Source organism: Desulfohalovibrio reitneri, from assembly GCF_000711295.1.
GTDB classification, from domain to species: Bacteria; Desulfobacterota; Desulfovibrionia; order Desulfovibrionales; family Desulfovibrionaceae; genus Desulfohalovibrio; species Desulfohalovibrio reitneri.
In genome coordinates this window covers 1,237,693-1,295,363 of record NZ_JOMJ01000003.1, presented here as the reverse complement: position 1 = coordinate 1,295,363, position 57,671 = coordinate 1,237,693, and the positions used below count along the sequence as shown (strand labels likewise).

47 protein-coding genes and 1 pseudogene (2 of these 48 only partly in view) are annotated in these 57,671 nt (G+C 64.4%); 21 read left to right on the top strand and 27 right to left on the bottom strand.

Annotated features, from left to right (window positions below; translation table 11 throughout):
• Together N911_RS0106755 and N911_RS0106750 are read left to right on the top strand one after the other, a co-directional pair.
• A protein-coding gene (locus N911_RS0106755) for an ATP-binding protein (protein ID WP_029895583.1) crosses the window boundary here: on the top strand, positions 1–1,871 show its 3' portion. 103 nt of this gene lie to the left of the window's left edge; 1,871 of the gene's 1,974 nt are visible here — the last part of the coding sequence; its start codon lies beyond the left edge, outside the window; its stop codon occupies positions 1,869–1,871.
• Positions 1,868–2,581: a response regulator gene (locus N911_RS0106750; RefSeq protein ID WP_029895580.1), complete on the top strand. Its 714-nt coding sequence runs from the start codon at positions 1,868–1,870 to the stop codon at positions 2,579–2,581. The genes N911_RS0106755 and N911_RS0106750 overlap by 4 nt, the downstream gene beginning before the upstream one ends.
• Positions 2,582–3,044: 463 nt before the next feature.
• Here N911_RS0106750 and N911_RS0106745 read toward each other — a convergent pair whose 3' ends face one another.
• The 8 genes from N911_RS0106745 to N911_RS0106705 are packed head-to-tail and all read right to left on the bottom strand — an operon-like array spanning position 3,045 to position 11,138.
• On the bottom strand, positions 3,045–3,764 hold the full coding sequence (locus N911_RS0106745) for a 4Fe-4S dicluster domain-containing protein (RefSeq protein ID WP_029895578.1): 720 nt from the start codon (positions 3,762–3,764) through the stop codon (positions 3,045–3,047).
• Positions 3,765–3,775: 11 nt separating this feature from the next.
• Positions 3,776–6,793 carry a formate dehydrogenase-N subunit alpha gene (gene fdnG, locus N911_RS0106740; protein ID WP_138774352.1) on the bottom strand — a complete coding sequence of 1,006 codons (3,018 nt, stop codon included), beginning with the start codon at positions 6,791–6,793 and terminating at the stop codon, positions 3,776–3,778.
• A gap of 31 nt (positions 6,794–6,824) precedes the next feature.
• A complete protein-coding gene (locus N911_RS0106730) occupies positions 6,825–7,028 on the bottom strand; it encodes a hypothetical protein (protein ID WP_029895573.1) in 204 nt (67 codons plus the stop codon).
• Positions 7,029–7,085: 57 nt separating this feature from the next.
• Positions 7,086–7,976 (bottom strand): transposase, encoded by an 891-nt coding sequence (locus N911_RS0106725; RefSeq protein ID WP_051694002.1) that lies wholly within the window; start codon positions 7,974–7,976, stop codon positions 7,086–7,088.
• Positions 7,977–8,969 (bottom strand): GTP 3',8-cyclase MoaA, encoded by a 993-nt coding sequence (gene moaA / locus N911_RS0106720; protein ID WP_029895569.1) that lies wholly within the window; start codon positions 8,967–8,969, stop codon positions 7,977–7,979. It lies immediately after the preceding gene.
• Positions 8,966–9,568: a molybdenum cofactor guanylyltransferase gene (gene mobA, locus N911_RS0106715; protein ID WP_029895567.1), complete on the bottom strand. Its 603-nt coding sequence runs from the start codon at positions 9,566–9,568 to the stop codon at positions 8,966–8,968. The genes moaA and mobA overlap by 4 nt, the downstream gene beginning before the upstream one ends.
• A complete protein-coding gene (locus tag N911_RS0106710) occupies positions 9,565–10,260 on the bottom strand; it encodes a formate dehydrogenase accessory sulfurtransferase FdhD (protein ID WP_029895565.1) in 696 nt (231 codons plus the stop codon). Before N911_RS0106710 ends, mobA begins: the two co-directional genes overlap by 4 nt.
• Positions 10,260–11,138 (bottom strand): formate dehydrogenase accessory protein FdhE, encoded by an 879-nt coding sequence (locus tag N911_RS0106705; RefSeq protein ID WP_029895563.1) that lies wholly within the window; start codon positions 11,136–11,138, stop codon positions 10,260–10,262. Before N911_RS0106705 ends, N911_RS0106710 begins: the two co-directional genes overlap by 1 nt.
• Positions 11,139–11,457: 319 nt before the next feature.
• Between N911_RS0106705 and N911_RS0106700 the strand changes: the two genes are divergently transcribed.
• The 4 genes from N911_RS0106700 to N911_RS0106685 all read left to right on the top strand — a co-directional run bounded on the left by N911_RS0106700 (position 11,458) and on the right by N911_RS0106685 (position 14,407).
• Positions 11,458–12,279, top strand: a complete 822-nt coding sequence (locus N911_RS0106700) for an ABC transporter substrate-binding protein (protein ID WP_029895561.1) — start codon at positions 11,458–11,460, stop codon at positions 12,277–12,279.
• Positions 12,280–12,345: 66 nt separating this feature from the next.
• Positions 12,346–13,038 carry an ABC transporter permease gene (locus tag N911_RS0106695; RefSeq protein ID WP_029895558.1) on the top strand — a complete coding sequence of 231 codons (693 nt, stop codon included), beginning with the start codon at positions 12,346–12,348 and terminating at the stop codon, positions 13,036–13,038.
• A complete protein-coding gene (locus N911_RS0106690; protein ID WP_035104454.1) occupies positions 13,035–13,712 on the top strand; it encodes an energy-coupling factor ABC transporter ATP-binding protein in 678 nt (225 codons plus the stop codon). Before N911_RS0106695 ends, N911_RS0106690 begins: the two co-directional genes overlap by 4 nt.
• Entirely contained in the window at positions 13,709–14,407 is a 699-nt protein-coding gene (locus tag N911_RS0106685) for a molybdopterin-guanine dinucleotide biosynthesis protein MobB (RefSeq protein ID WP_029895554.1), read from the top strand. Before N911_RS0106690 ends, N911_RS0106685 begins: the two co-directional genes overlap by 4 nt.
• A 234-nt stretch (positions 14,408–14,641) precedes the next feature.
• Here N911_RS0106685 and N911_RS16680 read toward each other — a convergent pair.
• The 3 genes and pseudogenes from N911_RS16680 to N911_RS0106670 all read right to left on the bottom strand — a co-directional run bounded on the left by N911_RS16680 (position 14,642) and on the right by N911_RS0106670 (position 19,506).
• A pseudogene (locus tag N911_RS16680) lies at positions 14,642–16,575 on the bottom strand (molybdopterin biosynthesis protein).
• Positions 16,576–16,577: 2 nt separating this feature from the next.
• Positions 16,578–17,822 (bottom strand): molybdopterin molybdotransferase MoeA, encoded by a 1,245-nt coding sequence (locus N911_RS0106675; protein WP_029895552.1) that lies wholly within the window; start codon positions 17,820–17,822, stop codon positions 16,578–16,580.
• An 85-nt stretch (positions 17,823–17,907) separates the two neighbouring features.
• Positions 17,908–19,506 (bottom strand): diguanylate cyclase, encoded by a 1,599-nt coding sequence (locus tag N911_RS0106670; protein WP_029895550.1) that lies wholly within the window; start codon positions 19,504–19,506, stop codon positions 17,908–17,910.
• 161 nt (positions 19,507–19,667) lie between these two features.
• Between N911_RS0106670 and N911_RS0106665 the strand changes: the two genes are divergently transcribed.
• The 10 genes from N911_RS0106665 to phoU all read left to right on the top strand — a co-directional run bounded on the left by N911_RS0106665 (position 19,668) and on the right by phoU (position 30,235).
• Positions 19,668–20,672, top strand: coding sequence for an ABC transporter permease (locus N911_RS0106665; RefSeq protein WP_029895548.1), 1,005 nt, complete (start codon positions 19,668–19,670; stop codon positions 20,670–20,672).
• A 74-nt stretch (positions 20,673–20,746) separates the two neighbouring features.
• The gene (locus N911_RS0106660; RefSeq protein WP_051694319.1) at positions 20,747–21,535 is read left to right on the top strand and encodes an ABC transporter permease; all 789 of its coding nucleotides are present in this window, start codon (positions 20,747–20,749) and stop codon (positions 21,533–21,535) included.
• Between the two features lie 45 nt (positions 21,536–21,580).
• Positions 21,581–23,221, top strand: coding sequence for a DNA repair protein RecN (locus N911_RS0106655; RefSeq protein WP_029895545.1), 1,641 nt, complete (start codon positions 21,581–21,583; stop codon positions 23,219–23,221).
• Between the two features lie 91 nt (positions 23,222–23,312).
• Positions 23,313–23,798 (top strand): hypothetical protein, encoded by a 486-nt coding sequence (locus N911_RS0106650; protein WP_051693998.1) that lies wholly within the window; start codon positions 23,313–23,315, stop codon positions 23,796–23,798.
• 9 nt (positions 23,799–23,807) lie between these two features.
• The gene (locus N911_RS0106645) at positions 23,808–24,488 is read left to right on the top strand and encodes a cobalamin B12-binding domain-containing protein (protein WP_051693996.1); all 681 of its coding nucleotides are present in this window, start codon (positions 23,808–23,810) and stop codon (positions 24,486–24,488) included.
• Positions 24,485–26,113 carry a hybrid sensor histidine kinase/response regulator gene (locus tag N911_RS17410; RefSeq protein ID WP_051693995.1) on the top strand — a complete coding sequence of 543 codons (1,629 nt, stop codon included), beginning with the start codon at positions 24,485–24,487 and terminating at the stop codon, positions 26,111–26,113. The genes N911_RS0106645 and N911_RS17410 overlap by 4 nt, the downstream gene beginning before the upstream one ends.
• A 130-nt stretch (positions 26,114–26,243) precedes the next feature.
• Positions 26,244–26,927 carry a response regulator gene (locus N911_RS0106635; protein WP_029895537.1) on the top strand — a complete coding sequence of 228 codons (684 nt, stop codon included), beginning with the start codon at positions 26,244–26,246 and terminating at the stop codon, positions 26,925–26,927.
• 6 nt (positions 26,928–26,933) lie between these two features.
• Entirely contained in the window at positions 26,934–28,721 is a 1,788-nt protein-coding gene (locus tag N911_RS0106630) for a HAMP domain-containing sensor histidine kinase (protein WP_051693993.1), read from the top strand.
• Positions 28,722–28,780: 59 nt separating this feature from the next.
• Positions 28,781–29,542, top strand: a complete 762-nt coding sequence (gene pstB, locus N911_RS0106625) for a phosphate ABC transporter ATP-binding protein PstB (RefSeq protein WP_029895533.1) — start codon at positions 28,781–28,783, stop codon at positions 29,540–29,542.
• Positions 29,543–29,569: 27 nt separating this feature from the next.
• Positions 29,570–30,235 carry a phosphate signaling complex protein PhoU gene (gene phoU, locus N911_RS0106620; RefSeq protein WP_029895531.1) on the top strand — a complete coding sequence of 222 codons (666 nt, stop codon included), beginning with the start codon at positions 29,570–29,572 and terminating at the stop codon, positions 30,233–30,235.
• A gap of 476 nt (positions 30,236–30,711) precedes the next feature.
• Here phoU and N911_RS0106615 read toward each other — a convergent pair whose 3' ends face one another.
• The gene (locus N911_RS0106615) at positions 30,712–32,340 is read right to left on the bottom strand and encodes a Na/Pi cotransporter family protein (protein ID WP_081859071.1); all 1,629 of its coding nucleotides are present in this window, start codon (positions 32,338–32,340) and stop codon (positions 30,712–30,714) included.
• A gap of 702 nt (positions 32,341–33,042) precedes the next feature.
• Between N911_RS0106615 and N911_RS0106610 the strand changes: the two genes are divergently transcribed.
• Positions 33,043–33,315, top strand: a complete 273-nt coding sequence (locus N911_RS0106610) for a transposase (RefSeq protein WP_029895528.1) — start codon at positions 33,043–33,045, stop codon at positions 33,313–33,315.
• Complete coding sequence (locus N911_RS0106605) at positions 33,312–34,088, top strand: IS3 family transposase (RefSeq protein WP_051693988.1); 777 nt, start codon at positions 33,312–33,314, stop codon at positions 34,086–34,088. The genes N911_RS0106610 and N911_RS0106605 overlap by 4 nt, the downstream gene beginning before the upstream one ends.
• Positions 34,089–34,109: 21 nt before the next feature.
• Here the strand turns inward: N911_RS0106605 and N911_RS0106600 are convergent, their stop codons facing one another.
• Positions 34,110–36,695, bottom strand: coding sequence for a cation-translocating P-type ATPase (locus N911_RS0106600; protein ID WP_029895524.1), 2,586 nt, complete (start codon positions 36,693–36,695; stop codon positions 34,110–34,112).
• Positions 36,696–36,772: 77 nt separating this feature from the next.
• On the opposite strand from N911_RS0106600, the gene N911_RS17400 reads away from it, so the two are divergent.
• The gene (locus tag N911_RS17400) at positions 36,773–37,492 is read left to right on the top strand and encodes an SGNH/GDSL hydrolase family protein (RefSeq protein ID WP_029895522.1); all 720 of its coding nucleotides are present in this window, start codon (positions 36,773–36,775) and stop codon (positions 37,490–37,492) included.
• Between the two features lie 119 nt (positions 37,493–37,611).
• Here the strand turns inward: N911_RS17400 and N911_RS0106590 are convergent, their stop codons facing one another.
• Both N911_RS0106590 and N911_RS0106585 read right to left on the bottom strand, forming a co-directional pair.
• Positions 37,612–38,388: an IS3 family transposase gene (locus N911_RS0106590; RefSeq protein WP_051693987.1), complete on the bottom strand. Its 777-nt coding sequence runs from the start codon at positions 38,386–38,388 to the stop codon at positions 37,612–37,614.
• Positions 38,385–38,588, bottom strand: a complete 204-nt coding sequence (locus tag N911_RS0106585; protein ID WP_051693986.1) for a transposase — start codon at positions 38,586–38,588, stop codon at positions 38,385–38,387. The genes N911_RS0106590 and N911_RS0106585 overlap by 4 nt, the downstream gene beginning before the upstream one ends.
• 174 nt (positions 38,589–38,762) lie before the next feature.
• Here N911_RS0106585 and N911_RS0106580 point away from each other — a divergent pair, with 174 nt between their 5' ends.
• A complete protein-coding gene (locus N911_RS0106580) occupies positions 38,763–40,058 on the top strand; it encodes an IS5 family transposase (RefSeq protein WP_237559856.1) in 1,296 nt (431 codons plus the stop codon).
• An 80-nt stretch (positions 40,059–40,138) separates the two neighbouring features.
• Here the strand turns inward: N911_RS0106580 and N911_RS18250 are convergent, their stop codons facing one another.
• The 7 genes from N911_RS18250 to N911_RS0106545 form a co-directional block, all read right to left on the bottom strand.
• Positions 40,139–41,650, bottom strand: coding sequence for a hypothetical protein (locus N911_RS18250; protein ID WP_138774351.1), 1,512 nt, complete (start codon positions 41,648–41,650; stop codon positions 40,139–40,141).
• Positions 41,604–42,854, bottom strand: coding sequence for an ISL3 family transposase (locus N911_RS0106570; protein WP_029893407.1), 1,251 nt, complete (start codon positions 42,852–42,854; stop codon positions 41,604–41,606). Before N911_RS0106570 ends, N911_RS18250 begins: the two co-directional genes overlap by 47 nt.
• A gap of 40 nt (positions 42,855–42,894) precedes the next feature.
• Positions 42,895–44,259: a hypothetical protein gene (locus N911_RS0106565; RefSeq protein ID WP_029895516.1), complete on the bottom strand. Its 1,365-nt coding sequence runs from the start codon at positions 44,257–44,259 to the stop codon at positions 42,895–42,897.
• Positions 44,256–45,752, bottom strand: coding sequence for a DUF2357 domain-containing protein (locus N911_RS0106560; RefSeq protein ID WP_138774350.1), 1,497 nt, complete (start codon positions 45,750–45,752; stop codon positions 44,256–44,258). Before N911_RS0106560 ends, N911_RS0106565 begins: the two co-directional genes overlap by 4 nt.
• A gap of 243 nt (positions 45,753–45,995) precedes the next feature.
• Positions 45,996–48,185 (bottom strand): AAA family ATPase, encoded by a 2,190-nt coding sequence (locus N911_RS0106555; RefSeq protein WP_029895512.1) that lies wholly within the window; start codon positions 48,183–48,185, stop codon positions 45,996–45,998.
• 15 nt (positions 48,186–48,200) lie between these two features.
• Positions 48,201–49,745, bottom strand: coding sequence for a coiled-coil domain-containing protein (locus N911_RS0106550; RefSeq protein ID WP_029895510.1), 1,545 nt, complete (start codon positions 49,743–49,745; stop codon positions 48,201–48,203).
• A 115-nt stretch (positions 49,746–49,860) separates the two neighbouring features.
• The gene (locus tag N911_RS0106545) at positions 49,861–50,637 is read right to left on the bottom strand and encodes an IS3 family transposase (protein ID WP_051693985.1); all 777 of its coding nucleotides are present in this window, start codon (positions 50,635–50,637) and stop codon (positions 49,861–49,863) included.
• An 85-nt stretch (positions 50,638–50,722) separates the two neighbouring features.
• On the opposite strand from N911_RS0106545, the gene N911_RS0106540 reads away from it, so the two are divergent.
• Positions 50,723–51,973, top strand: a complete 1,251-nt coding sequence (locus N911_RS0106540) for an ISL3 family transposase (RefSeq protein ID WP_029893407.1) — start codon at positions 50,723–50,725, stop codon at positions 51,971–51,973.
• 108 nt (positions 51,974–52,081) lie between these two features.
• Here the strand turns inward: N911_RS0106540 and cmk are convergent, their stop codons facing one another.
• The 5 genes from cmk to lon form a co-directional block, all read right to left on the bottom strand.
• Positions 52,082–52,741, bottom strand: a complete 660-nt coding sequence (gene cmk / locus N911_RS0106535) for a (d)CMP kinase (protein WP_029895507.1) — start codon at positions 52,739–52,741, stop codon at positions 52,082–52,084.
• A complete protein-coding gene (gene hisC, locus N911_RS0106530) occupies positions 52,738–53,838 on the bottom strand; it encodes a histidinol-phosphate transaminase (protein ID WP_029895505.1) in 1,101 nt (366 codons plus the stop codon). Before hisC ends, cmk begins: the two co-directional genes overlap by 4 nt.
• A gap of 86 nt (positions 53,839–53,924) precedes the next feature.
• Entirely contained in the window at positions 53,925–56,159 is a 2,235-nt protein-coding gene (locus N911_RS0106525) for a DUF3536 domain-containing protein (RefSeq protein ID WP_029895503.1), read from the bottom strand.
• Positions 56,156–57,286, bottom strand: a complete 1,131-nt coding sequence (locus tag N911_RS0106520; RefSeq protein WP_029895501.1) for an AI-2E family transporter — start codon at positions 57,284–57,286, stop codon at positions 56,156–56,158. Before N911_RS0106520 ends, N911_RS0106525 begins: the two co-directional genes overlap by 4 nt.
• A gap of 115 nt (positions 57,287–57,401) precedes the next feature.
• Positions 57,402–57,671 carry the end of an endopeptidase La gene (lon, locus tag N911_RS0106515; protein ID WP_081859069.1) on the bottom strand. 2,247 nt of this gene lie beyond the right edge of the window, so the window shows 270 of its 2,517 coding nt (coding positions 2,248–2,517); its start codon lies beyond the right edge, outside the window; it ends in the stop codon at positions 57,402–57,404.

The following is a 57,671-nucleotide window of genomic DNA, read 5'->3' as shown; positions in this document are numbered from 1 at the left end:
TGGCCCGTTGGATTCTGGTCTCCTCCCTGACCGACGAACTGGAGCACCGGGGGGTGGCCGTGGCCCGCGACATCGCCGAGCGGGCGCGGGGCTTCATGCTGGACGAGGACAAGCCCGGCCTGGTCTCCCTGGTTTTCGACGCCGCCCTGCTTGGCGAGCGGCGGGACCTGGTCTCTTACATCCTGGTGCTGGACCAGGAGGGGCAGGTTCGGGCGCACACCTTCATCCGCCCCGTGCCGGAGGGGCTGGCCGAGGCCAACCGACTGCCCCGGGGGCGGCAGGTGAGCCTGCGCGCCGTGACACCGGGCGGGGCCGAGGCGCTGGACATCGCCGTGCCAGTCACCGAGGGCATCTCCAGGCTGGGCGAAGTGCACGTGGGGCTCAACCAGGACCACGTGGACGCCCTGGTGGGCAAGCTGCGCATCACCTTCCTGGGGTTCATCTCGGCCATCATCGTGGTGGTATTCTTCATTTCTCTGCGCCTCTCCGCCAACATCACCCGGCCGCTCAAGCGCCTCACCGCGGTGTCCGACGCCCTCTCGCGGGGCGATTTCGACGTCACGCCGGAGATGGGCGAGCGGCCGCCCGACTGTCCGGCATACCGCGATTCCGACCTGCCCTGCTGGCACTACGACCAGATGCGCGGGGACGAGGGCGCGGAAAACCTCCCCCGGGCCTGCGCCACATGCAACTTCTACCGCTCTGAGCCCGGGGACGAGGTTTCCCAGTTGGCGGACTCCTTCCGCAACATGGTCTTCTCCATCAAGCTCTACCGCCGCCGTCTGCGGGAAAGCGAGGAGAAGTACCGCTCCCTGTTCGTCTCCGCGCCGGACCCCATTCTGGTGGTGGCCCAGGACGACCTGGAAATCCTGGACGCCAACCCCCGCGCCGAGGAAGTCTACGGCTACCCGGCGGGCGGGCTGGTGGGCGGCTCCTTCGCGGTTATCGATCCGGACTTCGGCGAGGTCATCGCCGGGCTGGAGGCCCGTTCCGGTGAATGCGCCTACCGCGCCAAGTTTCCCCAGTTCCGGGCCGACGGCGAACCCATCTACGTCAACCTCCACGCCTGCCCCATCAGCTACCGGGGGCGGCAGGCCGTCATCGTGGCCGCGGCCGATGTCACCGAGATGATGGAGAAGGACGCACAGCTCATCCAGGCCTCCAAGATGAAATCCCTGGGCGAAATGAGCGCGGGCATCGCCCACGAACTCAACCAGCCACTCAACGCAGTGAAGATGGGTGCGGATTTCCTCTCCCTGGCCTCGGAGCAGCCCGGCGGCGCGCCCCAGGAGCACCTGGCCCGCGTGGCCGAGGAGATAAGCCGCCAGGTGGACCGCGCCGCAGAGATCATCGACACCCTGCGCGGCTTCGGCCGCAAGGCGGACGCCCGCATGCAGGCCGTGGACGTGGCGGACACGGCGCACGCCGTGCTGCGGCTCATCGGCCGCCAGCTGGAACTGGCCGATGTGCGCCTGGTGCTCAACCTGCCCGGCGACCTTCCCAGAATCCGCGCTCAGGGCAACCGGCTACAGCAGGTCGTATTCAACCTCATCGTCAACGCCCGCGACGCGGTGGAACACAACCAAAGACGCGGACGCATCGAAATATCCGCCTGGGCGGAGAACGGCCGCGTGATGCTGCGCGTGGCGGACAACGGCCCCGGCATTCCGTCCGAGGTCCGGGCCAAGGTCTTCGAGCCTTTTTACACCACCAAGGAAACCGGCCTGGGCATGGGGCTGGGGCTGGCAATCTCCTACGGCATCGTGCAGGATTTCGGCGGCGACATCCGCATCGACGAACCGCCGAGGGGCGGGGCGGCCTTTACCCTCAGCTTTCCCGCCGCCGGCGGGAACGGAGCGCAAGGCGCATGAAGATCCTCATCATAGACGACGAACGGGCCACGCTGGACATGTTCACCTTCCTCCTCAAGGCCCTGGGGCACGACCCCATCACCGCCGAGGAGGGCCAGTCAGGACTGGAGCTTTTCCGCCAGCACCACCCGCCCGTGACCCTCACCGACATCAAGATGCCGGGCCTGGACGGCCTGGAAGTGCTTCGCCGCATCAAGGAGGAGGACCCCACGGCCGAGGTCATCGTCATCACCGGCCATGGCGACATGGAATCCGCGGTCACCGCCCTGCAACTGGACGCCACCGACTTCGTCAACAAGCCAGTGGGGCGCGCCGAGATTGAAACCGCCCTGGAACGCGCCGAGGAACGGCTGCGCCTCACCCGAGACCAGGCAGCGGAAATGCGACTTGAAACCACCTCGCAAGCTACCATCCTCCGCGTTCCCACCGCGGTCACGGACCGCTCCGCCCCGCTTTTGCGCGAAGCCCTGGAAAAAGCCCGCAAGTCCGGCGGACTGGTCATCTCCTTCGGCCACGGGGCGTCCATCAACGGCGCGGGGCTCGACTCCCTGGCCAAACTCCTGGCCGACTGCTCCCAGACCAACCTCCCCACCGCCATCACCGGCCTGCCGGACAAGGCCTGGGCCGTGCTGGAACGCATCGACGCCGCCTCTCTCACCAACCGCGCCGAGAGCGAGGAGGAGGCTGTGGCGTTGGTGGGTCGAGGATAGAAGGAAAATATCCCCACACTCTCGCTGTCCTGCCAAGAAACGCGTTTATTGCTTGCTTGGCTCGGGGCGGGATGCGGGGGGCGGTGGAGGGTTCTTCGCCCAATCACGCGCTCAACGCATGTGAAGCGAAGCTGCCAGGGCGGAGTTGTAACGCCTGGACGCTTCCCGCAGTCGCCGATTCGCCGGGGCGTTCCCTCCCGCGTTACGTCGCGCTTCATACCGCGAATAGACATGCAAACTTGGTTTGCCACAGGGTCCAGGGCCGCCTAGGCCCTGGTCGCCCGCAGGGCGAAATCTTTCCTTCCTTCTTCTTCTACTCTCTTCTTCCTCCACGAAAAATGGCCGGAACCTTGCGGTTCCGGCCGGGTGTGGTGTTCCGGCTGGTGAGACCGGAGGTGTTCTTGAAGGCCCGGGAGCCCTTGTGGGCTCCCGGGTTTTCGGGAGGAGGTCCGTTACGCTCCGTTTAGCCTGTCACGTGCGGGCGGAGCAGCCCGGCCAGCCTGTTTTTGCGCGGCACGCGGGACGAGGCGGATGCCGTGAGGTGCTCGTAGTACTCCTCGGAGGGGTACTCGCACAGGACCACGGCGCGCACGTGCTTGGCGTCGGCCAGGAAGGCCTTGGGCCGCGTTTTCTTGACGGCTTTGAGCCGCGCCTCGGCCATTTCCATCATGTCGGCGCGGTCGCCGAAGTTCATGGTGCCGGTGGGGCAGGCCAGGACGCATGCGGGCAGCTTGCCGTTGTGCACGCGGTCGAGGCACATGTCGCACTTGGACCAGACTCCGGTTTTGGCGTTGCGCCGGGGGATGTTGTAGGGGCACAGCTCCATGGGATCGGTGATGCCCTCGATGCTCTTGGTATGGGCGGTGAAGATCACCGCGCCGGTGGCATCGTCCTTGATGATGGCTTTTTCATCGAAGCCGTCCGCCACCATTTTGCAGGGCGGCTCGATGCAGTGGCGGCACTGGTCCGGGAAGAACAGCCATTTCATCATGCCGTTGATGAAGTCTTCCCGGAAACGCACCAGTTTGTAGGTGTGGAAGTTGAGGTCCTCGGGGTTCTGGTGGGAACCCCGGTTGACGGTCTGATCCGCGGGCAGTTTGTGCCATTGCTTGCAGGCGACTTGGCATCCGCGGCAGGCCGTGCACCGAGACAGGTCGATGAAGAACGTCTTGCCTTTGGTCATGGTCGCCTCCATTAAGCCTTGGTCACGTTGACCATGAAGGCCTTGGTTTCAGGAATGCCCGTGTTGGGGTCGCCAACGGACGGGGTGAGGATGTTGGCCGAATCGCCGCCGTTCTTGGGTGTCACCCAGCCGTAGTGCCAGGGCACGCCGACCTGGTGCACCTCGGTGCCGCCCAGATTGAAGGGCTGCATGCGGCGCGTGACCATGGCGATGGCCCAGACCTTGCCGCGCGGGGAGTCCACCCAGACCTTGTCGCCGTTGGCGATGCCGCGCATCTTGGCCAGCTCGGGGCTCATCTCGCAGAACATCTGCGGTTCGGCCTCCAGCAGCCACGGGGTCCAGCGCGTCATGACGCCGGTCTGCCAGTGCTCGGTGACGCGGTAAGTGGAGCAGACGAAGGGATAGCGCGGGTCGCAGACGGACTTGGCCTCGTCCTTGAACTCCAGGGCCGTGGGGTTGTGCAGCTGCGGGGAGAAGGGATGCTCCTCCACCGGGCACTCCAGCGGCTCGTAGAACTCGGGCAGCGGACCGTCGGCCCGTCCGGGGCCGAAGATCTGGCCGTGGCCGTGCTTGCGCATGATGAACGGATGCCTGGTGCCGGGAGCCCAGCCACCGTCGGGCACGTCGCCCACCCACTTTTCTCCGGTCCACTTGATGACCGGCTTCTGCGGGGCCCAGGGCTGTCCCTTGAGGTCCACGGAAGCGCGGTTGTAGAGGATGCGCCGGTTGACGGGCCAGCACCAGGACCAGTTGGGGAAGAGGCCGGTTTCGGCCTGCATCTTGGTCTGGCTGCGGTCGCGCCGGGCGGCCATGTTGCCCGCGTCCGTGTAGGAGTGGCAGTAGAGCCAGTTGCCCGAGCAGGTGGAACCGTCGTCCTGCAGGAAGGCGAAGGAAGGCACCTGCTGCCCCTTCTTGTACAGCTTGCCCTTCACCATGGTGTCGCGCAGGAAGTAGCCGTTGATCAGCTTGGCCACCTTGTGCGGGTCGAACACGCCGTTGGTGGCGATGTCCCAGGACAGGTTGGTGATGGGATCGGGGTAGGCCCCGGATTCCTCGTGGTAGAGCTCCTTCACCTTGTGCATCAACTCATAGATGATGTCGCCGTCGGGACGGGCCTCGCCCATGGGCTTGGGTCCCTGGTAGCGCCACTGCATCCAGCGGCCGGAGTTGGTGATGGAGCCTTCCTTCTCGATGGACACGGCGCAGGGCAGGAAGAAGACCTCGGTCTTGACTTCCTCGGGGTTCATGTCCGGGCCCTTCCAGAAGGAGCCGGTCTCGTTGTCGAAGATGTTGACGTTGACCATCCAGTCCAGTTCGGCCAGGGCGCGCCGGTTCTTGTTGGCGTTGGCCCCGCCGCAGGCCGGGTTCTGGCCCCAGGCGAAGAAGCCCTTGAACTGGCCTTCCAGCATCTTGTCGAACATGACCAGCCAGGAGTACTCGCGGGCGTCCAGGCTCTCCAGTTTGGGCAGATACTGGTAGCCCACGTTGGGCGAGACGTCCTGCCACATGGCCCGGATGAGGCTCGTGGAGTACTTGGGGTAGTTGCCCCACCAGTTGGCGCTCTCGGGATCGTTGCTAACCGGGGTCCACTGCTTGTTGTACTCGTCCAGGGTCTGCAGCGGAGCGGTGGGCGTTTTCAGGTAGCCGGGCAGGATGTGGTAGAGCAGGCAATGGTCCGTGGACCCCTGCACGTTGGATTCGCCGCGCAGGGCGTTGACCCCGCCGCCGGCCACGCCGATGTTGCCCAGCAGCAGCTGGACGATGGCCATGGCGCGGATGTTCTGCACGCCCACGGTATGCTGGGTCCAGCCCATGGCGTACATGATGGTTCCGGAGCGGTCCTTCTTGCCCGTGGAGGCGTAGGCCTCGTAGACCTTCTTCAGGTCCTCCTTGGACGTGCCGGAGGACTTGGAGACGTTGTCCAGAGTGTAGCGCTCGAAGTGGCGCTTGAGCACCTGGAATACGCAGTTGGGGTCCTTGAGCGACTTGTCCTGCAGGGGGACGCCCTTGGAGTCGGTTTTGAAGGCCCACTTGGACTTGTCGTAGGAGGTGGTCTCGGGGTCGTACCCGGCGAAGATGCCGTCCTCGAACCCGTACTCGTCGTTGAGGATGAACGAGGCGTTGGTGTACTCGGCCACGTACTCCTGGAAGTACAGGTTGTTGTCGAGGATGTACTTGATCATCCCGCCCACGAAGGCGATGTCCGCGCCCGACCGGATGGGGGCGAAGATGTCCGCCTTGGCCGAGGTGCGGGTGAAGCGCGGATCCACGTGGATGAGCGTGGCGCCCTTGTCCTGAGCCTGAAGCACCCACTTGAAGGAAATGGGGTGGTTTTCGGCAGCGTTGCTGCCCATGATGAGAATGCAATCACTGTTCTTGATGTCGATCCAGTGATTGGTCATCGCGCCGCGTCCGAACGACTCTGCCAGAGCCGCAACAGTGGCGCTGTGTCAGATACGCGCCTGGTGCTCTATGTACACCAGGCCGAGGCTGCGGAGGAAGGTCTGGTAGGCCCAGCACTCCTCGTTGTCCAGGGCGGCCGAGCCGACGGAGGCGATGCCCTCGGTGCGGTTGACGACCTGTCCCTTGTCGTTCTTGGCGCGGAAGCTCTCGTCGCGGGTCTTCTTGATGCGGCGGGCGATGCGGTCAATCGCCCAGTCCCAGCTCTTGATCTCCCACTCCTTGGAGTAGGGGGCGCGGTACATGACGCCTTTGGGACGGTTCTTGTTTTCGGCCAGCTGCCAGATGGAGGCGCCCTTGGCGCACAGCGAGCCTTCGTTGACGGGATGGTCGGGGTCGCCCTCGACGTTCACGGCCCGGCCGGAGCTGCCCTTGGACGTGTGAACGATGAGGCCGCAACCGACGGCGCAGTAGCAGCAGATGGACGTGGTCTGCTTGGCCCACTCCAGATTGAGGAGCTGGGCGCGGGCCTGTTGTGGCCCCAGGTTCAGGCCCAGGCCGCCGAAGGCTGCGGCGGAAGCGCCGGCCGCGGCGGTGAGCTTGAGGAAGTCCCTGCGTTTCATGGACATGTCCGATACCTCCTGTTCATGGATTGCGGGGTCAGCGGCCCCGGATTTCCCGCCCCAGGGCGGTCAGCAGATCAAAGCCCGCGGCCGTACGCAGGGGCGGCGGCGGGGGGAGGCTGATCCGTTGTTCGTCCCGGGGAATGCGTGGGAGGGGGAGCAGCCGCCAGGCGCGTGCCGGAGGCCCGAAGAGGCCAAGGCCCGCGAATGGCGACCGTCTCGGCGCGGTGGAAACCGTCATGCCGAACTCCTTTGCCGTCTCTCGCCCCTGGGACCATCCCAGGGGCTTTTTCCATGACTACTGGTTTGCAACGGATGCGTCGGCGACGCAACGGGAGGGCGATTGCGCGTACTCTGGAACCTGGGCGCAGAGCCGTTCCGAGAGCAGGGGGATGAGATCCTGGTCGCGGTGGTTGTACCTGAACTCCAGCTCCTTGAGATACAGGGGAAAACGCCGGGGGGAGACCCCGTTGTAGCGTTTCAGCCGGGCGCGGGCGTAGTTCCAGAAGCTGCCCTTGAGGGAGTCCACGTAGGCGCCCTTGCCCCGGATGTTGACGTAGTTCAGGGGCAGGTCGTCGTCGCCGCAGAAGATGAGGGCGTCGTAGCGCTGGTATCGGTCGGTGTAGACGATGTTGCCAAGCCGGGTGAGCTTGAGGGAGAAGTTGAGGTTGAAGTGCAGCACGGTCTCGGCCCGCATGTTGGGAAGGAGGTCGATGAAGACCCAGCCTTGCTTCTCGATGATGCCAAAAACCGGGTAGCGGTTCCAGGCGCCGGGCTCTGGGCCGCCCTGGCCCAGGTCCAGCCCGGAGCAGGAGGAGAAGAGCTGGTTCGCGTCCAGCCCGGAGGCCAGGATGGCCAGCCGCAGATTGGTCATGGCCTTGTAGACGGTGTTGTAGGTCAGTCGCAGCTGCGGGGCCATGCGGTTGGCGGTCAACCCCAGCTCGAAGAGTTTCAGCAGCCGCAGCCAGTCGCGGCAGGACAAGCCGCCGGAGGAAATCCAGCGGCGGGAGAGGTCGTGGAAGGTGTAGCGGCAGGCGGGGCAGCGCAACCGCTGGTCCCCAAGGCGATAGACCTTTTCGTGGCCGCATTTCACGCACACGGGCCGCCCGTCGGGCCAGCAGAACCGCTTGAAGAAGGCCTTGGCGGCCTTTTCCGAGCGGACGAGCTGCTCCAGGCGGATGAGGTCCATCTACCCTCCGACGGCCGACATGCGGGACCTGACCCGGGCGTCCCTGAGCAGGTCGTGCCCCACCGGCTTGTTCCTGGCGGCGGCACGCATGATGCGGGCCACGCCCTCAACGCCCAGCCGGGGGTGGTGCAGGGCCGGGCGCAAAAGGTAACTGCGGTCGGAGAAGAGGCAGGTTCGCAGGTGCCCGTCCGCGGTGACGCGCAGCCGGTTGCAGGTGCGGCAGAAGTGGTTGGTCATGGGCGAGATGAGTCCTAGGCGTCCCCGGCCTCCCTCCAGGGAGAAGACCCGCGCCGGGCCGGACGAGGCGGAGGAGCGGGGCACCGGGGAAAGCTTGACGTGGTTGGAGGCCAGTTCCAGCAGTTCGTCCGCTCCGATGAAGCGGTCGCGCTGCTCCAGCCCGGCCTCGCCCACGGGCATGCACTCGATAAAGCGGATGTCCAGGTCGCGGTCGCGGGCCAGTTCCAGGAAGGCTGGCATCTCCCGGTCGCTCACCCCGCGCAGGGCCACGGCGTTGAGCTTCACGGTCAGCCCGGCGTCCAGGCACTCGGACACAGCGGACATGACCTGCGGCAGGAAGTCGCGCCCGGCGATGAGGGCGTAGGTGGAGCGGTCCAGGGAGTCGATGGAGATATTGACCCGGCTGAGGCCGGCCCGGCGCAGGGCGTCCACCTTGCCGGAGAGCAGGGTGGCGTTGGTGGTCAGCCGCAGATCCAGGCCGGGAAAGCGGCGGCCTATCTCCTGCATGAACCAAAGAAAATCGCGCCGCACCAGGGGCTCGCCCCCGGTCAGGCGCACCTTGTCCACGCCGGTGGATACGGCCGCCTCGATGATGGACAGCATCTCCTCGTAGCGCAGGATGTCCTCGTGCCGCAGGAAGGTGATGTTCTCCCGGCGAAAGCAGTAGGCGCAGCGCAGGTTGCAGCGGTCGGTCACGGAGAGCCGCAGGTAACTCACCCGCCGCCCAAACCTGTCTGTATCCGGGGGTTGATTCATCCGGCGTTCACCTCCACCCGGCGCAGATGGGCCAGATCGTCCGGGGTGTTCACGTTGAAGAAGGCCTCCATCTCATCGGGGCCGTAGTCCAGCCGGTGGCGCACATCCGGCCCGAACACGGCGGACAGTTTGCCCAGCCCGGCGGCCAGGGAGCGTTCCAGCCGGGGCAGCCCCTCCGGCTCGTACACGGCTACCAAGCTTTCAACATACTCCGTCCAGTCCTGGGCGTACAGTGTGACCAGGGCATGGGGCGGCCGTACGGCGCGGCGGTCCAGCAGCCGGCGCAGGTGGTCCTCGCGCAGCAGGGGCAGGTCGCAGGATATGACCAGGCAAGGGCGCTGCAGCCTGGCAAGGGCGGCGGCCACTCCGGCGGCCGGGCCGCGCCCGCTCTCCCTGTCCGGGACCCAGGGCGCGGCCACGCCGTAGGGCGCGGGGTCGCGGCCGGAGATCCATACTTCGTCCACCACGGCCCGCATGGTTTCCACGGCGCGCTCAAGCAGGCAGCCGCCCCGGTAGAGCACGCGGGTCTTGTCCTCGCCCAGGCGTGTGGAGCGCCCCCCGGCCAGGACAACGCCGACCACCCCTGGGGAGGGAATCACGGTTCACCCCCCTGGTGCCCCCGGAACATGGTCAGCCGGGCCTCGTCCGGCCGGGTGAAGCCGCAGAGGCAGGCCTCGTGCTCCGCCGCCAGGCTGACGGCCGCGCCGGTGACCGCGGAGCGGGAGACCAGCAGCCGGAAACCGGCTTGCAAGGCCTTCTCCAGATAGCCGCCGGTGATGCGGGCGGTGGTCAGCAAAGCCAGCCCGCCCAGGTCCACGCGGTTCTCCACCGCCCAGCCCGCCAGCCGGTCGATGCAGTTGTGGCGGCCGATGTCGTCGGCCACGGCCTCGGGGTCCGGGGAGCCCGGCACCCAGCAGGAGGCGCGGTGGAAACAGCCGGTGGCGTCCCACAGCCCGGCCCCTTCCAGCAGCTTGAACATGGCTCCGATGGCCCAGTCGCCCTTGAGCCGGGGCGGTTCCTGGACGGACTCCGCGCGGCTGGGTTGCTGCTCGAAGAGGTAATGGGCGCCTATCGCCGATTGCAACCGGGGCTCGTTCCCCGGCTGCACCAGGTGGATCTTGGCATGGCCCATGGCCAGCCGCTCCAGGTCGGACGGGTGGGCCCACAGCACGCGCGGTTCGCGGCCGGAAACCTCAACGGTGATGCGGGTCTCCGGGGCCACCTTGTCCGTGGTGCCGGACCATTCGCCGGAGCGCAGGATACGGCAGTCGCGGGTTTGCAGCGCGCCCATCAGAACCCCCATGCGGAGGCCGTGGGCCGCATGAACCCCCGTTCCGCCGCGGCCGCGTCCAGGGGCAGGGACTCCAGGTCGTCCAGCACGGGCACCGAGAGCTTGTCCAGAGCGCGGAAGTCGGATGTTTTAATGTAGGTCTGGCAGGTGGAGCAGACGTGCACCTGGAAACCGGGCTCCTCCCTGGCCTGGAAGTAGGTCATCTTCTCCTGGTCCTCCTCCAGGCAGTGCGGACACTGCAGCCGCTTGGACCGGTACTCGGTCCAGCACATGGAGCAGGTCAGGTAGCGGTGCCCCTCCTTGCCCACCAAGCGGGCCATGAGCGGCGGGGAGCCGCAGAGCGGGCAGTGGCCGTGAATCCACATTCCCTCGGGAAGCTCCGCCGCCTCGGCCTGGACGCGCAGGGCGGGCAGCAGCGAGGCCTGGGCCAGGAAACGGACCAGCCCGGGGGCGTCCGGAGTCATTTCGGCCGCCTTGTGGAAGTAGTCCTGGTCGCCCTTGAGGTGGGCGGCAAAAGCCTTCTCAAGGTCCAGCTCGCCCTCGGAGAGCGCATTGCGCAGTCTGGCTGACGAGGAGGACAGGTGGCCCTCCATGCCCGCCAGCATCTCCAGAAGGTCCAGGGCCAGGGCGCGGGCCGCCTCGGGGTCGTGGTCGAAGTCTTCCAGGGAGTAGAGTGGAGCGCCCTGGAGGGTGCGCTCCTTGTCGGCCGGTTCGGCCTTGGGTTTCAGGCCGCCGTTCAGGCGGTCCTGTGCCTCGAATTGCAATTTCGCCGTGCGCTGCACCAAGTCCAGCAGGTCGGCGGGGATGTCCTCGCGTTTGCGCAGGGCCTCCAGCTTCCGCTGGAAGCGGTCGCGCCACAGGGACGGTTCGCTTGTCATGCACACCTCCTGATACAATCCGTAACGGGCCGGGGGCGCCCTGACAAATCTCCGTTCTTGCGCAAGTTTTGAAACCATAAAATGCATAGTGCCCCATCGTGCCTGGATTGCCAAGGATATATCCGATGTGTGCCTCGCGCGAGGCGAATCAATGGATTGCACCCCGACTCATAGGGAAATGGAGACGATGCCGGTTCCAAATGCAAGATAAGCTTCAAGGCTTCTCATTTTTTTGAGCTTATGCCATATCCGGCATATGACATATTGTGTCCACTCGGGCATAACCCGCCGCTCAGCGGCCAAGCAAAGGAGATTCTCCATGTTCCGAACCCTGTCCCGACTCGTGGCGGCGACCGCCGTACTTCTGCTGGCGGCGGCGCCCCTCTCGGCCGAATCGCTGATGATGGCCACCACCACCTCCACGGACAACACCGGCCTGCTGGACGAGATCGCTCCGGTTTTCCAGGAAGAGACCGGCATCGAGCTGAAGTGGACCGCCGTGGGCACCGGCAAGGCCCTGAAAATGGGCGAGAACTGCGACGTGGACGTGCTGCTGGTGCACGCCCCGCCGGCAGAGAAGAAGTTCGTGGACAGCGGCTTCGGCGAGTGGCGCCGCGAGATCATGTACAACGATTTTGTCATCATCGGGCCCAAGTCCGATCCCGCCGGTATCAAGGGCGACGGCGTGACCGAGGCCCTGGAGGCCATCGAGGACAAGAAGGCCACCTTCATCTCCCGGGGTGACGACTCCGGCACCAACAAGAAGGAGATCGGCCTGTGGAAGACCGCCGGCCTGGGCGTGCCCGACAAGCAGGACTGGTACGTGCAGACCGGCCAGGGTATGCTGGCCTCCATCCGCGTGGCCGAGGAAAAGGGCGGCTACACCATGACCGACCGCGGCACCTACATCAAGTACTCCGCGGACAAGGACGGCAACCCGCCCCTGGACATCATGGTGGAGGGCGACAAGGTGCTCTTCAACCAGTACTCGGTCATCCCCATCGCCCCGGACAACTGCCCCAACGCCAAGTATGAACTGGCCGAGAAGTTCGCCGACTGGCTGGCTTCCGACTCCACCCAGCAGCGCATCGCCGACTTCCGCCTGCTGGGCAAGGCCCTCTTCATCCCCAACGCCAAGTAGCAACGCGCGTGACGCATGCCGGGCCGCCGCTTGCGGCGGCCCGGCTTCGCGTATAAAGGCGGAGCCATGGATTTTCTGCTGGACGGACTGTTGCGCGCCTTCGGGCTGCTCTTTTCCGGCGACCCGGAGACCTGGGCGGCCGTGTCCGTCACCGCCCGCTCCTCGGCCATCGCCCTGGCCGGGTCCCTGCTTATCGGCGCGCCCCTGGGTTTTTTGCTGAGCGTGGCCCATTTCCGGGGGCGGGCCACCGCCCGGCTGGCGGTGGACACCCTGCTGGCTCTGCCCACGGTGCTCATCGGCCTGCTGGTCTACGCTTTTCTCACCCATCGCGGCCCCCTGGGCGGAATGGATCTGCTCTTCACCATCCCCGGCATGGCCGCGGGCCAGGCGCTTTTGGGGCTGCCCATCGTGGCCGCCCTCACCGCCCAGGCCGTGGAGGCTCTGGACGTGCGGATCCGCCACACCCTGCTCACCCTGGGGGCCAACCCCCGCCAGGTGGCCATGGGGCTGTTGTGGGAGGCCCGCTTCGCGGTCATGCTGGCCGGGCTGACCGCCTTCGGCCGCATCGTCTCCGAGGTGGGCATCGCCATGATGGTGGGCGGCAACATCAAGTGGCACACCCGCACCATAACCACGGCCATCGCCCTGGAGACGGGCAAGGGCCAATTCGCCATGGGCGTGGCCCTGGGGCTGGTGCTGCTGGCCCTGGCGCTGGTGGTCAACCTGGGGGCCGCCTGGCTTCGGCGGAGGATGGCGTGACCCGTTCAGCACCCTTGTACGAGATCTGGAACCTGGAAGCCGGGCACGGCGCGCGTGACGGGGGATTCCTTTTTTTGGAGGAGATGCGCATCCACCCCGGCGAGTTCCTCGGCCTGGCCGGGCCCAACGGCGCGGGCAAGTCAACCCTGCTGTACGTGCTGGCCTTCCTGCTACAGCCCATTGGTGGGGAACTGCGCTTCGACGGCCGCCCCGTACCCGCCGACGCCACCCCCCTGCGGCGGCAGGCCACCCTGCTTTTGCAGCAGCCGGTGCTGCTCAAGCGCTCGGTGTTCGACAACGTGGCTTATGGGTTGCGGGTGCGCGGCCGGGGGGAGAGGCTGCGCCGAAAGGTTCAGGCCGCCCTGGAGGCGGTGGAGCTGGATCCCGGCGCCTTCGCCCGCCGGGCCTGGCACGAACTGTCCGGGGGCGAGGCGCAGCGGGTGGCCCTGGCGGCCAGGCTGGCCCTCGAACCCCGCGCCCTTCTTCTCGACGAGCCCACCGCCTCCCTGGACACGGCCAGCGCCCAGGCGGTACGCAGGGCTGCCATGGCCGCGCGCGAGAGGGGCTGCGCCCTGGTCTGCGCCTCGCACGACATGGAGTGGCTGCACTCCTGCGCCGACCGGGTGGAACGTTTGGAACGCGGCCGGGTGAGCGAAAGCACGGAGGAGACATGATCGGCGTCAACGTGGTGGGCTTCAAGAATTCCGGCAAGACGACCACGGCCGTGGAGTTGTGCCGGGAGCTTTCCGGGCGCGGCCTGAAGGTGGCCGGGGCCAAGTTCGCGGACTGCCGCTTCGACCGCGAGGACTCGGACACCGGCCGTTTGGGCCAACACTGCCAAGCGGTTGTTGGGCTCTCCCCGCACGAGTCCATGGTGGTCTGGCCGCAGCCGCGCTACCTGGCGGACCTGCTGCCGCTGCTGTCCTGCGACGTGCTGGTGGTGGAGGGGGGCAAGTCCCTGGGCTGGCTGCCTCGGGTGCTCATGGTCAGCTCGGCCGAGGACCTGGACGAGCTGACCCCGGAACTGGCCCTGGCCTCCTGCGGTTCCTTCGAGGTGGAGGGGAAGGCCCGGCCGGGCTCCATCAGCGAGTTGGCGGACATCGTTCAGGAGAAGGGCTTCATCCTGCCCGGCCTGGACTGCGGGGAGTGCGGCTTCGACACCTGCGCGGGCCTCGGCGCGCGCATCGTGGCGGGCCAGGCCTCCCTGGACAACTGCAAGGCCTCCACCGGAGAGGTGAAGGTCACCGTGGGCGGCCGCCAGGTGGGCCTCAACCACTTCACCGCCCAGCTTCTGCGCAACACGGTCATGGGCTTTCTCTCCGGCCTGAAGGGTTTTGCGCCGGGGCCGGTGACCATTGAACTGGAGTAGCGGGCTTTCGAGAATAGGCCATCTGCTTCGTTGCCGCGAAACACACAAGCCCGAGTAGTCTGACTACTCGGGCTTGTGTGTTTCTTTCGCCTCGCATCCGGCGCATTCTCGAAAGCCTGAGGTGTTCCAAGGCAAAAGAAAGAGAAGAACCAAAACGCCGCGGCCCTCTGGGAACACTACGCAAGGGCGCGCGCCTATTCGAAGCAGCGAAGCGGGTGGCGCGTCAGGGAAAGCCTATCCCGGCAGGCCGTCTCCCGGCCGCATCTCCTTGCCCGTCCACGGGGTTTCGTAGCCGCCCAGTTCCTCCACCCGCTTGGCGAACTCGCCGCCGCGCACCACGTCCAGTAGCTCGGCAACCAGGGGATGCTCCATGTGTTCGGGGCGGATGAGCAGGTCGTAGCGTTCGCGGGCCAGGGGCACGAAGTCCAGGCCAAGCGCCTGGGCCGCGGCCTTGATGCCCAGGCCGCAGTCCGCCGCGCCCTGGGCCACGTTGGCGGCCACGGCCATGTGGGTGAACTCCTCGTGCTCGTAGCCCTCCACCTGGCGGGGGTCGATGCCCGCCGTGTTTAGGTGGTGGTCCAGCAGGATGCGGGTGCCCGCGCCGCGCTGGCGGTTGACGAAGGCGACCCGCGCGAGATCCTCCACACCCTTGATGCCCTTGGGATTGCCCGGGGCCACCATGAGGCCCTGGTGGCGCACGGCCAGGTTCACGGCCGCGATGTCCTCGTCCGGGGCGTAGCGCGTGAGGAAGGGGAAGTTGAAGTCGCCGGTTTCGGGGTCGAAGAGGTGCGCCCCGCCGCACAGCGCCTTGCCCTGGCGCAGGGCGGTGATGCCCCCCATGGACCCGGCGTGGGTGGAGGCCAGCCGAACCGGATCGTCCAGCCCCATGAGCAGGTCGGCCAAAAGGTCCAGGGTGTTGTCGTGGGAGCCCACGGCCACCAGGGTGCGGTACAGCTCGTGCCTGGGCACCAGCAGCTCCGCCGTGTGGCGGGAGCCGGCCTCCGCGCCCTCGCTGTCGCGGGGCAGCCGCACCACGGCCTGGGCGCGGGTGAGGGTGGTCAGCAGCCCGGCCCCCGCGCCAGGGGGGTGGCCTGCAGGCTGGGGCCTTCCGGCCGGGGCACCTCGCCCACGGAAACGCGCACGAACTCCTCCATGCCCGGCCGCGAAGGCACGGCCCGGGTCAGCTCCACCTCGGCCAGGGCGCGCTCGGGAACCGGCAGGCGGCCCAGGTGGCAGAGCAGCGGGCCGACAAGCTGCTCGAAGGCCACCGCCGCGGAGACCGGGTAGCCGGGGATGCAGGCCAGCAGCCGCCCGTCCCCGGACTTGGCCAGCAGGGCTGGCTTGCCCGGCATGGCCTGCACGCCGTGCACCAGCACCTCGCCCACGCGCTCCATGACCTCGCGGGCGTGGTCGCGGTCCCCGGCCGAGGACCCGGCCACCAGGGCCACGCCGGAGAATCCCCGCTCCAGCGCCTCGCGCACCGCCCGCTCCAGGGAGTCGGGCTCGTCCTTCACCGGCGGGATGCGCTCGGCCGCGATGCCGAAGCCCCGGGCCATCTCCCGCAGCATGACGGAGTTGGACTCCACCACCTGTCCCGGCCCGGGGGCGGGGCGTTTGGTGTAGTCCAGGATCTCGTCGCCGGTGGGGATGAGGGCCAGGGAGGGCCGGGCGACGACCTGCACCTCGTATACCCCGGCCGAGAGCAGGGCGCCCAGGTCGTAGGCGGAGAGGCGTCGACCGCGCGGCAGCAGCAGCTCGGTGGCCACGATGTCCTCGCCGATGCGGCGCACGTGCTGCCAGGGGAAGGCCGGGGCCTCGAGCATGGCCGAACCGTCCTCGAAAACCACGTTCTCGGCCATGACCACGGCGTCGGCGAAGGCGGGCAGGGTCATGCCCGTGGAGATGCGCTGGTAGCGGTCCCCGGGGATGGCCACCGGCTCGCCCTCGCGGGCGGCGAAGGTTTCCTCCGCGGCCAGTGCGATGCCGTCCATGGCCGCGCAATGGGCCGTGGGCGAGGAGGCGCGGGCGTGGACCGGCGCGGCCAGCACCCGACCCACGGCCTCGTCCGAGGGCACGGTCTCCGCGCCCAGGACGGACGGGTCAAGAGCGCCGCGCAGCCGCTTGATGGCTTCGGGGATGGGGATCAGATCGAGATACACGCTGGGCATGGCTACTCCAGAAGAAAGACGTCCACGGCCGCGCCTGACTCGTAGCCCTCGCGGCCGGACGGGATGCGCACGAGGCCGTGGGCCCCGAGCATGGTGGACAGCAGGCCGGACGGGGCCAGCAGGGGACGTGCCAGGGGCGGGGCGTCGTCGCGGTATTCGATGCGCGCCCGCACCCAGTCCTCGCGCCCCTGTTTGGAGGCCAGGTTGCGTGCCAGTTCCGCCCGCAGGCGGGGGCGGCGCGAGATGTCGAAGGCCTCGGATTCGCCCTCGAGATGGGCCAGCAGGGGCAGGCCGAAGAGCCACATGACCACCTGAGCGGAAGTCACCTGGCCGGGCAGCCCCAGCACGGGACGGCCGCCAAGTTCCGCCAGCAGGGTGGGCTTGCCGGGGCTGACGGTCACACCGTGGGCCAGGATGCGCCCGCCCGCGGCCTCCACAGCCTCGCGGGTCATGTCGCGCCCTCCGGCGGAGGAGCCGCCCGAGGCCAGCACCAGGTCGGCTCCGGCCGCGCCCTTGGAGAGCAGCGAGGCGATGGCCTCCAGGTCGTCGCCCACCCGGCCCAGTTCCAGCACTTCGCCCCCGGCGCGCCGCACCATGCAGCCCAGGGCGGGGCCGTTCACGTCGCGCACTTGGCCGGTGCGGGGTTCAGCGGTGTGGTCCACCACCTCGTCACCGGTGGAGAGCAGGGCGGCGCGGGGGCGGCGGCGAACACCGGCCGTCTCCAGCCCCAGGGCGGCCAGCAGGCCGATTTCCTGGGGGCGCAGCCGGGTGCCGCCGGGCAGGGCGGGCTCCCCCGCCTTGGCGTCGCGGCGGGCGGGGATGAGGTTGCCCCCCGGGGCGGCCGGACGGGTCACGGCGATGGTGCCCCCGCCCACCTCCTCTGTGTGCTCCACCATGACCACCGCGTCCGCGCCAGGTGGCAGCAGCCCGCCGGTGACGATGCCGAAGGTTCGGCCGGGCTGGAGCGGTTCGGCGGGGTCGGCGTCCACCGGCAGGTGGCCGTCGCATTCCAGATAGGCGGGGTTGGACTCGGAGGCGGAAAAGACGTCGCGGGCGGCCACGGCATAGCCGTCCATGGCCGAGCGGTCGCGCCGGGGAAGGTCTTCGGGGCTTATGAGGTCGGCCGCCAGCACCCGGCCGCAGGCCCGGGCCAGGGGGATTTCCTCCCTGTCCGGCAGTGCCGGGAAGGAGGAAAGCAGGTGGCGGAAGCCGTCGGGCGAGACGAGGTTGAGGAATCCATGGCGCATGTATGGGGGCTCCCTTGTGTCGACCGGAGCAGAACACAAGGCGAGGCGGGAGGCAAGGCGGAAAGGCCTGATTGCGGGCTGGTACTCAGGAGGAGGGCATGACCCGGTTGCGGCCGCGCTTCTTGGCCTCGTAGAGGGAGTCGTCCACCCGCTTCATCAATTCGTCGGGTGTGGCGTCGCTCTCCCGCAGGCAGCCCACGCCCATGGACAGGGTAACGCGGATGGTCTTGCCGCCGATGTCGATGTCCGTGGACTCGGCCAGGGCCCGCAGCCGCTCCGCGGCCATGATGCCCTCGTCGCCAGAGGTGTCGGGCAGCAGGGCGGTGAACTCCTCCCCGCCCAGGCGGCCCAGCAGGTCCACGTCGCGCAGATTGTCCCGGGCCAGTTCCGCCAGTTTTTGCAAAGCCTTGTCCCCGGCGTCGTGGCCGTGGGTGTCGTTGATGGCCTTGAAGTGGTCGGCGTCGATGACCAGCAGGCAGAGCTGGCGGCCGTAGCGGCGCGCCCGGCTGAACTCGCGCTTGAAAATGTCCATGAAATGGCGGCGGTTGGCCAGTCCGGTGAGGTCGTCGGTGGTGGCCATGTGGCGCAGCCGGTCCTCAGCTTCCTTGCTGGCGGTCACGTCCACGGCCGTGCCCAGGGTGGCCGGGGTGTCGCCGTGTTCCACCACCTTGCCCACGGTCTGCACCCAGACCACGCGGCCGTCCTTGCGTATCACCCGTCTTTCCACGGGGTCCTCCTCGCCGCCGGAGGCCAGCCGCTTCTCGATGCGCTCCAGCACGCGGGGGGCGTCCTCGGGGTGCAGCACGTCGGCCAGTGCCATTCCGTGCAGTTCATTCTCGGAGTGGCCGGTCAGCTTGCTCACCGCCTTGTTGGCGTAGGCGAAGCGGCCGTTTTGGATGATGAACACGGCCACGGGCGAGTTTTCGGTCAGGCCCCGGAACTTTGCCTCGGAGCGGCGCAGCTCCCGCTCCATGTGGGTGCGCTCCTCGATCTCATGGCTGAGCTCGCTGTTCAGCTCCTGTTCCCGGCGGCGCTGCTCCCGCAGGTCCGCGATAAGCTCCAGGTTCTCGAAACGCAGCCGGAAGGACTCGGACGTGTTCCGCCGCAGTTTGAGTGCCACGGACAGCAGCAGCAGCCAGTATATGGCCAGCATGGCCGCCATGAAGGGCTGCTCGCCGCTGGGCGAGGCGGCCACGTACAGGGGCAGGCTGGCCACTATGGGCAGGGAGAAGGCAAGGAAGAGGCGCAGCAGCACGGCGTTTACAGCCAGGGCCCCGGCCATCATGCCGCCCATGATGAGCACCAGGAAGGTCTGGTGCACGTGGGAGACGTGGGGGAAGAAGAGCCAGGCCGCGGCGGCCCAGAGCAGGCCGGTGGTCAGCAGGCCGTTGAACTGCCTGCGGCAGATGGCCGGGGCGTTCCTCTCCGTGACGCCGATGCGCGTGTCGCGGAGCAGGAAGAAGGCCCGGGCCGCCATCACCCCAAGCAGGGCGGACAGCCAGGACAGAAACGGCCCCCGGGGGGCCTCGTCCCACAGAAAGGCGGCCAGCAGCACGGCCACCACGGCGTTGGCGGCCAGCGCGGGCGGACTGTTGATCAGAATATGGTTGACCCGGGCCGCGAAGATGCGGGCGTCCTCCCCATGCGAACGCCGCGCCGCGACCCGTGATGTGGCCTGCGTCACGTATTCCCCCCTCTCCCTCGCGGGTGAGCCTCGTGTTGCCGGGACAACAATAGCGCGGCGGGGCGGATGTGGCTAGGTAGGGTAAACCCTACCGCCCCGGGTGTGTTTCTCTCCGTCAGGGCGCATTGATTCCCCGGGGCAAAGGCCGTACAGTCCGCCGCATGCTCGCCTTTCTGCGACGCGCCCTGGCCAAGCTGGTGTGGGTCGGGGTGGTCTTTTTCGGCATCACCCTCATCAGTTTCTGGGTCATCCACCTGGCCCCGGGCTCGCCCACGGACCTGCAGACCACCCTCAATCCCATGGCCACCCCGGAGTTGCGCCAGCAGCTTGAGGAACTCTACGGCCTGGACAAGCCCCTGCACGAGCAGTACGCGGCCTGGCTCTCCCGCCTGGTGCGCTTCGACTTCGGCCGCTCCATGTCCGGCGACCACCGGCCCGTCTGGGACAAGATACGCGAGCGGCTGCCCCTGACCTTCGGCATGAACATGGCCTCCCTGGTGCTGACCCTGGCCGTGACCATCCCTCTGGGCGTGGCCGCGGCCTACTGGCAGGGCGGCTGGTTCGACCGGCTGTCCACGGTCTTCGTCTTCATCGGCTTCGCCGTGCCGGGGTTCTGGCTGGCCATCCTGCTCATGCTGCTGCTGGGCATCCACTGGGAGGTGCTGCCCATCTCGGGCCTGACCTCCCTGGACTTCGAGCGCCTGTCCTGGTGGGGCAAGTTGTGGGACCTGGCCAAGCATCTGGCCATGCCCATCTTCGTCTACACCTTCGCCTCCCTGGCGGGCATGTCGCGTTTCATGCGTTCCTCCATGCTGGAGGTGCTGCGCCAGGACTACATTCTCACCGCCCGGGCCAAGGGGCTGCCCGCGCACAAGGTGGTTTTCCGCCATGCCATGCGCAACGCCCTGCTGCCGGTCATCACCATCCTGGGCCTGTCCATTCCCGGCCTCATCGGCGGCTCGGTCATCATCGAGTCCATCTACGCCCTGCCCGGACTGGGGCAACTCTTCTTCCAGGCGGTCATGGCCCGCGACTACCCGCTCATCATGGGCAACCTGGTGCTGGGGGCCATGCTCACCCTGGCGGGCAACCTGCTGGCGGACTTCGCCTACGGCCTGGCCGACCCGCGCATCCGCTCCGGTGCCGGCAAGGGAGGCGCAACGTGAGCGGCCCCACCCAGTTCTCGCCCTTCTCCCCGCGAGGGTGGCTGCGCCACTTTCTGGGCCGCTGGGGGCTGTTCATGGTGGGGGCCTTCATCGTCGTCGCCATGTCCCTGGCCGCGCTGCTGGCCCCGCTCATCGCGCCCTACGACCCACTGGCCATCAACGTGGACGTCATGCTCCAGGGGCCGTCCTGGCAGCACTGGCTGGGCACCGACGCCCTGGGCCGCGACGTGCTCACCCGGCTGCTCTACGGGGCGCGGGTCTCGCTGTGGGTGGGCTTCGTGGCCGTGGGGCTGTCCGTGGGCATCGGCCTGGCGCTGGGGCTGGTGGCGGGCTACTTCGGCGGGCTGGTGGACGAGGCGGTCATGCGCGGGGTGGACGTCATGCTCTGCTTCCCCTCCTTTTTCCTCATCCTGGCGGTCATCGCCTTCCTGGAGCCGTCACTGGCCAACATCATGATCGTCATCGGCCTGACCTCCTGGATGGGCGTGGCCCGGCTGGTGCGCGCCGAGACCCTCTCCCTGCGGGGGCGGGACTTCGTGCTGGCGGCCCGCTCCGCCGGGGCCTCGGCCCCGCGCATCCTGCTCTGGCACGTGCTGCCCAACGCGGCCGCTCCGGTGCTGGTCTCGGCCACCCTGGGCGTAGCCGGGGCCATTCTGGTGGAGTCGTCCCTGTCCTTCCTCGGGCTCGGGGTGCAGCCGCCCACGCCCTCCTGGGGCAACATGCTCATGGAAGGCAAGGACGTCCTGGAGATCGCCCCCTGGCTGTCGGTCTTCCCAGGGCTGGCCATCCTGGTCACGGTGCTGGGCTACAATCTCCTGGGCGAGTCCCTGCGCGACCTCCTGGACCCCAGGCTGCGGCAGTAGGGTGAGCTTGTCCGCCGCCGTCCGCCGGTGTAGACTCCGCCTTCCATGCTGACCTATCTGCGCATCCGGGGCCTGGGCCTCATCGAGGACGTGGAGCTTGAATTTGGCTCCGGGCTGGTGGCCCTCACCGGCGAGACAGGGGCGGGCAAGTCGTTCATCGTCCGCGCGCTGGAGTTTCTGGCCGGGGCCAAGATGGGCCCGGAGGCCGTGCGCCCCGGCGCGGACGAGGCCGTGGTGGAGGCGCTCTTCGAGCTGGACAACGGCGGCGGGCCGGAGGAAACCGCCCTGCGCCGGGTGCTCTCCGCCGAGACCGGTCGCTCCCGCGTTTTCATGGACGGCTCCCTGGCATCCCTGAACCAGATCGCCGAACTCAAGCCCCGGCTTTTCCTGCACACCTCCCAGCACGCCCAGCAGAAACTGCTTCAACCAGCCCACCAGGTTGCCCTGGTGGACGCCTTTCTGGACGACCCCTCCCTGCTGGAGGAGCGGGCCGAGCGGCTGGAGGCGGCCCGCGCCGCCCGGCAGGCCCTGGAGGAATGCCGCGACAAGGCGGCCCGGCTGGCCGAGCGGCGCGACCTGCTGGAGCACCAGGCCGCACAGATCGACAAGGTGGACCCCCAGCCGGGCGAGGAGGGCGAGCTGCTGGCCAAGCGCGAGGAACTGCGCACCCAGTCCAGGGCGGCCGAGGACGTGGAGGCGGCCCTTGGCGTGCTGCACGGCCAGGGCGGCCTGCTGGAGGGGCTGGACGGCCTCTCACGCCGCCTGGGCAACTTGGCCGAGGCCCTGGCCCCGGAGGACGGCGAGGACGACCAGCTTGGCGAGGACGCCGCCTTCTGGGAGGAGGCCCGCCACCGCGCCCGCGACCTGGACGCCAATCTGCGCAACCTGGCCCCCGCCTCGGCCGAGGCCGAGGCCGAGCGGGTGGAAGAGCGGCTGTACGCCATCGCCCGGCTCAAGCGCACCCTGGGGCGCGACTTCGAGGGGCTTCTGGCCCTGGCCGAGGAGGCTCGGGAGGCGCTGTCCTTCCTGGACGCCTCCGCCCTGGACGAGAAGCGGCTGGCCCGCGAGGCGGACGAGGCCGTGGAGGCCCTGCGCGACACGCTGGCCCGGCTGGGCCAGGCCCGCCGCGAGGCGGCCGCCCGGCTGGGGGAACGCCTTTCGGCCGAGCTGGCCGAGCTGGGCTTTTCCAGCGACGTGGAGGTGCGGGCGGAGTTCGAGGAGCGCGAGGTTCTTTCCGGCGAGCCGCCGGTCATGGAGGAGCGGCCCCGGCTGCTGTTCCGGCCCAACCCTGGCCAGCCCGCCCAGCCCCTGGACCGCATCGCCTCCGGCGGCGAGTTGTCGCGCTTTCTGCTGGCCGTGTCCGGCATGCGGGGCGAAGCGGACGACTCCACCCTCATTTTCGACGAGGTGGACGCCGGGGTGGGCGGCATGACCCTGGAGGCGGTGGCCTCCCGCCTGGCCGCGCTCGGCAGGGAGCGGCAGGTGCTGTGCATTTCCCACTGGCCGCAGATAGCCGCCCGGGCCGGGGACCACTTCCAGGTGGTTAAGGAGGTGGCGGACGGAGCCACCTATACCCGCTGCCACCGCCTGGGCCCGGCCGAACGCGAGGAGGAGCTGGCCCGCATGGCCGGGGGCGGCGAGCGCGGCCTGGCCATGGCCAGGGGGCTGCTCTCCGAGACCGGGTGAACCGGCTTGCGCGATTGCCGCCTCGTGCGTATTTGATATCGGAATGGGTATTCCGTTGGAAACGAGCGACGTTCATATCCAGGAGGGGGAGATGACCAGGCGCGAACTGGTGGCCCTGGCCTCGGGCATCCCCATGCCCACGGCTGCGGCGGTCGATGAGTTCTCCAGCCGCAAGGAGGCCATGGCCTCCGACGTCACGCGGGCCATGGAGGCGCGCGACGACCTGCCGCGGCTCATAGGCGAGGGCAACGAGGCCATGATGCGGGACAACCACGCCAACCACGTCCGTTACCTGGAAGGCGTGTTCCACGCTTTCGATCCGGGGTTGTTCGTGGAGGCCCTGCTTTGGGTTGCCCGCACCTACACGGCGCACGGTTTCCGTCCGGAGTACTGGTGGGTGGCCCTGCCCCTGTGGCGTCGGGCGTTGACAAGCGAGCTGTCTCCGGAGGCGGCCGTGCAGGTCGACCCCGTCTACGCCTGGCTGGAGGATCATTTCGGCGACGTGCTGCAATTGGCAAAGAGCGAGCCGACCATCTGGGAAGGGCCACCGGCTGACCTGCTGGCCGGAAGGGAATAGGAGGCGTCCATGGCCGAACCGCATGGCTTCATCGAGCCGGAAGGGCGGCTGGGGGAGTTGGCCTCCGGCTATCTGAACAGGCTTCTGCGGGGTGACCGCAACGGCGCGGCCAGCTTGGTGTTGGAGGCGGTGGAGAGGGACGGCGTGCCTGTGCGCGACATCTATCTTGGGGTATTCCAGCCCGCCCAGTACGAGGTGGGGCGGCTGTGGCAGCAGAACCGCATTTCCGTGGCGCATGAGCATTTCTGCACCGCGGCCGCGCAGCAGATCATGTCCCGGCTGTATCCGCATATTTTTTCCATGGAGCGCACCGGCCGGACCATGGTGGCCGCCTGCGTGGGCGGCGAATTGCACGAGCTGGGCATGCGCATGGTGGCCGACTTCTTCGAGATGGAGGGCTGGGACACTTACTTTCTTGGAGCCAGCACACCGGACGAAGACGTGGCCCGGGCCGTGGCGGAGCGCGAAGCCGACCTGCTGGGTGTCTCCGTGACCATGTCCTACCACCTGCACCTGGCCAGGCGGCTGGTGTCCGTGGTGCGGGACAAGCCGGAGTGCGGGGGAGTGAAGGTCATGGTGGGCGGCTACCCCTTCCTGCTGGACGACGAGTTGTGGAAATGGACCGGCGCGGACGGCTGGGCCCCGGACGCGGCGAAGGCTGTTCATGAGGCGGAGAGGCTGCTGACGTGACGGGGGAGAGCGCATCCATACCCGGCGTGGCCCTGCTGGCCGGGCCCGGCGGTCGATTGCTGCGGGTGCTGCGCGACGAGATCGGCCTGGACGGGGCCGCGGAGGGCGTGGACGTTCCCGATCTGGTGGACGGCGAGTCCAGAGTAAAGGCCGAGGGGTTCCTGGCCGAGGTGCGGGACAGAGGCGCGGCCTTCGGCTGGGAGTTGAACGCCATGACCGAAGGGCGGGTGCAGACCCTGACCTTCGCCGGGGGCGCGGCCGGGGACGGGCTGCTGCTCATCGCCGCCCGCACCATGCCGGAGGTGATGCGTTTTTACGAGGAGCTGCTGCGCATCAACAACGAGCAGGTTGACCAGCTCCGCGGCGTCATGAAAGAGGCTGCCCAGCCCGGCCCGAGAATGGCGGACGGCGGCTGCTACGACGAGATTTCCCGGCTGAACAACGATCTGGTCAACGCCCAGCGGGACCTGGCCAAGAAAAACGCCCAGCTCCAGGCGGTAAGCGCCCAGAAGGACATGTTCCTGGGCATGGCCGCCCACGATCTGCGCAATCCGCTGGGGGCCATCATGGCCTTCGCCTCCTTCCTGGAGGAGGACGCGGGGGGCGGGCTGGATGAGTCCTGCCGGGCCATGCTCCGCAACATCCGCTCCTCCTCGCGCTACATGCTCCAGCTCATCGAGGACATGCTGGACATATCCCGCATCCAGGCCGGGCGGCTGGAGCTTGACCTGGCCCCCTGCGACCTGGCGGCGGAATTCGACGAAGTGGTGGAGATCAACCGCGCCCTGGCCTCCCCCAAGTCCATCTCGCTGCGCTCCGAAGTTCCCACCGGGCTGCCGCGCACCATGGCCGACCGGGTCAAGATCAAGCAGGTGCTGGGCAACCTGCTGTCCAACGCCATCAAGTTCACCCACTCCGGCGGGCGGGTGGACATGGACCTGCGGCTGGAGGGCGCGCGTTTTGTCATCACCGTGGCGGACGACGGCCAGGGCATTCCGGCCGACGCCCTGGAAGGCATCTTCGAGCCCTTCGGTAAGACCGAGGTGGAGCCGACGGGCGGTGAACCCTCCACCGGGCTGGGATTGGCCATCGTCAAGCGGGTGGTGGAGGGGCACGGCGGATCCATCGAGGTGGAAAGCAAGCCGGGCGAGGGGTCGCGCTTCACCGTGCGCCTGCCACTGGTCCGGCCGGAGGAGGTCGAGGCCGGACCGGACGGCCCGGACGACGGGGGCAGCGGTGTGTGCGTCGGGGCCAGGGTGCTTCTGGTGGAGGACGAACCGCTCAACCGCAAGCTGGCCGTCCGCCTGCTGGACGGCTTCGGATGCCACACGGTGGAGGCCGCGGACGGCGTTGAGGCCCTGCGCGCCCTGGGGGAGCAGCGTTTCGACCTGGTTTTCATGGACCTGCACATGCCTGGCATGGACGGGGCGGAAACCGTCAGCAGGCTGCGGCGGCGCGAGCGGGAGGAGGGTCGGTCCCGCACCACGGTGCTGGCCCTCACCGGTGCCGCCTCGCAGGATGACCTGGACAAGCTGGACGACACGGACCTGGACGGGCGCGTGGAGAAACCCCTGAGCCGGAAGGGCCTGCTGGCGACGCTCCGCCGCCATCTGCCCGGTTCGTGAGGCGTGAGGAGGCCCCTTCCGCCCGTTCCCTTGCCATTCCTGCGATGAGGCTGTAACCGTTTCGCCATCGGACCATCGTCACCATGTAACCCCGGCGTGGTTTGGTCGCCGGATTATGACGGAGCCCGAGATGAAGAAGGATGTCATCCTGGTCGTCGAGGACGACGAGGACATCCAGCAACTGCTGCGGTACAACCTCGAGGCGGCGGGTTTCGAGGTCGTTTCCGCCGAGGAAGGCAGCGAGGCCCTGGCCAAGGCGCGCCGCACCATTCCCTCCCTTGTCATCCTCGACATCATGCTGCCCGGCATGGACGGCTTCGAGGTCTGCAAGGAACTCAAGAAAAACGCCGAGACGGCCAAGGCGCCCATCATCATGCTCACCGCGCGCGGCGAGGAGGTGGACCGCATCGTGGGCCTGGAGCTGGGGGCGGACGACTACGTGGTCAAGCCCTTCTCCCCCCGCGAGATGCTGCTGCGGGTCAAGGCCATCCTGCGCCGCTTCAGCCCGGACGGCGACGAGCGCCAGTTGTGGAAGCGCGACGGACTGAGCGTGGACATGGAGGCCCACCGCGTGGAGGTGGAGGGCGAGGAGGTCCAGCTCACGGCCACCGAATTCAAGCTGCTCACCGAGCTTATCCGCAGCCAGGGGCGGGTGCAGACCCGCGACCAGCTGCTCAATTCAGTTTGGGGATACGAGTTCGACGGCTACGCCCGCACGGTGGACACCCACGTCCGGAGACTGCGCCAGAAGCTCGGCCCCTTCGCCCGCATGGTGGAGACCGTGCGCGGTGTGGGCTACCGCTTTAAGGAATAGGGGCGCATGGCCTCCCACGCCTCGTTCCGCACGCGGCTCTTCCTCTTTTTCCTGCTGGTCATCGCGGTGGCCCTGCTGCTGCCCACCTGGTATTCCCGCTTCGTGCTGGGCCAGGAGGTGCAGCGCGCCTCCATGGAGCGGGTTATGGGCCAGCTCCGCCTGACCGCGGGCTTCGTGGAGCACGACTTGACCTTCTCCGGGCGCGAGCCGCTGCGCTCCTGGCTGGCCCGCACCGGCGACCGCCTTGGCGCCCGGCTGGACTATCTCACTCTGGACGAGGCCGCGGAGCGGGGCGGGGATGTATCCCACCGGGCCGTGGAAGCCGGGCAGGCCATGGCCATCGAAGGCTCCGGCGAGAACGGCCGGACCGTGGTGGCCGCCCTGCGGCTGGACCCGGCCGGTCCGGCCCCGGAGGGCGTGCTGACCTTGAGCACGCCCCACACCGGCCCCCGCGACCGCTCCGGACGGGTGCTGGGCAACATCCTCCTGGGCGTGCTGCTCACCTTCCTTCTGGCCGTGCCCCTGAGCTATTTCCTCTCGCGCCAACTCTCCCGCTCCATCCGCGCCCTGTCCGTGGTGGCCAAGGGCATCGGCTCCGGCGACTACGACAAGCGCATCCGCCACGCCCCGGGCAAGGAGTTCGACCCGCTGGTCACGTCCATCAACTCCATGGCCGAGTCCATCCAGACCCAGGTGCGGACCATCACCTCCCAGAAATCACAGTTGGAGGCGGTGCTGGACTCCATGAAGGAAGGGGTCATGGTGCTGGACGAGCAGGGACGGCTGGCCTCCATCAACCGCGCCTTGGGCCGCATCTTCCCCGGCGTGGACCAGTTCATCGGCCGCCGCGTCATCGAAGCGGTGGTGGACTCGGAGTTGCACAAGGCCTGCGGCCGGGCCGTCAGCCAGGAGGGAAGGGGGAACCCGCCCATCCTGCTGCAGCTGGAGCCGGAGCGTGGCCGGGTCTACGACGTGTCCGTGGTCTCCCTTGCGGGCACCGGCTCCGGCCTGGGCGCGGTGGTGGTCTTCCACGACATCTCCAAGCTGACCCAGCTGGAGCGGGTGCGGCGCGACTTCGTAGCCAACGTCTCACACGAACTGCGCACCCCGCTGACCTCCATCAAGGGCTACTCCGAAACCCTGGCCTCATCAGCCAATCTGGGCGAGGCGGAGCAGCGTTTTCTTGACATAATTCATCGCAATGCGGACCATATGACCAAAATCGTGGGCGACCTGCTGGCCCTCTCCCGGCTGGAGGCCGGACAGCAGGTCATGGAGTTCGGCCCCACGGACCTGCGGGAGGTGTTGGCGGCCGCCTTTGACGAGTGCGCCCCGGTGGCCGACGGCAAAGGGGTCGAACTGGTCCTGGAGTGCGAGGAGCCACTGCGGGTGCGGGCGGATTTCGACCGGCTGGTCCAGGTGGCCCGAAACCTCATGGAGAACGCGGTCCGCTATTCCCCGGAAGGCAAGCCGGTCCGGGTACGTTGCCGCGCGGAAAGCGGCCAGGCTGTTGTCGGCGTTACCGACCTCGGGCCGGGCATCCCCAAGGAGGAGCAGTCCCGGGTCTTCGAGCGGTTCTACCGCGTGGGGCGCGACAAGGCCAAGTCGCAGGGATCGTCCGGGCTGGGCTTGGCCATATCCCGGCACATCATTGAGCGGCATCAGGGACGGCTGTTCCTGCAAAGCCCGCCGCACGGCGAGGAACGAGGGGCTACCTTTTATTTCAGCGTTCCGCTACTGAATCGCAACACGGATGACACAATTCAAAACCACAATCACGCCGCCCGAAAATAGGGGCGGCTGGCCGGCCACCGGCCGCGTCCGCTCCGGGACGACTCGAAAAGGGGAATAGAATGGGCCAGAACATCAAGATGGAAGCCAAGGACCTCGACTTCTACTACGGAAGCTTCAAGGCCCTGGACAGCATCAGCCTCGAATTCATCGAAAACCAGGTCACGTCCCTCATCGGGCCGTCCGGCTGCGGCAAGTCGACCTTCCTGCGGTGCCTAAACCGCATGAACGACCTCATCCCCGGCACCCGCACCGAAGGCTCCCTGACCATGGACGGCAAGGACGTCAACGACCCACGCATGGACGTGGTGGACCTGCGCCGCCGGGTGGGCATGGTTTTCCAGAAGCCCAACCCCTTCCCCAAGACCGTGTTCGACAACATCGCCTACGGCCTCAAGGTCAACGGCATCAGCGACAAGAATTTCATCGCCGAGCGCGTGGAGCAGAGCCTCAAGGGCGCGGCCCTGTGGGACGAGGTCAAGGACCGCATCAACGACTCCGCCCTGGGGCTCTCCGGCGGCCAGCAGCAGCGCCTCTGCATTGCCCGGGCCATGGCGGTGGAGCCGGAAATCCTGCTCATGGACGAACCCTGCTCCGCCCTGGACCCCATCGCCACGCAGAAAATCGAGGAACTCATCTTCGAACTGAAGAAGGAGTTCACCATCATCATCGTCACCCACTCCATGCAGCAGGCCGCCCGCGTGTCGGACATGACCGCCTTCTTCTACATCGGCAAGCTCATCGAGACCGACAAGACCGAAACCCTCTTCACCCGCCCCAGCAACAAGCAGACCGAAGACTACATCACCGGCCGCTTCGGCTAACCGGCGGGACCACACGGGAGACGCGACGTGAAAAAACTCCATCTGGAACAAGAAATCGAGGAACTGCGGGCCAAGGTCCTTGAAATGTCCTCCCTGGCGGGCAAGGCCCTGGACAAGTCGCTCAAGGCTCTGAACGAACGCGACTCCAGCCTGGCCGAGGAAGTCATTGAGGGCGACAGGGACGTCAACCAGAAGCAGTGCGACATCGACGAATACACCCTCTCGGTGCTGGCTCGGGAGCAACCCGTGGCCCGCGACCTGCGGTTCATTCTGGGTTCCACCCAGATCACCGCCAACCTGGAGCGCGTGGGCGACCAGTCCGTGAACATCGCCGAACGCATCCTGCTGCTCAGCCAGCGTCCGCCACTGCCGCACAATCCCTTGCTCGAGGAACTGGCCACCTGCGCGCACGACATGTACAAGCGCGTCATCGACGCCTACAACCGCAACGACGCGGACATGGCCCTGACCGTGTGCGACATGGACACCAAGTGCGACACCCTGAACATGAAGATTCTGAAGCACTACATGGACTACATGGTTCAGGAATCCCGCTCCGTGGAACGCGCCGTCCACCAGATCATCCTGGCTCGCTCCCTGGAACGCGTCGGCGACCTGGCCACCAACATCGCCGAAAGCGTCATATTCATCATCAAAGGCATCGACATCCGCCAGACCTGCCACCCCTACTGAGGGCAAGCGGATAACAACGCCGAGAAAAGGGCGGTTCTCTCTCGAGGGAACCGCCCTTTTTTCGTGGGGGAAGGAAGCATTTCGCCTTCGGCGACCAGGGGGCGCGCAGCCCCCTGGACCCTGCGGCAAAGTAACTTTGCATGTGTATCGCGTGTTGGCGCGCGGTGGTTCGCGGGAGTGTGAACCCCGGCGAACTTGCGATTGCGGGGTTTTGGAAGCCGGTACAATCCCGCCCCGGCCGTTTGGCGTCAGATGCGCAGGACGCGTAATTGGGCGGTAGTTCCCTGCCTACACCAAGTCAGCACCACGCCCCCGAGCGAAGCGAGTGGCAAAAGGTTTAGGAAAAGGAGGGTGAGGGTTCGGGAGAGGGAGGAAAGAACCTATTTTTAAAGGGCTTTTCCACCCTCTCCCACTGCCCAGAACGTTCACCCCAACCAGCCACCTCCCATTCCCAACCTACCCTTCCCCCGCACGGTTCAAGCCGCGCTTTCCAGGTCTTGTGGGCAGCGGCCGCGCACGTCGGGCAGGGTGACCAGGGTGCGGCAGCCCTTGGTGAGTTGTTCCAGGGCGCGGCGGAGGAAGGAGAGGGCGTCGAGCAGTCTGGACATGCTGTCCACGTCCAGGTGGCCCTTGGCGGTTTCCTCGAGGAGTTGCTGTTTGAGTTCGCGGTAGGTGGCCACGGCCTGTTCCAGCATGGTTTCGGTCATTTCCGGGTCGTACTGCTGGCGGCAGGCCACGGCGGAGAGGGCGGTTTCCCGGGCCTCGTCGGTGAACCGCTCGGCCAGCTCCCGCGCGGCTTCAGGCAGGGGGCCATGCCTGGCGAAGAGTTTGGCGGCCCGGGCGGAGAGCTCGCCGCAGGTGACGTAGTACTGCGCCGAGCGCAGGGCGGCGGGCAGGGAGGGGGCCAGTTCGGAGGAGAGGTTGTAGCGTTGCAGGGCGGCGCAGAACTTGCCTACCTCGTATTCCAGGCGGCGCAGGGCTTCGCGTCGGGCCTTGAACCAGGGGCGGTTCTGCTGTCCATCCAGCGCGGCCAGGGCGGAGGCCCTTGCGGTCTGCCCCATGCGGGAAAGCTCCAGGCCCAGGGCGTCGATGGCCAGGGAGGGCGTGCGGGCGATGGTCGTGTCCAGATAGCGGGTTCGGCCCAGGTCCTCCTCAGTGGTTCGGAACCGCTTGTTCAGGAATACGGTCAGCCGGTTGGTGATAAACCACATAAGCAGCACGCCCAGCACGTTGAAGGCGGTGTGGAACAGGGCCAGCACCTCGGCCGGTGCGCTGGTTCCGCGCATGGATTCGATGATATGCAGCAGCACCGGCAGCAGAAGAAACGCCGCCGCGCCCGTGAGCAGGTTGAAGATGACGTGCCCGGCGGCAACGCGTTTGGCGTTTGGCGTGGCCCCGATGACCGAAAGAACGGCCGTGGACGTGGTGCCAAGGTTGGCGCCGATGACAGCCGAAGCGGCGCACTCCAGGTCAATGGCCCCGGAGGCCGCCGCCGTCAGAACCAGCGCCATGGCCGCGGACGAGGACTGCATGAGGAAGGTCAGGCCGAAGCCGATGATGGCCATGGCGGGCAGGCAGAACGCGCCCAAACCGGTCACGTCCAGGTCCACCATGCCGGCGGTCCCGGCGAAGCCGCCCTTGAGCACCCCGATGCCCAGGAAAAACAGGCCGAACCCGGCCAGCGCCTCGCCCAGCGAGGCCCGCCGCTGGGAGCCGTTGCCCGTGACGTTCAGCAGCATCCCCAGGCCCACCATGGGCAGCGCCAACGCCTTCACGTCGATGTTGAACCCGATGAGCGCCACCAGCCAGCCCGTGACCGTGGTGCCCACGTTGGACCCGTAAATCACCCATAACGTCCGTCGCAGCGAAAGCAACCCGGCGTTGACGAACCCGATGACCGCCACCGTCACGGCAGACGACGACTGCACCGCCGCCGTGACCAGGAAACCGGAAAACACGCCGTACAACGGCTTGCGCGTCCAGGTGGACAAAATACGCTTCAAAGCCGAACCGGCCGCCAAGCGCAGCCCGTCCGTCATCAAACGCATGCCCAGCAAAAACAGCCCCACGCCGCCGACCAGAGAAAAAACCTGAGACCAACCCATGGCGGAGCCATGTAGCAGGGAAGAAGGGGAATGGAAAGATTATGTCCTGAGGCAAAAAACGTTTCGCCCTTGCGAGCGACCAGGGGGCTGCGCGCCCCCTGGACCCTGCGACAAACTAGCTTTGCATGTGTAACGCGGGATAGAGCGCGGGAGTGGGATGGACTGGAGCGCTTCGGCGAATCGTCAACGATGATGAGAGTATACCCGGTAAAACCTCGTCCAGATCGTAAGGTTACAGATGCATAGGACGTGGAATTGGGCCGCGATCCCCGGCTACACCAAGTCGGTGCCACGCCCCCGAGCGAAGCGAGTGGTAAAACGTTTCGCCCTTGCGGGCGACCAGGGAGCTGCGCGCCCCCTGGACCCTGCGGCAAACTAGCTTTGCATGTGTAACGCGGGATAGAGCGCGGGAGTGGGATGGACGGGAGTGCTCCGGCGTATCGGCGATTGTGGGGAGAGTACACCCGATAAAACTTGGGCCTGGCCGGTTGGAGTCAGATGCGTAGGGCGCGAAATTGGGCCGCGATCCCCGGCTACACCAAGTCAGCCCCTCGCCCCCGAGCGAAGCGAGCGGTAAGCGAATTTGGGGGAAGAGGATGGTGGGGTTTGGGGAGGAAGGAGAAACCCCTATCCTGCCCCCAGTTTGAAACAGCCTTGATTTAAGTGGAAGTCCGTGGCTTCTCAACAGGCAGGAGGTTTGCCATGAAGCGACGGAAGTGGACCCCGGAGCAGAAGACTCGGGTCGTCCTCGAAGGCCTTCGAGGACGACCCGTGGGCGAAGTGTGCGCCGAGTACGCCATCTCGCAGAACCAGTATTACAAGTGGCGCGATCAATTCCTTGCCCAGGCGCACAGAGCGTTCGAGCAAGAGCACGGCGCACAGCGTACGGCCAGACTTGAGCGCGAAAACATGAAGCTCAAAAGCCTGATCGGTGAGTTGACCATTGAGCTAAAAAAAAGCGGGCCGTTCGGATGAAGCGCGGACCATATGCAAAGGTCGCCGAGCGCAACGCCGACCTCCTGGCCCGCATTCGCGGCATCAAGGCCGACCATCCGTTCTGGGGATACCGTCGGGTCTGGGCGTTCCTGCGCTTCGTGGACGGCGTTGTCGTCGGCCAAAACCGCGTCTACCGGCTCATGAGCGAGCATGACCTCACGGTGAAGCCCAACCTGCGACTCAAGGCCAAACGCAAGCCGACCGGCGTCAAGCCCCGGCCCTCGCGACCCAACGAGTGGTGGGGTATCGACATGACCAAAATCAAGATTGACGGCTACGGCTGGCTGTACGTGGTCATTGTGCTTGACTGGCGCACCAAGAAGGTCGTCGGCCACTACGCCGGCGATCAAGCCAAGGCATGGCATTGGCTCTCGGCGCTCAACGCGGCTGTCGGCAGGCAGTTCCCCGAAGGCGTGCGCGGCGGCGGTCTTCATCTCATGGCCGACAACGGCTGCCAACCGACCTCGACGAGCTTTATGAAGGCTTGCCGCGTCATGGACATCAAGCTCGCCTTCACCAGCTACAACAACCCCAAAGGCAACGCCGACACAGAGCGCTTCATGCGCACCATGAAGGAAGAGCTGGTCTGGATCAATGAATGGCGTAGCCCGACGGCCTTTTACCAAGCCTTGGGCTCCTGGATCGAAGAATACAACCAAGGCTACCTGCACTCGGCGCTGGGGTATAAAACCCCGGTGACAACCGAGCAGGAACTGATCAACTCGCGGACTCTCTTACAAAAGGCTTGCTAAACCGGGGGCAGTACACCCGTCTTACTCATTCCTCTCTTTCCCCCAAAAGCTCTTCACCAGTTGCACCACAGCCAGGGGCACGAGGCTGAGGAGGGGGACGTAGAGGGTGGCTGGCCCGGTTGGCGGGCGGAGGTCGAGGATGGCGGCCAGGGGGGTGTAGGTGGCTGCGGCCAGCAAGGCCAGGGAGAGGGCCACGGCTCCCCAGGCCAGAGGGTTCTTGGTGACGGAGTTGCGCAGGGGGTGCTCTTCCGGCCCGCGCATGTTGAATACGTGCCAGGTGCGTGCCAGGGCCAGGGTGAGGAAGGCTTCGGAGGCGGCTTGGCGCGTGGTGCCCGCCAGGACGAAGGCGACCAGGCAGACGGCGGCGATGAGGACGGCGTAGCCGGCCATTTCCCACCAGTGGCGGCGGGCGAGAAGGGGTTCGGACGGGTCGCGCGGGGGGCGGTTCATGACGTCGCCGGATTCGCGTCCTACGCCCAGGGCGAGGGCGGGAAAGACGTCGGAGATCATGTTCAGATAGAGGATTTGCAGGGGGAGCAGGGGCAGGGGCCAGCCCAGGGCCATGGCCAGGGCAACGGCGGCCACTTCCGCGGCGTTGCCGGAGAGGAGAAAGACCACGAAGCGGCGGATGTTGCGGAAGATGACCCGACCCTGCTCCACGGCCCAGGCGATGGCGGTGAAATCGTCGTTGGTGAGGACGACGTCCGCGGCCTGCTTGGCGGCCTGTGAGCCGCGCTTGCCCATGGCCACGCCGATGTCCGCCTTTTTCAGCGCGGGTGCGTCGTTGACGCCGTCTCCGGTCATGGCAACCACCTGGCCGCCGCGCTGGAGAAGGTCCACGATGTCCAGCTTGCGCTCGGGGGTAATGCGGGCAAAGACGGGCGTGCGCCGCAGCTCGTCCGCCTGTTCCTCTGTGAGGCTGTCCAGGTCGGCCAGTTCGGAGCCCAGGTGGGGGTCGGGGTCGCCGGAGCGGATGATGTCCAGTTTTTCCGCCACGGCCCGTGCGGTGGCCTTATGGTCGCCAGTGACCATGACCACGCGCAGCCCGGCGTCGTGCAGCATGTCCACGTCCGCCACCACGCCCTCGCGCACCGGGTCCTCCAGGCAGACGAAGCCGAGGAACTCCATGTTTTGGTAGATGTCGCCGCCAGGGTCTTCCATGGCTTTGGTGGCCAGACCCAGCAGACGCAGACCGCGCCGGGCGAGCTCATCCTGGCGCTTTTCCAACTCGGCGCGGACGGGGTCTTCCAGGTCGCAGGCGGCCAGCACCGCCTCGGGCGCGCCCTTGACCCAGGCGCGGTGGTCGCCGTCCACGCGATGCACGGTGGCCATCATTTTGGTGTCCGCGCTGAAGGGTTCGCGCCGCTTTTCCGGATGGGACCGCAGCAGTTCGGGACGGTCCAGCCCCGCTTCGCGGCCCGCGCGCAGCAGGGCCAACTCCATGGGGTCGCCCCGTGGCTGTTCGTCCGCCCCCCCCAGTTCCGCCGCGTTGGCCAGCACGGCCGCGCGCAGGGCGCGCACGGCGGGATCGGAAAACTTGCCGTCCGGTTCCTCCTCCCCACCGTCCGGCAGGGAAAGGAAACGGACGGTCATGCGGTTCTCGGTGAGGGTGCCGGTCTTGTCCGTGCAGATGACCGTGGTGGAGCCGAGGGTTTCCACGGCTTCCAGATGGGTCATGACCGCTCCGCGCGAGGCCATGCGCCACATGCCCTGCGCCAGGGCGATGGTGGCCACCACCGGCAGCCCCTCGGGGATGGCGGCCACTGCCAGGGCCACGGCGGTCTCGAATATGAGGAAAGGCGGCTTGCCCGTGGCGAAGCCCAGCGCGGCCACGGCCGCGGCAACCGCCAGAGTGAGAAAGACCAGCCTGCGGCCCAGCCGCTCCAGACGCCTCGCCAACGGAGTGCCGCCGCCCGAGGCCTCGCCCGCCAGCTTGGCGATCTCCCCCAGCCGGGTGTCCATTCCGGTGGCCGCCACCAGGCAGCGCGCTCCACCGCCTGCCACCACGGTGCCCCGGTAGAGCATGTTCTCCGGGGTCTCGCCCTCGGCAATCGCCTCAACAGCGTCCGGCCCCTTGGCCAGACTGATGGACTCGCCGGTCAGGGCGGACTCGTCCACTGTCAGTCCCTCGGCGCGCACCACCCGCGCGTCAGCCGGGACAAGATCGCCCGCGGAAAGCAGCAGCACGTCCCCCGGCACCAGTTCGGAGGCCTCCACTTGCCGCTCCTTGCCGCCGCGCACCACGCGGGAGCGGGCCATGCCGAGATGGCGCAGTGCCTCCAGAGACCGCTCCGCCCGCCACTCCGTGAAAAAGCCAATGGCCACGTTGAGCAGCAGGGCGATGGCGATGGCCACAGCCTCCACCTCCTGCCCCAAAAGCAACGAGACCACGGAAGCCGCCGCAAGCAACCCCGCGATGAAGTTGGCCACCTGGGCCAGCAGAATCCGCCACCAGGGGCGCGACTCCGCCTCCTCCACCAGGTTGGGGCCGTACTCGGCCAAACGCCGCCGCGCCTCGGCCCCCGTCAGGCCGCTCTCCGGGTGCGCCTCCAGCTTGCGCGCCGCCTCATCCGGCCCCTGCCTCCAGATTTCCTTTTCCCGATTCATGCCCGGACTATACACGCACCACCGGCTCCCTTGTCCAGGCGCGAGGCAAAAGCTATCCTGAACACAGGAGGTATCGCATGTTCTTCCTTTACCCGGACGAGCCCAATGGCCCCGTAAAACGCATCCTGGCCCTGGGCGACTCCCTCTCCGACCTGGGTCCGCCCCACGGCAAGAAGCGCTACTCCGACGGCGAGGTCTGGCTGGAAACCCTGGCCAAAGGCCTGCGCCTGCCGCCGCCCGACTCACGCGCCTTCGGCGGCGCCCGCACCGGCTACAACAACTACCGCGCCGAGTTTCCACGCACCGGCCTGCAAACCCAGGTGGAAGGCGTCACCCCGGACGACCTCCAGCCCGGCACCTTGACAGCCCTTTGGTGCGGCTTCAACGACCTGCACGAAGGCACCGGCGACCCCGCCTCCTCCGTGGCCAACATCCTCCGCGCCATGGGCGACCTCGCGGAAAAAGGCGCCCGGACCTTCCTGGTCCTCAACCTGTTCGACCCCACCCGCGCGCCCGCCTTCAACGACACCGAGTACGCGAAACGCGGCCCCGCCGCCCGCATCCTGGTGGAAGGCTTCAACCGGGAACTGGCCGCGGGTATCGCCCTCATGCGCTCCACCCTCCCGGACATCGCCATCCTCCCCCTGGACGCCGCCGCCATCCTGGAACAGGAAATCCCCATGGGACCCGGCGAAGAAGGCGACCTCTACTGGGTGGACCACTGGCACTTCTCCGAGCACGTCCACCAAGCCCTCGGCCACGCCGCCGCCCTGGCGCTTGGAGGTGAAGAAGCGTAGGAGGCGGTCAATTTGGGGTGGGGGAATGGATGGAGGCTGGCGGGGGGCGGCGTTCAGGGCCTTGGGGAGGAAAGAGAAACCCCCTTTTCTGGCGACAAAGGGGGTGTACTGCCCCCGGTTTAGCAAGCCTTTTGTAAGAGAGTCCGCGAGTTGATCAGTTCCTGCTCGGTTGTCACCGGGGTTTTATACCCCAGCGCCGAGTGCAGGTAGCCTTGGTTGTATTCTTCGATCCAGGAGCCCAAGGCTTGGCAAAAGGCCGTCGGGCTACGCCATTCATTAATCCAGACCAGCTCTTCCTTCATGGTGCGCATGAAGCGCTCGGTGTCGGCGTTGCCTTTGGGGTTGTTGTAGCTGGTGAAGGCGAGTTTGATGTCCATGACGCGGCAAGCCTTCATAAAGCTCGTCGAGGTCGGTTGGCAGCCGTTGTCGGGCATGAGATGAAGACCGCCGCCGCGCACGCCTTCGGGGAACTGCCTGCCGACAGCCGCGTTGAGCGCCGAGAGCCAATGCCACGCCTTGGCCTGGTCGCCGGCGTAATGGCCGACGACCTTCTTGGTGCGCCAATCAAGCACAATGACCACGTACAGCCAGCCGTAGCCGTCGATCTTGATTTTGGTCATGTCGATACCCCACCACTCGTTGGGTCGCGTGGGCCGGGGCTTGACGCCGGTCGGCCTGCGTTTGGCCTTGAGTCGCAGGTTGGGCTTCACCGTGAGGTCATGCTCGCTCATGAGCCGGTAGACGCGATTTTTGCCGACGACTACGCCGTCCACGAAGCGCAGAAACGCCCAGACCCGACGGTATCCCCAGAACGGATGGTCGGCCTTGATGCCGCGAATGCGGGCCAGGAGGTCGGCGTTGCGCTCGGCGACCTTTGCATATGGTCCACGCTTCATCCGAACGGCCCGCTTTTTTTTAGCTCAATGGTCAACTCACCGATCAGGCTTTTGAGCTTCATGTTCTCGCGCTCAAGCTTGGCCGTACGCTGTGCGCCGTGCTCGGTCTCGAACGCTTTGTGCGCCTGGGCAAGGAATTGATCGCGCCACTTGTAGTACTGGTTCTGCGAGATGGCGTACTCGGCGCACACTTCGCCCACGGGTCGTCCTCGAAGGCCTTCGAGGATATTGGGGGCCTAACTAGTCGGCCCTGAAAAACATCTATGACACTGAAAAGAATTAACAAAGTGTAGCATTCAATGTATCATTCTCGACCAGGAACTGTAGTGATTCTGCAAGAAACCGGTCGCGCCGTCACCGGTTCGGGAGTGATGATGAAGGCCAAGCCAGCCAAAAGCGATCAGGGCAATTTCCTCTACGAGGACCTCATCGATCAGCTCAATCCCAAGGACCCGCTGCTCAAGCTTGCAGCGAACATCCCCTGGGAAAGGTTCGAGCAGGAGTTTTCTAGCCTCTATAGTGAGTATGGTCGTCCAGCAAAGCCCATCAGACTCATGGTCGGGCTCATGATCCTCAAGCAGCTTGAAAATCTGAGCGACGAGCGTGTCATTGAGGCTTGGGTCCGGAACCCCTACTATCAGGCCTTCTGCGGTGAGACGCATTTCCGGTGGAGGCTTCCTTGTGACCCCACGGACTTGGTTTATTTCCGCAAACGCATCGGCGAGGGTGGGGCGCGTTTGATCTTCGAGGTCTCGGTGGGTCTGCACGGCGACGACGCCATGGAGCGGGAGATCGCCGTGGACACCACGGTCCAGGAGAAGAACATCACCTTCCCCACTGACGTGAAGCTTCTGACCAAGGTCATCAAGCGATGCAGGGCCATCGCCGAGTTCGAAGGAATCAGCTTGCGCCGCAGTTTCCGCCGTGAATTGCCAGGCCTCCTGCGCCAGCGATTCAAGAGTCGCAAGATCATCAAACGCATTCGGACCATGGCTGGCGTCCTGATCCGCGAACTTGAGCGCAAACTGCCCAGGGATTCGTTGGCCAGGCACAGGGAAGCTATGCAGCTCTTCCGCCGGGTCCATGACCAGAAACGTACCGACAAGAACAAGATCTACAGCCTGCACGAACCGGACGTGCTTTGCATCGGCAAGGGCAAAGAGCACAAAAAGTACGAGTTCGGACGCAAGGCCTCCATCGCCTGGACCAAGACCACCGGTGTGATCGTAGGAGCCATGTCCTTCAAGGAGAACGTTTTCGACGGTCACACCCTGCCGGATGTTCTGGAGCAAGTTTCGCAAATCACGGAATCCTGCCCCGAGGCGGCCATCTGTGACCGGGGTTACAGGGGGCGCAAAAAAGTCGGTGACACGAGCATTCTGATTCCGGGCCGGCCGAAGAAAAGCGACACGCCCTACCAGAGACGAAAGGCCAGGCAACGTTTTCGCAGACGCGCTGGCATCGAGCCGGTGATCGGACATCTCAAACACGACTTCCGCATGGCCAAAAACTTCCTGAAAGGGGCCCTCGGTGATGCGATCAACCTGCTGATGGCCGCAGCCGCGTTCAACTTCAAGAAGTGGATGCGGGGACTGAAGCACTTTTTGTCTCTTTTCGCCCCTTGGCTCTGCTTCGGAACCTGGAGTCGGGGCAGACTAAAGTACGCCTGATTCAATCTGAAAGGCCTTTTTCAGGACCGACTAACTAGTCAACTATGTGCCACAAGTGATTTTCATAGTCTCAACTAACTCTATTCCCCGGCGAACTCCGCGAGATCGACAATTATTCCGCTTTGGCCTTTTGAGTAGATGAAATCTATAGTACCCTGAATGAGAGCGTCGATGCGGTCCGCCTTATTCAGCTGTCCTGGCTGTTCCCGAACGATGTCCTTTGCCCCATGCATGCACGCTTCGACTTTCTTGATCAGGCTGGCGTCCGTAGCATCCTTGGGATCAAGGAAATCTGCATCAGCTATGCGGTAACGCAATAATGCGAGAAATAGCAGAGCTCCTTGGAAGAACTTCTGTTTGATGTTTCTGTTTTCTACTTCGCCACAGATTAGCTCAGAAGCACGATAGGCAAAATGGTTGGCCATTGTTCTATCAAGACCGCGCCATCCTTCCTCTCGGTACGACAGAATCTTTATTAATGTTCGCGCTGAATGTATGGGAAAACAATTGCCCGTTCCATTGATTGACCTCTTGTATATCGCTGTGCAAAGGAGGCGAAAATGAATTCTCATGGTAAAGCACCTGCTTGCAGATTCAAGAAGATGATTCCACGTGGCGTCATATCTATGGTGTATATGTTTTCTTAAATAATCATAAATTCTTTGTGTTACCACTTCTGGAGTTTTTGCCCATAGCCAGGAAGATCGAACCAGATATTGCCGCGTGGTATCGTTGACAACATCTCCAACAACTATTGCGTTGTATTGGTTCGCGATTCTACTGGAAATCTTGGCTATCATCTCCGCCCCTTTAAAGGAGCGTGTCTCACCATTTTCATCAATTCTTTTGAAAAAAACGAATTGCCCTTTCCGAATATCCTGCACTGGACTGCTAATGGTCTTCTTCATGTCGTCTAAGTGAGATATGAACTTTTCCGTGGATACATCTGAGGGCAATTCAATAAACCTTTGAATTCGGGGATCATCAAAAGCCCCAGAGTCAGATGTCGTCTCAAAATGCAACGTCTCTGGCCAGCGCAGTTCCGGTTTCGGCATGTCGTCCTCGAGCACGGGTTCCATGCGGGAGTAGTCGAAGGCCACGGACCTCCCCATGAAGACCCCATCCCCCTGAGGAACAAACTCTACCCTTGCCAAACCGCTGGCAGGACGCATCTCCACCTTGACCGTCAAACGCACATCATTTTTAGGGACAGAAGGGAAGGGCACGCTACCGTGCCTATACGGAGACTTGGACGAATCCGGTTTCCAGTAATACCACTGGGCATATTCACGGGCATAAGTCTTGGCCCTGGGATTTGCATCCCAAGTGTGCTCGTTAAGCACCGCGTCTAAGCTCCCTAGCGTTTTGACGCGGTTTTCAATGGGGCTGAAGAATCCTGGATTGCCGTTTATTGTGGGCTTTTTAGGACACTGTTCTTCGCTATCCCTCGTTTCCTTCTTCAAGTATACCAGCATCTCACTTGTCTGTTTGGTGAGCTTGAAGCGATCGTCGATCGTGTTTTTATAAGTCGGTCCTTCCGGGATTTCAGTGGGTGGCTCCGGTTTTGCAGGCCGGATAGAGGTCCAATCCACCACAGAAGAAGTAGATCGCCGTCTTGAAGTGCTCTTTGTTCCTGTAGCCGCAAGCTCGGCGTTTGATTGCCATGATCTTGCTGTTCAGTCCCTCGGCCACGGCGTTGGTGATTCGATGCCGGCAAAAGGTCACCACGTTGTCCATGTGAGCTCTCAAGGTCTGGGCCACCTTCTTCATCGGCGTGATCCGGGATCGCGTGGCCCAACCGCACCATTTCTCCAGGAACCTCTTTGCCCAGCCAGGGCTCATGTAGCCCCACAGATCCTGCAGGCTTTCCTTCATGGCCCAGGCTTTGGCCGTCTTCAGGTTGGCCTGCTTGAGGTCATCGAACCGAGGTCTGTGCTTATCCGGCAGACGGCTTTCGCCGTAAAGCCACAGGTATCTGGTGCCCTTGAGGATTGACTCCCCTTCGGCCATCAGGGCCTTGTGTTCCTGACGCCGGACAGTGTCCACCGCTTTCCCCACGTGTTGCATGACGTGGAAACGGTCAAAGACGATTTTCCGGCTTGCCTCAGGGATCCACTTCATAGTGGCCGAAAAATACGGCTGCCACATGTCCATGCTCACGGCCCGCACTGCTTCCAGCTGCTCGCTACTCAGGCTTTGATAATACGCCTCGAGGCTCGCCGTTCGGCGATCTTCAGCAACATGCTCAACTGTGCCCCTCATCAGATCGCAGACGACGGTCATGTACTTGTGTCCCTTGCGGAAAGCCTTCTCGTCCACCCCGAGGTAGTGGATATTGCGCTGTTCCTTGCGGCTCAAGCCTCTTTTGACGGCTCGTTCCATGATCCCCCAGGTCTCGTCCCAGGAAATACGCAACAGCCTGCGTGCACCTTCGATGGTCGAACAGGCCGTAATCACGTCAATGGCCATGCGCTCCATGAGCAGGGTGAAACGAGAATGGGGAGCGGCCCAGGGGACCTGTGCTTGGCGTACGCCGTGATCAGGACAGTTAACTCGTGGAATACGTGCATGAAGAAATGTCTTGAACTGGCAGGTATCTAGATGTCTCCATGTCCGTTCTTCGGCATGATCCCGGCAAGCCAACTCTCGCCCGCACTCTGGGCAAGACCAAAGAGCGCCAGGCTCATGATCGATCCACACATCCACTCGCCCAGCCCCAGTCTGGAGCTTCACGTCATCCACATGCCAGGGGTGGTCAATGCCAAGAATCTGAGCATAGAAATCGATGTCCCTCATGAGCAATGTCTCCTCTAGAACAGAGGACTACCTCAGGCTGCTACCCACGACAATTCCGGAAGAACCTATAAGTCTTTCCTCCCGCACACTCGCTGGACTCCACTATGTCCACCCAGTCAAGGTTGCCCTTGACTTCTGTCAGTAGAGCCAAGCTAGGCAGGGTGTCCAGGTATGTGGGGAGACCTGCAGCCAGTCGTTCACCAAAAAGCCTGGCTCCTGCAGCCACGGGATCTTTGCAGGCGCAGGCCAGCCAGAGAGTGTCGGAAGAGGGGACCGTGTCAGGTCCCACACCCAATAATTCCGGATTCAGCCAGGATGGCGTCTGCTCAGGTGCCATCGGACCGCACAACACCGCGCCTCGCAAACGTCCCGCATGCGCGGCATAGGCCGCCTTGAGCTCTGCTTCAAGGTGCGCTCCCCAGTTTTCCCCGCTGTTCTGACGATTTGCCGGCGGTAGTTTGCAGGATCCCTTGAGTAATTCGCGCAGGATTTCAGATTGTTCCAGGCGGCAGCTAAGCGTCTTCTCCAGCAGGTTAGAGTCTGGGTTCCAGAGCCGCCAGCCTCGATGCGCGGACCAGGGGCGCGGTAGGTTCCCGTTATCCCATGGCGCCCCCGCAATGGCGGCCCACAATTCTGGGAAGATGGTGAAGGCCTGCCAGAAAGCACCATGGTCCTCCCGGCACAATTGATCGGCCTCGGCAGAGAGGACGCAGGCCCACTCCCATCCCGGCGGTAGAGGGGCGCGGACAGGGCGATTGCGTACCGGTAGCACAAACCGCTGCCCGTCTTGCGTTTCCTCACGCAGTTCAAAAGTGGTGAACTCCATGCCGTCTGGTCCGAGGTAAATCACGAGCATGAAGTCACCTTGGCGCAAATCTCTCGGCTTGGCCGCATCCAGCCAAGCCATGGCCGCAGCAACGGGTCGCCAGAGAAGGCATACTTGGTCCTGGTTATTGTCGAATGCCTTGAGCAGCGACTCCTGCCCATACTCATCCAAATGGTCGGGAATGGCCACCACGGCTCGTTCTTGGTTGCCGTAGGTGAACTCGTTTTCGTCCAGCAGTCCTTTGATATGGGCCGCCAAAATGCTTGCCAGGGGGATGGAGACACCATTGCCGCCTTCCCAACTCACCGACCGGTCCCCGGCGTCCACAAGCAGAGACCAGGCCACCGGGATAGGTACGCGGCGCAGAGGCTTGCCAGGAGACACCCTTGCTTCCGGCGGCCATTGCAACCCCGAGTGGATTCGCTCCGCTTCAGCCTCTTCGCCGGTGCGAATCTGCCCCATGGCTCTTTGAGGCAGCACGGCGTCCGCAAGATATAAACCGTTGGTTTTACATTTACCGTCAGTGACCGTAGCGCAGTCCCTGAGTCCGAAAGCGCTGACACCGTGGATTCGGCTCATACCACTGCCTCCAGCACTTTTTCGAGGACCAGGGCAATGTGTCCGACAACTTCGTTCCAGGCCTTCTGGTTGGTGGGAATCTGGATCAGATGGACAGTGCCCTGTGATGAGGGGTGAAAGTCGGGAGTATCGGTCTCTAGGTCACTTGCAAGGACAAAGGCGCGCATCTTGGGCATCGTGGAAGCTCTTTCGCCTAGCAGAACTTTGTGGCGCTCAAGAGCGTTAGCGGCGGACTCCGAGATTTCATTCCATTCAGGGCGCTTCGATGGGCCCCCCCCGGCAGTATGCACTGCCCAGAGCACCTGCACGGTTGACTGCGAGCCGTCCAGGGGAGTGAAAACAAGATAAAGATGCCCGCCCATGCGGCCAAGATTCTTTGTTAATTCATGCTCATGGGCTAATGTGGGGTGCACTATCTCCAGAATTACACCCGGCCCCTGTCTGTCACCATCACCACTATCAGGTTGGATTAGAAACGGTCCGGGCTCAGAGCCTCTTTCGAGACGTGTGCCCAGACGCTGTTCCTTCAGGATGGCTAATACCGATTCCAAGATCTCCGTCAGCCGAAAACGAGAATTCCCGACGTTTTCCTCTAGAGATATCAGCGCAGCGCTGACAAGCATGCGTGCGATGTCTGCCCATGTGCGGGCCTGCCAGTCCCAAAGCCGGTCTTCCTCGTCCTCGCGGCGCAACAATTTGAGATAAAGCTTCCAGATGCGCTTGTAGCGGGAGTCATTTTGTAAAACGTAGTTAGGACGAATGGCGGCGGGAGGGGGAGAGATACGCTCCATCTGCGGCAAGTGTCTGAGTTCGGCACAGATGTGGCCGAATGAGTTGACATTTCGTCCCCGCTCGGAGCCGGTACGCTGTTCTTTCGTGCAGTCGAAGTTGAGATAGCGCCTGCATTCCGAGGTGCACCGCTTTAAAAAATCCTTGAGGACCATATTTTCCAGTGTGTCCAGAGATTCCCGACGGGTAACGGCCAGAAGGCGATGGCGGTTAGCTGCCGCCTTCTGGGCCGAGGTGGTTCCGGGCTGGCGAACGTACCAGCGCAGGCATGCCGTATCAGTTTCTGCTACACGCGGGGCCGGAACCATTTTTCTCTCTCGCACAAGGATGCGCCTTGCGGCATGCACCACCTGAGGCAATTGCCTGCGCATACTCTCAGCTATGTGAACAATGAGCGCCATACGTGGCTCTTTGTCCTGCGCTGCGATTCTATTCAGATAGAACAGAATATTGGACCAGCGAAGCTTGCCATTGCGCTTGGAGTCCAAGGACTCTCGGATGCACTCGTCAAAGTAATTGGACCAAGCTAGGACGGTGCGGTAAAGGGGACTTTCGTCCAGTTTTTCCTCTCCCTCGCACAGACTCGAAACTGCCCCATCCATGCGTAAGAGGATTTGCTCGGCTTGGTTGCCATCCGGCATCACTGTCAGGGTAGGCGCAGTCTGATCCTGTAGATTCTTCGGTGAATCGTCTTTTTCCGCCATCACCCCATGGGGCGTCTGATACAGTCTACAAGGACCGGTGGTCGAATCATACTCCGGCCCGAATGGCAGAAACTTCTCGTACCGTCTCGCAAGGATCACCTCAGCGCCTCGAGTTACGGAGAGCACTGGGCTACCATAAAACCGGGCCGTCGCTTGGCCGTTGACGAGGTTGACCGTCTCGTCCGGATTGCCCACGGACCAGGGCCACAAGTGCAACTGGACTGCGACAGTGCCAATCACGACCTACCCCTGGTCCAACGTCCGTGTCACCCCATGCCAGGTGAACATGCCCATGCTATTGCTTTCATTTTTTGCAGCCATAAAAGCGTCTGAAAGGGGCTTGTCGCCAAGTTCCTCTATTACATTGCCGATCTCGTTGATGCATTGGGGGGTATTTGAGTTGCTGTCATGCATGTCCAGCCCCCGCAGTTTGGGTATGATCTTTTGTTCTACCTGGTCGGCAAAGGCCAGCTTGAATCGGTCTTCAGCATCCACCCTGGGATAGTTAGCGACATACAGTCGGATTGCATCTTCCACCCGAAAACCAAACGGACGGCCGATCAGATTCAGACCGTTATTAATCTTGCTGATCCAGCTATTGATTTGTTCCTGCCATGGATCATGCTGATTTGGTTTGCGGAGCCACTTTTCCCAGTTTTCAATGTCGAGAACCTGACGCTTTTGCTGGTCCTGCTTATTCCTTTGTCCAATCTGCCGCTCATCAGGCTTTCCGAACCTCAGGACATTGGACCTATCGAGGACCTTGTCAGAAAGTGTCTGGGTGGTCTCGTCCTCATTCATGGTGCCCACGAAAAGGACGTTCTTCGGTACCCAAATGCGGTAGCTCTTCTTCAAGCCGGGACCTGTGTCTAGTTCCACCTCGGCCTTTTCCCGCTGCGCCGGGTTTTCCGGGTTTTCCACCAACCGACGCAATTCTAGCTTAGAGAGAAATTCGCTGAAGTAATATTCGGTGCGTGCTAGGTTCATTTCGTCCAGAAGCACCATGAGCATGCGTTTTCTGGGCCAGATATAACCGTCTTGCTCTTGTCCCTCAGGGTAGTTGTAGGAATCCATGCGCACCAGGGCTCTGGAGAGTTCAGTGGCTTTGTACTCTTTCTCCAAGTAGTTGTAGAAACCAAAAAGATCCTGAGGCGAATCCCAGCGGGGCTGCACTGGCAAGACCAGAGAATGGAGGCCCATGAGCTCAGCGTACTTCATGGGCAAAAGGGTCTTCCCCGTACCCGAGACACCGGCCAGTACCGTCAAAGGGTTGATGCTTTGGCACTTGAGGGAGGTGTGGAAAGCATCAATGAGGCGGGGTGGGAAGTGAAGATTGCGTTGTCGCAGGTCGTCCTTGAACTGCTCAAGAGCGGGGTATTCGTCCACATTACGGGGCTCCGACTTGAATTCATCCGGAATGAGGCAGTCGGCATTGCGTTTAAGGAGGTCGGCGTAACGCTTTTCGGCTTTAGGACTGCCATTCTCGGTTTCCTTCCTGGAAAGCGCATCTATACGCTCTTCCAGAACTGCTTTTCGGGCCTCCAGCGAATGGACTGTCTCCTCGGTTTCCTCTCGCTTGCTAGCGGCTTTCTTAAGTTGTTCCCGGGCTTCATCCGCAGCCTGCTTGTTCTCCTCAGCGGCTTGCGTCTCACGGGCCACGGCTTCCTTCAAGTCTTCTAGATTGTCCTCCTGCTCCTTCGTTTTCTTCTCAAGCGTCCTTACATCCCTTTCAAGTGCGCTTTGCTCGGAACGGAGCGAATCCACTAGAACAGCTAGTTGGGCCTTTTCTCTTCTTCCCTCTTTCAGCTCCTCCAGTTCCTGTTCTACGTTCTGGAGTTCTCTGGATTCCTCATGCAATTTGCCTATGCGCTCTTCAAGCGCTGTTTTCTCCTGGTTTAATGCCTGCAAGCGAAGTTCTGCTTCCGGCACTTGCGATAGGATTTCTCGAGTTTCTTCCAGCCGTTTTTCCATCTCCCCGATTTCTTTCTTCAAGGCTTCTGCTTCGGCTCTATTGTTTTCAATGGAGCCAATGTCTCTCTTGAGCTGCTCCAAAGTCTGAGAAGCCATGAGCTTCTGACTCTCCAACTCGCCCACTTCCTTGCGCAGAGTCTCATTTTCCTGATCCTTAGCTAGACAGCGTTGTTCCAGATCGGTCAGTTCGGCTCTAATTCGCTCTTGCTCCTCTCTTTCGGAGGTCAGACGTAAGAGCTCATCCTTTTGTCGGTTCATCCACTCCCTTAGTTCCTGTGCGTCTGCTTCGTATTGCTGCTTACGGGCGGCTAGGTCGGCGGCCTCGCTCCCGTCCTGCAGGAAAGCCTGCTGCCTTCTCCGCCAGTAGATGTGCATGAAGAAGAACAGCAAAAGCACTGTCACAGTCAGGGCTGCAGCCAGTAGCCAGAGAGTTGCTGGAAGAAAGGTGGGAGCGGTTTGCATGGTGCTGTCTCCAAGCTATCGAGATTGTCTGTTGGCGTCTGAGTTAGTCCGCGGGTTCAGGGAAAAAGTGTCCTGGAATTCGATGTCTAGTGCGCTTGGCTGTGCCGATGGGGTCGATGACAAGGCCTTCCGGCTTTCCAGACTGGAAGTCAGGGAGTTCAGTCGTTGCTGGAGGGCGGCCAAGTCATTGAGCAGGACGTCTAGGCGGTTCGCCTTGTCGTCCATAGACTCTTTGAATCTTTCAGAGGCCTCAGTTGCGGATTCTATGGTCGGGGATTTGTCTGCCAGGGTTTGGACATCTCGAATCATCTGCTCCAACCTCTGGCCCAGACTGGTTACCTGAGAGGCAAGGTCCTGGTTGAACTTTCTCAGGGCTTGGTATTCCTCATTGAGATTCCTGGTCGTGTCCTCCAGGCTGGAGACCCCGGACGCGGCTTGATCCGCCAGGTTTGGAAGCCTTTCGGTCTGTTTGTTCAGGGTGGCGACGCTGCCGTCCAGATTTGAACCCGCATTCTGCAGGCGTGTTTTCTCCTGCTCCAAGCCCGCAACGGCGTTGCGGGCCTTGGAAACCTCAGAACTCAGACTATCGAGAGACTGAGAAGCCTTTTTTTGGACATCCTCCAAAGTCCCCTTTACTGAATCGACGGATGAGGAGAGCTTTCTGGAAGCACCCTCAAGAGACTTCGCTTGGCCTTCCACTTGCTCCACGGATGACTTGAGGGTATTCGCTTCCCGCTCAAGGACGGATCCCTGCCGTTCCATATTTCCGGCGACTTCGGCTATTTTTCGTGTTTGTTCGTTGGCACTGGCCGCCGAATCCATGAGTCTTTCGGCCCCACCTTTCAGGCTATCCACAGTCCGGCCCGCGTCTTGTCCGGCTCTCTGCAACTTATCGAGAATTTCACGAAAACTATCGGACAGACCTTCATACGCCTCTTTATCCTGCTGGAGTTGTTGCAAGGCCAGGGTCTTGCCGTCGATGAGGCTTTCCATTTCGGCGACCTTGGTCTGCAACTCATCCCTTTTCTTTTTTAATCCCGAAATGTTACGCTCAAGTTTCACCTGTTGCTTTTCATGTTTGGCCACCCGCTCACTTAGCGCCTCTTCTTTGCTGGACAGACTCGCTACGGTCGTTTCCAATTCTTCGGACTTGCCCTTCAGCTTCTTGTAATCGCTTTGGGCTGTTTTCCTTCGTTCTACAGCTACCTGCATCTCTTCCTTGGCAGTTTGACGCTGTTTCCGAGCCGTCTCCAACTCCTCTGAAGCCGTCTTCAATCGTATTTCCAGGGTCTCCTTCTCAGACTCGAGGGCCTTGACCTCTCGCGACAGGGAAGCCTTGCGGTCTACCAGCTCGGGAAGCTCCTTGCGGATAGCGGCATGCCGGGCAATGTCTTTCTCCAGAATCTCACGGTCTTTGCGCAGGGCTTCCTTGGCCACGGCCAGTTCGCGTTGCTCTTCGGCCATTGCTGCGCGCAACTCCGAGCGTTCTTCCTCCAGCCCCATGATCTTCCAGCCCATGCCAAGAAGAAGCAGCGAAACGAAGCAAATCAGCCCGACCATGAGCCAAACGGGCGGAAACGCCTTATCAAGAGAAGCAGCTTTTGGGGGCGAAGGAGCTTTTCCCGGCTCGGCTAGGGGGTCAGTGGTAGGGGGTGTATCGTGTACTGCCCCCGGTTTAGCAAGCCTTTTTTAAGAGAGTCCGCGAGTTGATCAGTTCCTGCTCGGTTGTCACCGGGGTTTTATACCCCAGCGCCGAGTGCAGGTAGCCTTGGTTGTATTCTTCGATCCAGGAGCCCAAGGCTTGGCAAAAGGCCGTCGGGCTACGCCATTCATTAATCCAGACCAGCTCTTCCTTCATGGTGCGCATGAAGCGCTCGGTGTCGGCATTGCCTTTTGGGTTGTTGTAGCTGGTGAAGGCGAGTTTGATGTCCATGACGCGGCAAGCCTTCATGAAGCTCGCCGAGGTCGGCTGGCAGCCGTTGTCGGCCATGAGATGAAGACCGCCGTTGCGCACGCCTTCGGGGAACTGCCTGCCGACAGCCGCGTTGAGCGCCGAGAGCCAATGCCACGCCTTGGCCTGGTCGCCGGCGTAATGGCCGACGACCTTCTTGGTGCGCCAATCAAGCACAATGACCACGTACAGCCAGCCGTAGCCGTCAATCTTGATTTTGGTCATGTCGATACCCCACCACTCGTTGGGTCGCGTGGGCCGGGGCTTGACGCCGGTCGGCCTGCGTTTGGCCTTGAGTCGCAGGTTGGGCTTCACCGTGAGGTCATGCTCGCTCATGAGCCGGTAGACGCGATTTTTGCCGACGACTACGCCGTCCACGAAGCGCAGAAACGCCCAGACCCGACGGTATCCCCAGAACGGATGGTCGGCCTTGATGCCGCGAATGCGGGCCAGGAGGTCGGCGTTGCGCTCGGCGACCTTTGCATATGGTCCACGCTTCATCCGAACGGCCCGCTTTTTTGGTTCTTCCGGAATTGTCGTGGGTAGCAGCCTGAGGTAGTCCTCTGTTCTAGAGGAGACATTGCTCATGAGGGACATCGATTTCTATGCTCAGATTCTTGGCATTGACCACCCCTGGCATGTGGATGACGTGAAGCTCCAGACTGGGGCTGGGCGAGTGGATGTGTGGATCGATCATGAGCCTGGCGCTCTTTGGTCTTGCCCAGAGTGCGGGCGAGAGTTGGCTTGCCGGGATCATGCCGAAGAACGGACATGGAGACATCTAGATACCTGCCAGTTCAAGACATTTCTTCATGCACGTATTCCACGAGTTAACTGTCCTGATCACGGCGTACGCCAAGCACAGGTCCCCTGGGCCGCTCCCCATTCTCGTTTCACCCTGCTCATGGAGCGCATGGCCATTGACGTGATTACGGCCTGTTCGACCATCGAAGGTGCACGCAGGCTGTTGCGTATTTCCTGGGACGAGACCTGGGGGATCATGGAACGAGCCGTCAAAAGAGGCTTGAGCCGCAAGGAACAGCGCAATATCCACTACCTCGGGGTGGACGAGAAGGCTTTCCGCAAGGGACACAAGTACATGACCGTCGTCTGCGATCTGATGAGGGGCACAGTTGAGCATGTTGCTGAAGATCGCCGAACGGCGAGCCTCGAGGCGTATTATCAAAGCCTGAGTAGCGAGCAGCTGGAAGCAGTGCGGGCCGTGAGCATGGACATGTGGCAGCCGTATTTTTCGGCCACTATGAAGTGGATCCCTGAGGCAAGCCGGAAAATCGTCTTTGACCGTTTCCACGTCATGCAACACGTGGGGAAAGCGGTGGACACTGTCCGGCGTCAGGAACACAAGGCCCTGATGGCCGAAGGGGAGTCAATCCTCAAGGGCACCAGATACCTGTGGCTTTACGGCGAAAGCCGTCTGCCGGATAAGCACAGACCTCGGTTCGATGACCTCAAGCAGGCCAACCTGAAGACGGCCAAAGCCTGGGCCATGAAGGAAAGCCTGCAGGATCTGTGGGGCTACATGAGCCCTGGCTGGGCAAAGAGGTTCCTGGAGAAATGGTGCGGTTGGGCCACGCGATCCCGGATCACGCCGATGAAGAAGGTGGCCCAGACCTTGAGAGCTCACATGGACAACGTGGTGACCTTTTGCCGGCATCGAATCACCAACGCCGTGGCCGAGGGACTGAACAGCAAGATCATGGCAATCAAACGCCGAGCTTGCGGCTACAGGAACAAAGAGCACTTCAAGACGGCGATCTACTTCTTCTGTGGTGGATTGGACCTCTATCCGGCCTGCAAAACCGGAGCCACCCACTGAAATCCCGGAAGGACCTTGAATTAAGACATCTTTCAAAAATCTGGTTCAATTCTTGGTTTGCGAAATCAGGCATGTGTATCCCCTTCGATTAATCTCGGAATGGCAAACCTACTTCAGATGCTTGAGCATGGCTTGGAAGACGCCGTCGGGATCGAGGTGGGTTGTGTCGATGGTGATGGCGTCTTCGGCGGCGACCAGGGGGGCGATGGGGCGGTTGCGGTCCTGGGCGTCGCGGATTTTGATTTGCAGGAGGATGTCGTCGTGGTCGGCCTTCTCCCCTTGTTCCTTGAGTTGGCGGTAGCGGCGGCGGGCGCGTTCCTCGGGGGTGGCGTCCAGGAAGAACTTGCGCTGGGCCTTGGGGAAGACCACGGTGCCCATGTCGCGTCCTTCGGCCACCAGGGAAGTGTCCTGGCCGATGGCGTGCTGGGCCTGCTTGAGGAAGGTGCGGACCACGGGGAGGGTGCCCACGTTGGAGGCCCAGAGGCCGACTTTTTCCGTGCGGATGCGTTCGTCCAGGGGGGTGCCGTTGAGCAGGAGAAGGGAGTCGCGCCCGGAGCCGGTGAGCTCGAAGGACATGGAGTCCATGGCTACCTGGAGTTCCTCCACGGGCTTGTTCCAGGAGCCTTCGCCCAGGCTCCAGGCCACGCCCCGGAACATGGCCCCGGTGTCCAGGTAGGCTACTTCCAACCTGTCCGCCAGCCGTTTGGCCAGGGTGGTCTTGCCCACGCCCGCTGGGCCGTCGATGGTCACGATGAAGGCTTCGCTCATGCCAGCACTCCTTTGAGGGCCTGGAGGAAGGTGGTGTTTTCATCTTCGCGGCCGATGGACACGCGCAAGGAGTCGTCCAGGCCGTAGGAGGCCAGGGGCCGGATGATGACGCCCCGGGCCAGAAGGTCCTCGAAAACGCGCTTGGCGGATTTGGGCGGGGCGAAGAGCAGGAAGTTGGCTTGGGAGGGCTGGACGCGGCATCCCAGCGCGGTGAGCTCGCGGGTCAGCCGCTCACGTTCGGTGCGGGTGACGCGCAGGGTCTCGCCCAGATGCACGGTGTCCTCCAGGGCGGCCAGCCCGCCGAACAGGGCGGCTTGGTTCACCGAGAAGGGGATCTGGCAGGCCAGAAGCTTTTCCGCCAGTGCCGGGGGCAGCACGCCGTAGCCCAGCCGCAGCCCGGCCAGCCCGTAGGCCTTGGAGAAGGTGCGGGTGACGGCCACGTTGGGAAATTCGTCCAACCGGTTGATCAGGCTGAAGGCGTCCAGTTCGTCGCAGAAGTCCACGTAGGCCTCGTCGACGACCAGCAGCGCGCGCGGCGGCAGGCGGCGGGCGAAGGCGGCCAGCTCCCCGGCCGTGGCGGCGTAGCCGGAGGGGTTGTCCGGGCTGGTGACGAAGACCAGGGCGGTGTTGTCGTCGCAGGCCTCGGCCAGGCCGTCCCAGTCGAAGGAGAAGTCGTCCTTGATGGGCACCTGGCGGAACTCCGCACCGGCCAGCAGGGTCTGGGAGCGGTACATGGAGAAGCAGGGCTTGCAGGCCACCACGTTGTCCAGCCCAGGGCGCGGCTTGACCCGGCAGAGCAGGTCGATGATCTCGTCCGAGCCGTTGCCGCAGACAACCCGCGCCGCGTCCACGCCCAGGTGGCCGGCGATGGCCGCGTTGAGCTCCGGGTTGCCGTGGCGGGTGTAGCGGAAGGCGAACTCGGCGGACTCGGCCACGGCCTTCTTGACCACGGGAGAGGTGCCCAGGGGGTTCTCGTTGCTGGCCAGCTTGACCACGTTGGTCAGGCCGTAGCGGTTCTTGATTTCGTCGATGGAGAGGCCGGCCACGTACGGGGTGAAGGCCGCGGCCTCCTCGCGGATATCCAGAAGCGGGTCCATATGATCGGGGTCTCCTTGGCTGAAACGCGCATTTCAGCCCGAAAAAACGGCCCGGGTCAAGGGGCGCGGCGGCGCGGGGGAGCCGGTCAGCCCAGCGCGTCCGGCGCGAAACCGAGGCGGGCGGCCGCTTCGCCGTGGATGCGCATGGCCCCCCGCCGTTCCCAGGCCGCGTTCTGCGCCCGCCAGGGATCGGGGGAGAGGCCCAGTCGCCGAGCCCGGTGCAGCACGCGGGCGGCCCCGGCCGGGTCGTTCTCCTCGGTGGCCAGTCGCGCGGCCTCCTTGGCCAGGCGGTGGCTGAGGGACTCGGCCACGGGGTGATCGCGCAGCCTGTCCACAAGGAAGTCCCACAATTCCTGGTGGTCCGCGCCGTCCACGGTGCAGGCGCGCCAGGCCAGGGCGGGGGCCAGCTCCGCCCAGTCCCAGGAGTGGATGGGGCTGGTCTGGGCCTCCTGGTAGGGCAGGTACAGGGCCGTGGCCCGGGTGGCGCAGGCCAGCCGGGTGCGCCAGGCGGCCTCGGCGGCCCGCTCGGTGAGGCGCATGGCCGCCTCCTCCAGGCGGTTCCAGGACAGGTCGCCTGTGCGGGCGCGTTGGCCATCCGCAAGCACGATCTCGGTTTGCAGGGGGTCGCCGTCCGGCGGCTGGGTCATGGTCCAGTTGACCGGGGGCGAGGCCGCGCCGGGGAGCACCGCGCCCTCCATGGAGCCGTGCAGCGCGCCGTCCTCGTCCTCGCGCGTGACGCGGAAGGTGAGGCGCAGGCCTGGCCAGGCGAGGGAGGCGGAGCCGCCGGGCACGGGCAGGTCGTCGCTGGCGGCCAGGATGAGCAGGCCGAAGGCGGCCAGGGAGGCGCCCTCCAACCGGCGCGGAACGATATGGTTACGCCACACGTCCGCTCCGGACCCTTCCCCGGGGTAATTGGAACGGGCCTGGCCCAGGATCATGACCAGTTCCTCCTCCCAGTCGAAGGAGCCGGTGTGGCGGGCCAGTTCCAGGGAGCGCAGGGCGTGGGTGAGGGCGGCCAGGGGCTCCAGGCGGGTCAGCTCGTCGAAGAACCAGGCGCAGGAGGCGAAGGAGGACAGGGCCCAGCGCTGCATGGCAAGCAGCTTCCAGGCGGACTCCTTGCCGGAGGCGTCCAGGCCGGGCTGGAACTGCGCCTTCTCGAAATCGGACTGGCTGAGCGCGCCCGCCTCCACCTTGCCGTACTCGCGCAGGGCGCGTTTCGGGTCGGCGAAGCAGGCCTCGCCCCGGCGGAAGAAGTGCCTGTCCACCCGCAGCTTGTTCAGGTCCAGGGCCTCGCGCAGGGGCTTGCGCCAGGACTGGTTGAAGTCCGGGTGGCCGCCGGTGGTGCAGCCGCAGTCGGCCCGCCACCGCTCGACGCCGTGCACGCAGCTCCAGGAGGAAGGCTCGCGCAGGCGGCAGCGCATGGTGGGCGGGTTGGTCTCCAGGTAGGCGGCGAAATTGGTCAGCCGCCAGGGGGAGTCGTCGGCCCGGGCGCGCTCCAGCACGTAGGCCAGGGCCATCTCGCCGAAGGGAAAGTGGTGGCCGTAGGTCTCGCCGTCGGTGCCCACGGCGCGCAGGCCGGGAGCGGGGTTGGCCGAAAGGCGGTCCCAGAAGGCGTCGCCCGATTCCAGCAGCCGCTCGAAGGCCACGGCCTGGGACAGGGGACCGTCGTAGAAAGAGACGGAGATGTCCCGGCCGGAGGGCAGCTCCACCGTGTAGGGACGGGTGATGTCCGGGCCCTCTTCCCCCACGTCGGTCCAGTCGTCGCTGTCCACGGGGGCCACGGACTCGGCCTGCCGGGGGGCCAGCAGTACGAATTCGATGCCGTGGGCGGCCAGGGTTTCCAGGGAGGCGGTGTCCACGGCAGCCTCGGCCAGCCACATGCCGCTGGGGCGGCGGCCGAAGTGGGTCTGGAAGTCGTCGATGCCCCAGGCCACCTCAAGCTCGCGGTCGCGCGGGGTGCACAGGGGCAGGATGGCGTGGTGGCAGACCTGGGCCATGGCGTTGCCGTGGCCCCAGCGCTCGGCCGAAAGGCGGTCCGCTTCCTGGATGCGGCGGTGGGTGGCCGGGTCCTCGCGGCGCAGCCAGCGCAGCAGGGTGGGGCCGAAGTTGAAGCTGATCCACTCGTAGCAGTTGACCACGTCCGTGATGCGGCCCTCGCCGTCCAGGCGGCGGGCCCAGGCCAGAGGGGCGTAGGACTCGCGGGCGATGCGCAGGTTCCAGTTGTCCATGGGCGCGGCCGAGCCCTCGGGCGGAACGCTGTCCAGCCAGGGGTCCTCGCGCGGTGGCTGGTAGAAGTGGCCGTGGATGCACAGTCCGTTCATGGCGACTCCTCCGGGGCTTCAGGCGCTTCTTCCCGTTTGGCCAGATACCGGTTGTAGTAGGCCAGCAGCAGGCAAGTAACGGGGATGGCTATGAGCAGGCCCAAAAGGCCCAGCAACTTGCCCCACACGGACAGGGACAGGAGAATGACCGCCGGGGAGAGGCCGGTGATGCCGCCCATGATGCGGGGGATCAGAAAGCCGTCCTGCAGGCTTTGCACCACGATAAAGACAAGGGCCACCTGTCCCAGCACCATCCAGAAGGGGTCGCCGGTCTGCACCGATTGAACCAGGGCCAGGAAGAGGGCGGGCGGAATGCCAAGCAGCTGCAGATAGGGGACCATGTTCATCAGCCCCAGCACCAGCCCGAAGAGGATGCCGAAGGGCAGCCCCATGAGGGCGAATCCCAGGGCGAAAAGGATGCCCACTGTACCGGCCACCATGGCCTGCCCCCGGAAGAAGCGGCGCATGCCGTCCTCGAACTCGCGGGTGAAGTCGGCGATGGCCTGGCGGTAGTCGCGGGGGATGTAGCGGGTCCAGCCCGCGGCGATTTTTTCGAAGTCCAGCAGCAGGAAGACCAGGTAGAGGACGATGACCGAGACAACCACCACGATGCCCAGCAGGGAGGCGGTGCCGGTGACAACGTTCCAGATGCCCGGCAGAAGCCGCCTGAGCGCGCCGTGCAGCACGCCCAGCGCATCGCCCGAACGCAGGAACTCCTGCACGTCCGGCTTGTCCAGCAGGCCGCGCACAGCCTGCCAGATGTCGGGCGGCAGATACTCCTGCAGCCTGGCGGCCACGTCGGAGTTGTTGACCACGCCGTAGAGCAGCTTGGCGGACTGGGCCATCTCCCCGGCAATTATGGGGAACAGCAGCCATATCGCCCCGCCCAGCACCGCCCCGAGGGCCAGGAGGGTGGACAGCACGGCCAGCAGCCGGTGGGGGATGAGCTTTTCCTGCACCAGTCGGATGAGCGGGTTGAGCAGGTAGGCCAGCAGCAGGGCCACGGCGAAGGGCAGCAGCACGTCGGACAGGTAGCCGAGCAGCTTGACCAGAAAGACCAGGAAGGCCACGCCCACGGCCAGGCGGAAGATGCGGTCGATGGTGTAGGGCTTGTCGTCCAGCAGCAATGAAACCTCCCTGCGTGGTGACAGGACTACCGCAAAAACCGGCTGATATGAAGAAAAAACCGGGAGGCGACATCGCGCCTCCCGGTTTTGCCGGTGGTGTTCGGATTCGTGTTGGCTAGGCGGCCTTTTTCTTGCCGCCCTTGCCCTTCTTTTCGCCGGGCTCGGCGTTGCAGGCCAGCGGCCAGACTTCGTCGATCTTTTCCACGGTGTGTATCTTGATCTTGCGACGCAGTTCGTTGGGCACGTCCTGCAGGTCCTTCTCGTTTTGCTTGGGAATGATGACCGTCTTCATGCCCGCGGCCACCGCAGCCAGGATTTTCTCCTTGATGCCGCCCACGGGCAGCACGCGGCCGCGCAGGGTGATCTCTCCGGTCATGGCCGTCTC

Excerpts from the sequence above, each read along its gene's own strand:
- N911_RS0106655 (WP_029895545.1), top strand. The coding sequence starts at position 21,581 with ATGCTGACCTATCTGCGCATCCGGGGCCTGGGCCTCATCGAGGACGTG.
- pstB (WP_029895533.1), top strand. The coding sequence starts at position 28,781 with ATGGGCCAGAACATCAAGATGGAAGCCAAGGACCTCGACTTCTACTAC.
- moaA (WP_029895569.1), bottom strand. The coding sequence starts at position 8,969 with ATGAATCAACCCCCGGATACAGACAGGTTTGGGCGGCGGGTGAGTTAC.
- N911_RS0106645 (WP_051693996.1), top strand. The coding sequence starts at position 23,808 with ATGGCCGAACCGCATGGCTTCATCGAGCCGGAAGGGCGGCTGGGGGAG.
- N911_RS0106630 (WP_051693993.1), top strand. The coding sequence starts at position 26,934 with ATGGCCTCCCACGCCTCGTTCCGCACGCGGCTCTTCCTCTTTTTCCTG.
- N911_RS0106525 (WP_029895503.1), bottom strand. The coding sequence starts at position 56,159 with ATGAACGGACTGTGCATCCACGGCCACTTCTACCAGCCACCGCGCGAG.
- N911_RS17400 (WP_029895522.1), top strand. The coding sequence starts at position 36,773 with ATGTTCTTCCTTTACCCGGACGAGCCCAATGGCCCCGTAAAACGCATC.
- N911_RS0106570 (WP_029893407.1), bottom strand. The coding sequence starts at position 42,854 with ATGAGGGACATCGATTTCTATGCTCAGATTCTTGGCATTGACCACCCC.
- N911_RS0106730 (WP_029895573.1), bottom strand. The coding sequence starts at position 7,028 with ATGACGGTTTCCACCGCGCCGAGACGGTCGCCATTCGCGGGCCTTGGC.
- N911_RS0106700 (WP_029895561.1), top strand. The coding sequence starts at position 11,458 with ATGTTCCGAACCCTGTCCCGACTCGTGGCGGCGACCGCCGTACTTCTG.
- N911_RS0106590 (WP_051693987.1), bottom strand. The coding sequence starts at position 38,388 with ATGAAGCGTGGACCATATGCAAAGGTCGCCGAGCGCAACGCCGACCTC.
- N911_RS0106705 (WP_029895563.1), bottom strand. The coding sequence starts at position 11,138 with ATGACAAGCGAACCGTCCCTGTGGCGCGACCGCTTCCAGCGGAAGCTG.
- N911_RS0106600 (WP_029895524.1), bottom strand. The coding sequence starts at position 36,695 with ATGAATCGGGAAAAGGAAATCTGGAGGCAGGGGCCGGATGAGGCGGCG.
- N911_RS0106685 (WP_029895554.1), top strand. The coding sequence starts at position 13,709 with ATGATCGGCGTCAACGTGGTGGGCTTCAAGAATTCCGGCAAGACGACC.
- N911_RS0106615 (WP_081859071.1), bottom strand. The coding sequence starts at position 32,340 with ATGGGTTGGTCTCAGGTTTTTTCTCTGGTCGGCGGCGTGGGGCTGTTT.
- N911_RS0106605 (WP_051693988.1), top strand. The coding sequence starts at position 33,312 with ATGAAGCGCGGACCATATGCAAAGGTCGCCGAGCGCAACGCCGACCTC.
- N911_RS0106555 (WP_029895512.1), bottom strand. The coding sequence starts at position 48,185 with ATGCAAACCGCTCCCACCTTTCTTCCAGCAACTCTCTGGCTACTGGCT.
- N911_RS0106725 (WP_051694002.1), bottom strand. The coding sequence starts at position 7,976 with ATGGACCTCATCCGCCTGGAGCAGCTCGTCCGCTCGGAAAAGGCCGCC.
- N911_RS0106565 (WP_029895516.1), bottom strand. The coding sequence starts at position 44,259 with ATGAGCCGAATCCACGGTGTCAGCGCTTTCGGACTCAGGGACTGCGCT.
- cmk (WP_029895507.1), bottom strand. The coding sequence starts at position 52,741 with ATGAGCGAAGCCTTCATCGTGACCATCGACGGCCCAGCGGGCGTGGGC.
- hisC (WP_029895505.1), bottom strand. The coding sequence starts at position 53,838 with ATGGACCCGCTTCTGGATATCCGCGAGGAGGCCGCGGCCTTCACCCCG.
- N911_RS0106580 (WP_237559856.1), top strand. The coding sequence starts at position 38,763 with ATGAAGGCCAAGCCAGCCAAAAGCGATCAGGGCAATTTCCTCTACGAG.
- N911_RS0106665 (WP_029895548.1), top strand. The coding sequence starts at position 19,668 with ATGCTCGCCTTTCTGCGACGCGCCCTGGCCAAGCTGGTGTGGGTCGGG.
- N911_RS0106545 (WP_051693985.1), bottom strand. The coding sequence starts at position 50,637 with ATGAAGCGTGGACCATATGCAAAGGTCGCCGAGCGCAACGCCGACCTC.
- N911_RS0106675 (WP_029895552.1), bottom strand. The coding sequence starts at position 17,822 with ATGCGCCATGGATTCCTCAACCTCGTCTCGCCCGACGGCTTCCGCCAC.
- N911_RS0106560 (WP_138774350.1), bottom strand. The coding sequence starts at position 45,752 with ATGGCGGAAAAAGACGATTCACCGAAGAATCTACAGGATCAGACTGCG.
- N911_RS0106745 (WP_029895578.1), bottom strand. The coding sequence starts at position 3,764 with ATGACCAAAGGCAAGACGTTCTTCATCGACCTGTCTCGGTGCACGGCC.
- N911_RS0106610 (WP_029895528.1), top strand. The coding sequence starts at position 33,043 with ATGAAGCGACGGAAGTGGACCCCGGAGCAGAAGACTCGGGTCGTCCTC.
- N911_RS0106710 (WP_029895565.1), bottom strand. The coding sequence starts at position 10,260 with ATGGGCGCGCTGCAAACCCGCGACTGCCGTATCCTGCGCTCCGGCGAA.
- N911_RS0106650 (WP_051693998.1), top strand. The coding sequence starts at position 23,313 with ATGACCAGGCGCGAACTGGTGGCCCTGGCCTCGGGCATCCCCATGCCC.
- N911_RS0106635 (WP_029895537.1), top strand. The coding sequence starts at position 26,244 with ATGAAGAAGGATGTCATCCTGGTCGTCGAGGACGACGAGGACATCCAG.
- N911_RS0106550 (WP_029895510.1), bottom strand. The coding sequence starts at position 49,745 with ATGGTCGGGCTGATTTGCTTCGTTTCGCTGCTTCTTCTTGGCATGGGC.
- N911_RS0106750 (WP_029895580.1), top strand. The coding sequence starts at position 1,868 with ATGAAGATCCTCATCATAGACGACGAACGGGCCACGCTGGACATGTTC.
- N911_RS0106660 (WP_051694319.1), top strand. The coding sequence starts at position 20,747 with ATGGTGGGGGCCTTCATCGTCGTCGCCATGTCCCTGGCCGCGCTGCTG.
- N911_RS0106695 (WP_029895558.1), top strand. The coding sequence starts at position 12,346 with ATGGATTTTCTGCTGGACGGACTGTTGCGCGCCTTCGGGCTGCTCTTT.
- N911_RS0106540 (WP_029893407.1), top strand. The coding sequence starts at position 50,723 with ATGAGGGACATCGATTTCTATGCTCAGATTCTTGGCATTGACCACCCC.